The 57,671-nt window shown below is 55.6% G+C and carries 50 protein-coding genes and 1 pseudogene; 24 read left to right on the top strand and 27 right to left on the bottom strand.

Going from position 1 to position 57,671, the window contains the following annotated elements:
• Positions 1–163: 163 nt before the first annotated feature.
• The 11 genes and pseudogenes from NR114_RS24300 to NR114_RS16310 form a co-directional block, all read right to left on the bottom strand.
• Positions 164–246: pseudogene (locus NR114_RS24300) on the bottom strand (type II toxin-antitoxin system PemK/MazF family toxin); the annotation flags it as partial.
• 139 nt (positions 247–385) lie between these two features.
• A complete protein-coding gene (gene rbsK / locus NR114_RS16265; RefSeq protein ID WP_046373109.1) occupies positions 386–1,312 on the bottom strand; it encodes a ribokinase in 927 nt (308 codons plus the stop codon).
• Complete coding sequence (gene alsK, locus NR114_RS16270) at positions 1,309–2,253, bottom strand: allose kinase (RefSeq protein WP_046373108.1); 945 nt, start codon at positions 2,251–2,253, stop codon at positions 1,309–1,311. The genes rbsK and alsK overlap by 4 nt, the downstream gene beginning before the upstream one ends.
• A gap of 15 nt (positions 2,254–2,268) precedes the next feature.
• Positions 2,269–2,949 (bottom strand): D-allulose 6-phosphate 3-epimerase, encoded by a 681-nt coding sequence (alsE, locus tag NR114_RS16275; RefSeq protein WP_046373107.1) that lies wholly within the window; start codon positions 2,947–2,949, stop codon positions 2,269–2,271.
• Between the two features lie 32 nt (positions 2,950–2,981).
• Positions 2,982–4,052: an ABC transporter permease gene (locus tag NR114_RS16280; protein WP_256813489.1), complete on the bottom strand. Its 1,071-nt coding sequence runs from the start codon at positions 4,050–4,052 to the stop codon at positions 2,982–2,984.
• An 11-nt stretch (positions 4,053–4,063) separates the two neighbouring features.
• Entirely contained in the window at positions 4,064–5,053 is a 990-nt protein-coding gene (locus NR114_RS16285) for an ABC transporter permease (protein ID WP_256813487.1), read from the bottom strand.
• On the bottom strand, positions 5,046–6,578 hold the full coding sequence (locus NR114_RS16290) for a sugar ABC transporter ATP-binding protein (protein ID WP_256813486.1): 1,533 nt from the start codon (positions 6,576–6,578) through the stop codon (positions 5,046–5,048). The genes NR114_RS16285 and NR114_RS16290 overlap by 8 nt, the downstream gene beginning before the upstream one ends.
• Positions 6,579–6,580: 2 nt before the next feature.
• Positions 6,581–7,567 (bottom strand): substrate-binding domain-containing protein, encoded by a 987-nt coding sequence (locus tag NR114_RS16295; RefSeq protein ID WP_306217612.1) that lies wholly within the window; start codon positions 7,565–7,567, stop codon positions 6,581–6,583.
• Positions 7,568–7,585: 18 nt separating this feature from the next.
• On the bottom strand, positions 7,586–8,443 hold the full coding sequence (locus NR114_RS16300; protein WP_129983392.1) for a DeoR/GlpR family DNA-binding transcription regulator: 858 nt from the start codon (positions 8,441–8,443) through the stop codon (positions 7,586–7,588).
• A 608-nt stretch (positions 8,444–9,051) separates the two neighbouring features.
• The gene (locus NR114_RS16305) at positions 9,052–9,843 is read right to left on the bottom strand and encodes a PhzF family phenazine biosynthesis protein (protein WP_020827733.1); all 792 of its coding nucleotides are present in this window, start codon (positions 9,841–9,843) and stop codon (positions 9,052–9,054) included.
• 215 nt (positions 9,844–10,058) lie between these two features.
• Entirely contained in the window at positions 10,059–11,012 is a 954-nt protein-coding gene (locus NR114_RS16310) for a LysR family transcriptional regulator (protein ID WP_234528956.1), read from the bottom strand.
• 139 nt (positions 11,013–11,151) lie between these two features.
• On the opposite strand from NR114_RS16310, the gene NR114_RS16315 reads away from it, so the two are divergent.
• On the top strand, positions 11,152–12,321 hold the full coding sequence (locus NR114_RS16315) for a M20 aminoacylase family protein (RefSeq protein ID WP_256813484.1): 1,170 nt from the start codon (positions 11,152–11,154) through the stop codon (positions 12,319–12,321).
• A gap of 35 nt (positions 12,322–12,356) precedes the next feature.
• Entirely contained in the window at positions 12,357–13,145 is a 789-nt protein-coding gene (locus NR114_RS16320; protein ID WP_020827736.1) for an ABC transporter substrate-binding protein, read from the top strand.
• Between the two features lie 69 nt (positions 13,146–13,214).
• On the opposite strand, the gene tmaR is transcribed toward NR114_RS16320, so the two are convergent.
• From tmaR to NR114_RS16335, 3 genes are all read right to left on the bottom strand, one after another.
• Positions 13,215–13,532 (bottom strand): PTS system regulator TmaR, encoded by a 318-nt coding sequence (tmaR, locus tag NR114_RS16325; protein ID WP_020827737.1) that lies wholly within the window; start codon positions 13,530–13,532, stop codon positions 13,215–13,217.
• 161 nt (positions 13,533–13,693) lie between these two features.
• Positions 13,694–14,761 (bottom strand): FUSC family protein, encoded by a 1,068-nt coding sequence (locus NR114_RS16330; protein WP_256813483.1) that lies wholly within the window; start codon positions 14,759–14,761, stop codon positions 13,694–13,696.
• Positions 14,762–14,860: 99 nt separating this feature from the next.
• The gene (locus tag NR114_RS16335; protein WP_256813482.1) at positions 14,861–15,628 is read right to left on the bottom strand and encodes an N-acetylmuramoyl-L-alanine amidase; all 768 of its coding nucleotides are present in this window, start codon (positions 15,626–15,628) and stop codon (positions 14,861–14,863) included.
• A 214-nt stretch (positions 15,629–15,842) separates the two neighbouring features.
• Between NR114_RS16335 and NR114_RS16340 the strand changes: the two genes are divergently transcribed.
• On the top strand, positions 15,843–16,589 hold the full coding sequence (locus NR114_RS16340) for a helix-turn-helix transcriptional regulator (protein WP_020827740.1): 747 nt from the start codon (positions 15,843–15,845) through the stop codon (positions 16,587–16,589).
• A gap of 40 nt (positions 16,590–16,629) precedes the next feature.
• Here the strand turns inward: NR114_RS16340 and NR114_RS16345 are convergent, their stop codons facing one another.
• Positions 16,630–17,739 carry an SDR family oxidoreductase gene (locus NR114_RS16345; protein ID WP_115060990.1) on the bottom strand — a complete coding sequence of 370 codons (1,110 nt, stop codon included), beginning with the start codon at positions 17,737–17,739 and terminating at the stop codon, positions 16,630–16,632.
• A 257-nt stretch (positions 17,740–17,996) separates the two neighbouring features.
• Here NR114_RS16345 and NR114_RS16350 point away from each other — a divergent pair, with 257 nt between their 5' ends.
• From NR114_RS16350 to sbcB, 3 genes are all read left to right on the top strand, one after another.
• Entirely contained in the window at positions 17,997–18,203 is a 207-nt protein-coding gene (locus tag NR114_RS16350) for a hypothetical protein (RefSeq protein WP_020827742.1), read from the top strand.
• Positions 18,204–18,282: 79 nt separating this feature from the next.
• Positions 18,283–18,477: a DNA polymerase III subunit theta gene (locus tag NR114_RS16355; protein ID WP_020827743.1), complete on the top strand. Its 195-nt coding sequence runs from the start codon at positions 18,283–18,285 to the stop codon at positions 18,475–18,477.
• A 100-nt stretch (positions 18,478–18,577) separates the two neighbouring features.
• Complete coding sequence (sbcB, locus tag NR114_RS16360) at positions 18,578–20,005, top strand: exodeoxyribonuclease I (protein WP_020827744.1); 1,428 nt, start codon at positions 18,578–18,580, stop codon at positions 20,003–20,005.
• A 53-nt stretch (positions 20,006–20,058) separates the two neighbouring features.
• Here sbcB and NR114_RS16365 read toward each other — a convergent pair whose 3' ends face one another.
• Together NR114_RS16365 and NR114_RS16370 are read right to left on the bottom strand one after the other, a co-directional pair.
• Positions 20,059–21,426, bottom strand: a complete 1,368-nt coding sequence (locus NR114_RS16365) for an APC family permease (protein WP_020827745.1) — start codon at positions 21,424–21,426, stop codon at positions 20,059–20,061.
• A gap of 533 nt (positions 21,427–21,959) precedes the next feature.
• A complete protein-coding gene (locus NR114_RS16370) occupies positions 21,960–23,378 on the bottom strand; it encodes a glutamine synthetase family protein (protein ID WP_234528952.1) in 1,419 nt (472 codons plus the stop codon).
• A gap of 394 nt (positions 23,379–23,772) precedes the next feature.
• Here NR114_RS16370 and puuR point away from each other — a divergent pair, with 394 nt between their 5' ends.
• From puuR to NR114_RS16400, 6 genes are all read left to right on the top strand, one after another.
• Positions 23,773–24,330: an HTH-type transcriptional regulator PuuR gene (gene puuR, locus NR114_RS16375; RefSeq protein WP_020827747.1), complete on the top strand. Its 558-nt coding sequence runs from the start codon at positions 23,773–23,775 to the stop codon at positions 24,328–24,330.
• A gap of 20 nt (positions 24,331–24,350) precedes the next feature.
• The gene (locus NR114_RS16380) at positions 24,351–25,631 is read left to right on the top strand and encodes an FAD-binding oxidoreductase (RefSeq protein WP_256813480.1); all 1,281 of its coding nucleotides are present in this window, start codon (positions 24,351–24,353) and stop codon (positions 25,629–25,631) included.
• 121 nt (positions 25,632–25,752) lie between these two features.
• Positions 25,753–27,264, top strand: coding sequence for a sugar ABC transporter ATP-binding protein (locus NR114_RS16385; RefSeq protein ID WP_174574458.1), 1,512 nt, complete (start codon positions 25,753–25,755; stop codon positions 27,262–27,264).
• Positions 27,261–28,256, top strand: a complete 996-nt coding sequence (locus NR114_RS16390; protein WP_020827750.1) for an ABC transporter permease — start codon at positions 27,261–27,263, stop codon at positions 28,254–28,256. Before NR114_RS16385 ends, NR114_RS16390 begins: the two co-directional genes overlap by 4 nt.
• 245 nt (positions 28,257–28,501) lie before the next feature.
• Positions 28,502–30,496: a ligand-gated channel protein gene (locus NR114_RS16395; RefSeq protein WP_234528951.1), complete on the top strand. Its 1,995-nt coding sequence runs from the start codon at positions 28,502–28,504 to the stop codon at positions 30,494–30,496.
• Positions 30,497–30,554: 58 nt separating this feature from the next.
• Positions 30,555–31,502 carry a siderophore ABC transporter substrate-binding protein gene (locus NR114_RS16400; protein ID WP_234528950.1) on the top strand — a complete coding sequence of 316 codons (948 nt, stop codon included), beginning with the start codon at positions 30,555–30,557 and terminating at the stop codon, positions 31,500–31,502.
• A gap of 50 nt (positions 31,503–31,552) precedes the next feature.
• Here the strand turns inward: NR114_RS16400 and NR114_RS16405 are convergent, their stop codons facing one another.
• Together NR114_RS16405 and NR114_RS16410 are read right to left on the bottom strand one after the other, a co-directional pair.
• Positions 31,553–32,341 carry an ABC transporter ATP-binding protein gene (locus NR114_RS16405; protein WP_020827753.1) on the bottom strand — a complete coding sequence of 263 codons (789 nt, stop codon included), beginning with the start codon at positions 32,339–32,341 and terminating at the stop codon, positions 31,553–31,555.
• Positions 32,338–33,420 carry an iron ABC transporter permease gene (locus tag NR114_RS16410; RefSeq protein WP_234528949.1) on the bottom strand — a complete coding sequence of 361 codons (1,083 nt, stop codon included), beginning with the start codon at positions 33,418–33,420 and terminating at the stop codon, positions 32,338–32,340. The genes NR114_RS16405 and NR114_RS16410 overlap by 4 nt, the downstream gene beginning before the upstream one ends.
• Before the next feature lie 352 nt (positions 33,421–33,772).
• On the opposite strand from NR114_RS16410, the gene NR114_RS16415 reads away from it, so the two are divergent.
• The gene (locus NR114_RS16415) at positions 33,773–34,870 is read left to right on the top strand and encodes a GGDEF domain-containing protein (protein WP_198640040.1); all 1,098 of its coding nucleotides are present in this window, start codon (positions 33,773–33,775) and stop codon (positions 34,868–34,870) included.
• 55 nt (positions 34,871–34,925) lie between these two features.
• On the opposite strand, the gene NR114_RS16420 is transcribed toward NR114_RS16415, so the two are convergent.
• Together NR114_RS16420 and yieE are read right to left on the bottom strand one after the other, a co-directional pair.
• Complete coding sequence (locus NR114_RS16420; RefSeq protein ID WP_041414759.1) at positions 34,926–36,404, bottom strand: amino acid permease; 1,479 nt, start codon at positions 36,402–36,404, stop codon at positions 34,926–34,928.
• 200 nt (positions 36,405–36,604) lie between these two features.
• Complete coding sequence (yieE, locus tag NR114_RS16425) at positions 36,605–37,477, bottom strand: DNA-binding transcriptional regulator YeiE (RefSeq protein WP_041415520.1); 873 nt, start codon at positions 37,475–37,477, stop codon at positions 36,605–36,607.
• Between the two features lie 261 nt (positions 37,478–37,738).
• Here yieE and NR114_RS16430 point away from each other — a divergent pair, with 261 nt between their 5' ends.
• Together NR114_RS16430 and nfo are read left to right on the top strand one after the other, a co-directional pair.
• Entirely contained in the window at positions 37,739–38,827 is a 1,089-nt protein-coding gene (locus tag NR114_RS16430; RefSeq protein WP_020827758.1) for a YeiH family protein, read from the top strand.
• Between the two features lie 103 nt (positions 38,828–38,930).
• Positions 38,931–39,770, top strand: coding sequence for a deoxyribonuclease IV (nfo, locus tag NR114_RS16435; RefSeq protein WP_234528948.1), 840 nt, complete (start codon positions 38,931–38,933; stop codon positions 39,768–39,770).
• Between the two features lie 56 nt (positions 39,771–39,826).
• Here nfo and fruA read toward each other — a convergent pair whose 3' ends face one another.
• The 3 genes from fruA to fruB are packed head-to-tail and all read right to left on the bottom strand — an operon-like array spanning position 39,827 to position 43,601.
• Positions 39,827–41,518, bottom strand: coding sequence for a PTS fructose transporter subunit IIBC (gene fruA, locus NR114_RS16440; RefSeq protein WP_256813476.1), 1,692 nt, complete (start codon positions 41,516–41,518; stop codon positions 39,827–39,829).
• Between the two features lie 11 nt (positions 41,519–41,529).
• Positions 41,530–42,471, bottom strand: a complete 942-nt coding sequence (gene fruK / locus NR114_RS16445) for a 1-phosphofructokinase (protein WP_012145945.1) — start codon at positions 42,469–42,471, stop codon at positions 41,530–41,532.
• The gene (fruB, locus tag NR114_RS16450; RefSeq protein WP_149572650.1) at positions 42,468–43,601 is read right to left on the bottom strand and encodes a fused PTS fructose transporter subunit IIA/HPr protein; all 1,134 of its coding nucleotides are present in this window, start codon (positions 43,599–43,601) and stop codon (positions 42,468–42,470) included. Before fruB ends, fruK begins: the two co-directional genes overlap by 4 nt.
• Positions 43,602–43,848: 247 nt before the next feature.
• Here fruB and NR114_RS16455 point away from each other — a divergent pair, with 247 nt between their 5' ends.
• From NR114_RS16455 to NR114_RS16470, 4 genes are all read left to right on the top strand, one after another.
• A complete protein-coding gene (locus tag NR114_RS16455; RefSeq protein ID WP_020827763.1) occupies positions 43,849–44,271 on the top strand; it encodes an NUDIX hydrolase in 423 nt (140 codons plus the stop codon).
• Positions 44,272–44,530: 259 nt separating this feature from the next.
• Complete coding sequence (locus tag NR114_RS16460) at positions 44,531–45,691, top strand: NapC/NirT family cytochrome c (RefSeq protein WP_020827764.1); 1,161 nt, start codon at positions 44,531–44,533, stop codon at positions 45,689–45,691.
• Positions 45,692–45,703: 12 nt separating this feature from the next.
• The gene (torA, locus tag NR114_RS16465; RefSeq protein WP_256813474.1) at positions 45,704–48,184 is read left to right on the top strand and encodes a trimethylamine-N-oxide reductase TorA; all 2,481 of its coding nucleotides are present in this window, start codon (positions 45,704–45,706) and stop codon (positions 48,182–48,184) included.
• A 164-nt stretch (positions 48,185–48,348) separates the two neighbouring features.
• Positions 48,349–49,527 (top strand): sugar efflux transporter, encoded by a 1,179-nt coding sequence (locus NR114_RS16470; RefSeq protein WP_046375007.1) that lies wholly within the window; start codon positions 48,349–48,351, stop codon positions 49,525–49,527.
• Here the strand turns inward: NR114_RS16470 and NR114_RS16475 are convergent.
• Positions 49,524–49,778 carry a YkgJ family cysteine cluster protein gene (locus tag NR114_RS16475; protein ID WP_044552526.1) on the bottom strand — a complete coding sequence of 85 codons (255 nt, stop codon included), beginning with the start codon at positions 49,776–49,778 and terminating at the stop codon, positions 49,524–49,526. The two genes, NR114_RS16470 and NR114_RS16475, sit on opposite strands and share 4 nt — an antisense overlap.
• A gap of 284 nt (positions 49,779–50,062) precedes the next feature.
• Here NR114_RS16475 and mtr point away from each other — a divergent pair, with 284 nt between their 5' ends.
• Positions 50,063–51,307 (top strand): tryptophan permease, encoded by a 1,245-nt coding sequence (gene mtr / locus NR114_RS16480; protein WP_020827768.1) that lies wholly within the window; start codon positions 50,063–50,065, stop codon positions 51,305–51,307.
• 281 nt (positions 51,308–51,588) lie between these two features.
• Entirely contained in the window at positions 51,589–52,161 is a 573-nt protein-coding gene (yeiP, locus tag NR114_RS16485) for an elongation factor P-like protein YeiP (RefSeq protein ID WP_020827769.1), read from the top strand.
• A 38-nt stretch (positions 52,162–52,199) separates the two neighbouring features.
• Here yeiP and uxuA read toward each other — a convergent pair whose 3' ends face one another.
• Entirely contained in the window at positions 52,200–53,390 is a 1,191-nt protein-coding gene (gene uxuA, locus NR114_RS16490; protein ID WP_128864586.1) for a mannonate dehydratase, read from the bottom strand.
• A gap of 336 nt (positions 53,391–53,726) precedes the next feature.
• Between uxuA and NR114_RS16495 the strand changes: the two genes are divergently transcribed.
• Entirely contained in the window at positions 53,727–55,208 is a 1,482-nt protein-coding gene (locus NR114_RS16495) for a mannitol dehydrogenase family protein (RefSeq protein WP_234528946.1), read from the top strand.
• A gap of 66 nt (positions 55,209–55,274) precedes the next feature.
• Here the strand turns inward: NR114_RS16495 and NR114_RS16500 are convergent, their stop codons facing one another.
• Complete coding sequence (locus tag NR114_RS16500; RefSeq protein ID WP_041414761.1) at positions 55,275–55,583, bottom strand: type 1 fimbrial protein; 309 nt, start codon at positions 55,581–55,583, stop codon at positions 55,275–55,277.
• Positions 55,584–55,900: 317 nt separating this feature from the next.
• On the opposite strand from NR114_RS16500, the gene NR114_RS16505 reads away from it, so the two are divergent.
• Positions 55,901–56,875, top strand: a complete 975-nt coding sequence (locus tag NR114_RS16505; RefSeq protein WP_020827773.1) for a GTP-binding protein — start codon at positions 55,901–55,903, stop codon at positions 56,873–56,875.
• Positions 56,876–56,927: 52 nt separating this feature from the next.
• Positions 56,928–57,632 carry a phosphatase PAP2 family protein gene (locus NR114_RS16510; RefSeq protein WP_256813472.1) on the top strand — a complete coding sequence of 235 codons (705 nt, stop codon included), beginning with the start codon at positions 56,928–56,930 and terminating at the stop codon, positions 57,630–57,632.
• Positions 57,633–57,671: the final 39 nt, after the last annotated feature.

Here is a 57,671-nt window from a genome sequence, read left to right on the forward strand (position 1 = left end):
GAGGAGCCATATTAAAGACGCCCGCTTAAGGAAACTTAAGCGGGCGTTTTGCTTTCAGGCATTCTGATACTGTGAATTACATAAGCTGTAGGCCCAATCAGCGCTGCGCCATCAGATAATCATACGGAACTTACGCCGGACATTTATCAGTCGTACCCTCGCATCAGCTCAGAATGGCTTCCAGTCTGGCCAGCACTTCATTCACAACAGCGTCAGGTATAGTTCCAGTCGCTTACCGCTCCGGGCTCACATGGCTAGTGAAAATGCCCTTTTACCAACAACAAAAGCAGCAACTTCTTGCCACGATAATATTCCAGCCTTCCCTCGTTGTGAGCAGAAAGTATAAGGCAAAGCTGACTGAAACCCTCTGCGAGAAGGCGTTAAACTACCTTCTCCCCATTCTTTCCTTAGCCTCTTCATAGTTCGGCATTGAAGCTGCTGCGCCTGCGCGTTCGACGCATATGGACGCATAGGCGGAGGCAAACTGCGCGGCCTCTGAAAGGGTGAGGCCAGCAGCAAGCTGTGAGGCCAGTGCACCGTTGAAGGCGTCACCTGCGCCGGTGGTATCGACCGGCGCGGCCGGGCAGGCGGCGATCAGTTGCGTTTCCCCCTTCACCGAAAGCAGCGAACCCCGAGTGCCGAGGGTAATTATCAGCGCCTGAATTCCTTTGGCATGCAGCACATGAGCAGCACGCTGGGCGGAGGGAATGTCATGGACTTCAATACCACTTAGCAGCGTGCATTCGGTGGCGTTTGGCGTAAGCAAATCTACCTGTTTCAGTAAACGATCGGAAACCGGCTGGTACGGTGCAGGATTGAGAATAATGTAGGTTCCATTATCTTTCGCAATAGCGATCAGTTTTTCGATTGCCGGCAGGTTATTTTCCAACTGGGTCAGCAGAATATCTGCTGCCGCCACCGCAGGACGGCACTGTTCGACTTCTTCGTCGGTAACCGTCAGGTTCGCGCCGGGATCTACCGCAATCATGTTTTCAGCCTCGGCCCCGGCGACATAAATCAACGCATTGCCAGTAGGGCATTCACTGGTGGAAAACAATGTGACGGCATCAAAACCAGCGCTCTCGAGGTGCCGGCGGGCAAACATGCCGAAATCATCGCGGCCGACTTTGCCGATGTAATGCACTCGCGCACCAGCTCGCAGGGCAGCTACGGCCTGGTTCGCTCCTTTGCCGCCCGCACCCATCATGCTGTTGCGGGCAATCAGGGATTCTCCCGGTTGGGGGAAACGAGCCATGCCTGCGACAATATCGAGGTTGAAAGAACCAAATACGCACACCTTGCCTTTGTTCATGCCTCTCTCCTGAAGGAAAATGTTCCGCCGGCCAAGGCTGGCTGCGGCGGAAAAATGCGCTGTGCGGCTAAACACGCGCCACGACACCCGGTCTCGTCGGTGACGGCGCTGAAATGGATTGTCAGGCTGGCAGCCGGAAACGGACTGCGTAAATGGCTGCGTAACTGCTGTTCGAGTTCGGCCAGCGGGAAGTTCTCCATCGCCAGCACGCCGCCGCCCAACACTAAATACTCGGGATCAAGAATGTTCATTTCGCTGGCCACGGTGCGCGCCAGTCGTGCTACAAATTCGATTAAATCGACGTGCCCGGCATGATGTACAAACAGTTCGGCGAACGGCGTCTGTGGCGCGTGTTGCCGCGCCCAGCCGGTCAGCCAGTTACCCGAAGTCACCGTCTCGACGCAGCCGGCTTTACCGCACGGACAGAGCAGCGGATTTCCCGCCAGAGGAATGTGCCCGATCTCGCCTGCACCGCCGTGCGCGCCGTGGTAAAAATCGCCGTTGATCCACAAACTGTTGCCCATCCCGGTGCCAAGATAAAGCCCGACGGCGATATCCGGCAGCGCACTCTGCTGCGTTAAATCCCACCACATCAGATGGTTAACGTCTTTATCCATCGCTACCGGTAGATGCAAACGTGCTGAAAGCAGTGCCGCCACCGGCTGGTTATCCAGCGCGGAGATAAACGGCAGCGACAATACGATCTGGCGGTCACGCGAAAGTATGCCCGGCATTCCGAGCATCACCTGCGACACCTGATGATGCGGATCTTGCTCCTGCAAATATGCCGTGATCAGGTTTTTCAGCCCCTGTAACGGATCAGACTGTCCCGCCCAACTTTGTGTCGGGGTTTTGTGATAACCGCGAAAATTGCGCTGGCTGTCCATCAGCATTAAACGGGTATTGGTGCCCCCAACATCGACTCCAAGAAAGTGCGGCATACGACTCTCCTGCCCTCAGGCTGCGTGACGCGCCTGACGCATCTGATCAAGCATTTTGTCCCAGGCAACATCCAGATCGCTGTCCAGCGTGAACAGGCCGGAACTGCCGACGATCAGTACTTCCGCGCCAGCACCCATCAGATCCTGATAGGTACGCAGGTTGCAGGAGCCGTCGATTTCGATCAGATAACGGTAGCCTTTTTGCTGTTTGAGGTCTCGCAGCTGAGCGATTTTCCCAAGCATTTCAGGAATGAACGGCTGACCGGCATAGCCCGGGTCCACGGTCATCACGGTAATTTTATCCAGCAGATGAATATAGTGCTGGATGTACTCCACCGGCGTCGCAGGGTTGAGCACTACGCCGACTTTTTTCCCCAGCGAGCGGATCTGATTAATGATGCGAAACGCGTCGCGGTTAATAGTTTCGGCGTGAGGGCAGATAAAATCAGCACCGGCTTTGGCAATCGGCTCGATAAAGTCCGCCGGATTTTCCACCATCATATGCACGTCCAGAACAAGCGGTGTGTACGGACGGATCTGCTCGATAAAGAACGGCGACAGCGTAATATTTTTAACGTAATGGCCGTCCATGATGTCGATGTGCAGCATGTCCGCGCGGCGATTCAACACTTCGAGTTGCTGTTTAATGTCGATCAGGCTCATGCACATCAGCGACGGAGAAATTTTGTATTCCATGATGTTTTCCTAAGTCAGAAGCAATTTTCAAATTAAGATTGAGCCGCACGCGCTTTGGCGGCGCTCATTCTCCCCGCCCTTTTTTGCAGATAACGGCTGCGGAAGAATTTCACCGCCAGTACCACAATCAATACCGCACCCCACATCGCCAGGCTGAAATGCGGGCTGACGTTCATCAGGTTCAGGCCGGTGGAAATCACTTGAAGGACAATCAGTGAGAGCACCACGCCTGCCACTTTACCGAAACCACCGTTCGGATCGGTACCGCCGAGAATGATGGCAAGAACCGTCAGCAGCAGATACGAATCACCGTAACCCATGCGTGCCGAGTTGAAGCGCGCCATCATAATCAGCCCGGCAATCACGCATAGCATGCTGGAAATCACGTAGATGGCGATCAGTACGCGGTGCGTATTGACACCGCTGAAATGAGTAGCGTTGATGTTGCTGCCGCTCATGTAGACGTATTTACCGAGACGGGTGCGCTCTAATAACACCGCAACCAGGACCGCAGTCAGCAAGAAGATAATCAGCGGGACGGGCACACCGAGCAGGGTTTCCGCACCGATAAAGCGCACGATATCCGGCATACCGCTGATAGCCGCGCCGCGTGAAAGGTAAATGCCGACTCCGTTCACCATGGTCATGGTTGCCAGAGTCACCAGAATCGGATGCGCGCCGACATACGCCACCAGCGCACCGGTCAGCATGCCAATTACCAGCGCCAGGATCATTGCGCCGACCAGCGCCAGTGTCAGCCAGACCGCTTGCATCATCATTCCGGCATCAGGTGGCAGACAGGTGAGAAACACCCACGCCATCAGCAGACTGGTCAGGTTAGCGGTAGCGATAATGCACAAGTTCAGTCCGCCGCTGAGAATGGGAATAAACATCGCCAGCGTAAGCAAACCCAACTCCGGCAACTGGAAGGCCACGCTCATAAAGGTAGAATCATTGAAGAAACGCCCCGGCATCGCCAGGCTGAAGCCGGTAATCACCACCAGCAATAACAGCGATAATCCGAACGTGGTGTTGTCAATTTTCAACCGCTGCCGATTATCTGTTTTGGCTTTAAAACTGATATTTTTACTTTTCTCGAACATAGCGGTTTTCCTCAGGCGAAGCCGACTTCGGTTTCTTTGCGTTTCTTATAATGGGTGACGGTAATGGCGACGACGATCACCGCACCGATGACGATGTTCATGAAGTAACTGGAAACGCCGATCAGGTTGAGGCCGTTTTTCATCACGCCAATCAGGAACACGCCCATCAGTGTGCCGACCACGCTGCCTTTGCCACCGTTGAGACTGGCGCCGCCGAGCACCGCGGCCGCCAGTACATCCAGCTCGCCGCCGACCAGCGCATTCGGCACCACTTCACCGACGCGATACACCTGCACCAACCCGCCAATCGCCGCCATCGCGCCGAGATATCCGTAGGCAAACAGATGCAGCAGCCCGACGCGGATACCGATACGTCGCGCGGATTCCTGATCACCTCCGACGGCAAACAGCTGGCGTCCGAGATGGGTTTTGTTGAGCAGGATCCAGCTCAGTCCGGCGACCGCCAGCATGACCACCACTGGCAAACCAATCTGGTAATGCTGCTCGCCGACGCTGAACGGCAGCACGCGAATCGGCGTCGTCAGCCAGTCCGGCAGGTCGTATAAACTGGTGCCGTTGGTCAGCCACATCAGCATTCCAAACAGCAGTGATTGCATACTGATGGTGACGATGATCGACACGATGCGCAGGCAGTAGATCAGAATCGCGTTGATCATCCCTAGCACCGTGCCGATGGCGACCGCCAATAAAATGCTGCCGGTCGGGCTGCTCAGGCCGTAGTGGATCGCCAGCGTAGCGATGAGGTACTGCACGACAGAAGCCACAGCGGCGAACGCAATATCGATACCGCCGGTGACCAGCACCATAAACAGGCCGAGGGCGAAGATGCCGCTGACCGCGTAGCTTTCGGTCAGATCCAGCAAGTTCTGCAAGGTCAGAAACTGGTTGGTGAGTAAGGAAAAGGTGACGATCACCACTAGCAATACCCAGGCTAAATAGCCTTCGTTGCTGGACGGGCGTAACCGGCTGAGCTTAAGCATTGACCGCCTCCGCAAGTTGTTGCTGGGTGATCGCGCCCGGCAGATATTCGCCGACCACCGTGCCGTCACTGAAATGCAGCACGCGATCGCAGTTGAAATAGACTTCCGGCACTTCGTCAGAAATCAGCAGGATGGAAATCCCCTCTTCTGCCATCTGTTGGATCAGCTGATAAATACTGGCTTTCGCACCGACATCGACGCCAACCGTCGGCGAATCGAGGATCAGGATTTTCGGCTGCGTTAGTACCCATTTCGCGAGCACGATCTTTTGCTGATTGCCACCGGAAAGCGTGGAAATCGCCTGGTCCGGATTGGCGACTTTTACGCCGAGTTTTTCGATCCACTGATGGATAATTTTATTTTTGCGGTATTCGTCGATCAGGTGAAAACGATTACGCAACTGATCCATGATCGCCAGCACAGTGTTGTCACCGACCGACTGTTGCTGAACCAGACCAAGCGTCAGGCGATCTTCCGAGACGTAACCGACGCCGGATTTGATCGCGTCTTCGTGGCTGCGAAAGCGCACCGGTTTACTGTCGAGGTAGATTTTTCCGCTGTCCGGTTTGGTCATGCCAAACAGGCTGAGCGCCAGTTCAGTACGACCGCTACCGAGCAATCCGCAGAGCCCCAGCACTTCTCCGGCGTGCAGTTTAAAACTGACGTCGTGATACTGGCCCGCACGGGTGAGTTTGTCGGTTTCCAGCATGATGCGTTCGACATTCATGTTGGCGGCTTTCAGGCGGTAATCGAGTTTCAGCCCGGTCATCAGTTCGGTCAGGTATTCGCTGCTGACTTCAGACGCCGGGAACGTGCCGACTTTTTTGCCGTCGCGTATAACCGTCACGCTGTCGGAAATCTCCAGCACCTCATCGAGGCGATGGCTGACGAACACCACGCTGATGCCTTTGCTTTTCAGATAGTGCACGGTGCGCAGCAGCTGATTCACTTCGGTGCGGGTCAGCGAGGCGGTCGGCTCATCCATAATCACTAAGCGCGCATCGGCCACCAACGCCCGGCAAATCGCCACCTGCTGACGCTGGGCAATCGGCAACGCCGAGACTTTGCTGTCGAGATCCAGCGTGTAATTCAGTTCAGTCAGAATGCGCTGCGCGGTTTCCCGCAGACGTGACGGGCGGTACCAGCCCATCAACCCCTGTAAGTTGTGGTCGAAGGCGATATTCTCGAACACGCTGAGGTTCGGGAACAGCGACAGGTCCTGATAAATCACCTGCACACCAAACTGCCGTGCCTGATCCGGTGACAGCTTGCCGAAACTCTGGCTGCCCTGCGACGGCGAGCTGAGCGTGATCTGGCAACCGTTGTCCGGCTGATAAACCCCCGAGATCACTTTGATCAACGTACTTTTCCCGCAGCCGTTGGTGCCCGCCAGGCAGTGAACTTCGCCCTGCATCAGCCGCAGGGAAATGTCGTTAAGCGCACGCTGTCCACCAAAGGTCACCGACAGGTTTTGCACATCAATCAGCGGCGCGTTATCTGTTTGAACGATCTCGGAGATTGCCATGATTACAGCCCCATTTTGACCAGTTTCGGCAGGTTGGCTTTATCCAGACTTTCGGTTTCGTTGCCCAGAATAGTGCGGGTTGCTTCATCCACTTTCACTTTGCCCATACCTTCAATGGTCATGCCGTCGGTAATTTTCTCACCTTTCTCCAGTTTCTCGGCGATGCGCACGAAGACTTCTCCAGCCACCATCGGATTCCAAATAAAACCCCCTTTGATCGCCCCGGCTTTGACCAGACTTGCGCCCTGACCCGGACTGAACGGCCCGAAGACGCAGACGTCGTCAGTTTTGCCACGGTTAAGCACTGCGCGGCCAGCGCCAATCGGCCCCTGAGAACCGATCGCCAGAATACCTTTCAGGTTAGCGTCTTTGGACATCAGGTCGTTGGTGGTGCGGATGCTGTCATCGAGTGACTCACCCACGCCAAATTTATCGCCGACCAGATGCATATCCGGGTAGTGCTCTTTCTGATAATTGATGGCGGCATCGGCCCATTTCTGATGCAGCGGAACGGTCAAACTGCCGACGTACACCGCGTAATCGCCCTTCTCTTTCATGCACTGCGCCAGCGCGACCATATGATTGATACCGTGCTGGGTGGCATCGACCATTTCGAAATCCCAGTCGGCATATTTTTGATCCGGCGATTCATGCACGATGATTTTTATCCCTGCATCGTGGGCACGTTTCAGTACTGGCTCCAGCACGCGGGCGTCGTTAGGTACCACACCGATCACATCCACTTTTTGCGCGATCAGATCTTCAATCGCACGCACCTGCAATGCCGGATCCGCGCTGGTCGGCCCGACCTGCCACGCGTCGATCCCACGTTTGGCCGCTTCACTTTTGATCCCGGCTTCCATCGCGTTGAACCAGGCGTTACCGCCGACTTTCACCACCACGCCCATGCGGATTTTGTCGGCGGCGTGTGCCGACAGGGACAACATGGCTGTCGCGAACAGGCAGGCAAGAACGGATTTCTTGATCATGTTTACTCTCCTGGGAGGTCAGTTATGTGCCGCAGCTAACGGGCCGTTGCGGCTGTTTTTAGTTTTTTTCTGTAGGGGTGATGGCGAAACTTCAATAACGTTAACGTTGCTCCAGGCCAGTTCCTGGCGGAATTCTTCATCTTCCAGATGGTCTGTTATAAGTGTGTCGATTTCCCGGTAGTGGCAGATCCGCGCAAAAGAGCGGCGGCCGAATTTGCTGGAGTCAGCCAACAAAATTTTGTGCTCGGAGGAAAGCAGCATTTGCTGTTTCAGCCGTGCGTGATGTTCGTTGCTTTCACGGATACCGCCTTCGTGACAGATGCCGTGACAGGAGAAAAACAGTTTGTTGATAACGAACTCTTTCAGCATTTGCTCGGCCAGCACGCCAACGAAATCTTCATATTTCGCCGAGTATTCGCCGCCCAGCCCGATGACGCGTACATTGGCCTTCACTGCCAACGTCTGAATGATGTGCACCGAGTTGGTCAGCACCACCAACTGAATGTCGGGCAACTGGCGGGCCAGAAACCAACTGCTGGAACTGCTGTCGAGCAGCAGGCAATCACCGGTATTAATGAGCTGCAATGCCCGTTTGGCGATGCGAGTTTTGCTGTCCGGCGACTGATTACTGCGATCGCGAAACGATTCCCCCTGTTCAATCTGCGACGGTACATACGTTTTTTCTGCCGTCGAATGTTCCATAAACACCGCACCGCCATGGCTGCGTAATAGCACGCCGCGCTTTTCCAGCAGCGCCAAATCCCGCCGCGCCGTTTCCAGCGAGATACGGCATAACTGCGCCACTTCCTGTACCAGGATGCGTCCGCGCTGGCTGAGAATTTCGGTGATATAACGATGTCGCTCTATTGGCAGCATGTGGTGATTCCTCTTTCCCGATGTCAAATAGGATACGCAGCCGGACGTTCACGGAATGCGCAATGCCTCAAAGGCGGCTCTGTGTATTTTTTGCTACCCTCGCCCCGTGATAGTTGTCACGAAAAGGTGAGAAAAGATGAAATGTTAAAGTTTGGAGCTGTGGCGAGAACTGCATTAAATCGTCATTTGCCTTGCAACAGGACAGTGACAGCTTTGCAAACGGTCACAATTCCTCGCGGCCTGCGATGACCACGAATGACCGTTTATGAGGATTTGACCGTTTGGCGATAAAAAAGACGCCGGATGGCGTCTTCAGAAGTCGGCGTACTGCTCGATAGCGGATATCACGCCTCGAGTTTCAGTGGTTCAATAACACTCTACAGATAAGCCCCTCAGGGCTGATGGTGATTGCCCGTCAGAGATGCACAACTGACGGCAACTGCTGCTATTAACATCAGAATAAATATTCTTATCATGAGTAAGTCCATTGGCCTGTGCCCTGAGGATGGATGAACTATGAAGTTAGTTGTGGCAGCTTATGGGGCTGAGCTGCCGGAGGCAGTTATAGAGAACAGCAGACCTTATATTTTGAGCAGCATTCAATAGGTCTAGCGCAACAGCACTTTGCCTATCAAATAGGTTGTTGCCTGTCCGCCGATGTAAACGCGATCGCCCACTAGCTGGCAGCGTAAATCCCCGCCACGCTCTAATCCCTGATGCGCCAACATCTGCGTTTTATTCAGTTTTTCAGCCCAGTAAGGAATGAGCATGCTATGCGCCGAACCTGTAACAGGGTCTTCCGCTACGGCTTCACCTGGGCAGAAGAAACGGCTAACAAAATCGTATTCACCGTCACCTGCAGCCGTTATACACACCATTTTTCCCAGGGGAAGCATGCCATTGATATTCGGGCGTACAGTTTCGACCTGCTGCCGATTCTCCATTACTACCAGGTAATCACGCGCCACGCGCACTTCTTTGCATTCTGTGATGCCCAACGTGTCCAGCAATAATGCCGGTGGCATGACAGGCTTGGTTTCCCATGCAGGAAAATCGAGCGTCAGCCATTTATCGTTGCGTACCACCGTCAGCGGGCCAACAAATCGGGTAGCAAAATGAATAGTCGAACCTGGGTAATCAAGATGTTCAAAGATAACGTGCGCAGCTGCCAGTGTGGCATGCCCACACAGATTTATTTCAGCCAGGGAGGTAAACCATCGCAACTCAAAGCCAGTATCATTTGCGACAAAGAATGCTGTTTCTGACTGGTTATGCTGCTGGGCCATTTTCAATAATGTCTCATCAGGCAACCATTCTGTTAACGGACATACCGCTGCGGCATTACCGCCAAAAGTCGTGTTGCTAAAGGCATCTATCATGTAAAAATCAATTTGTTGCATGGCGTAAATCTCTAATCGATCTTCGGGCAGCCCACACTCTACCACGCCACGACAACATGCAATTTCGTATTTTTCATGTATCCACATCCCCCCGAAAAAATGAAGATAGCGTCTAACTAACACTGAATACGGTATAACGTTTTCTTCGATATGAAGACATCTGCTTCACGCCCTGAATAGCCGCCCCTCCAACCCGCTCGTACCACTCCCTATTCCTAAATCAACAGCCTCACCCGATCATAAATCAGTCGGTCCTCCTGTCGTGCGGAGCGGGCGTGCTGGCGCAGAGTGCGAATCAGGTTATCTATCAGCGCATGAGCGGCGGTGCTGAGAATGCTGTTGCGCCGAGTCACGATATTCAGCCGTGCCGGATCGCAACTTTCCCGCAGCGCCAACGGCTGCAAACGCCCGGCAAACTGCGGCAGGCCGACCAACGGCGCCGGACACCAGGTACACATGTCCGCCGATTCCACCATCGCCTGCAGCATGCCAAGGGAATGCGCATGAATAATACGATTCGGATCGAGGTGAGCGCCGTGGCGGCTGAACAGTTGATGAATTAAATCGTCATGATTTTCCGGTGTGTAGTTCAGCACCCAATCCTGCTCCAGCAACTGGTGAATCGAGGTGCTTTGGCTCAACGAATGCCCCTGCCGCACCATCACCGCCGTTTCATAATCGAGCAAGGGTTCGCAATGAAACTCCTGCGGTGCCATCGAAACCGGAAGCGGCGTGATGGCAAAATCCATCGTGCCCTCACGCAGTTGTGATTGCGCGTTGGCCATCAAGCTTTCAAACAGTTCCAGTTTCACCTTGGGCATCTTTTTGCGAAAGGCCAACACCGCCGTCGGTAACACCGTCAACATCAACCACGGCGTAATGGCCGCTTTCACCTGCTCTTGCGCTAACCCGCGTAACCCCGCCATTTCATTATTAGCCTGTTCCAGCTGATTCAGCACCAACCGGGCATGTGCCAACAGCGTTTTCCCGTACGGCGTAAACCCCAGCCCGCTCGGAGAGCGAAGCAGCAACGGCAGTTCCTGTTGTTGCTCCAGTTCACGCAAAGCGCGCGTAACCGCTGCCTGTGAAAGCCCCAATTGCCTCGCGGCGGCGCGGATACTGCCGCCGTCAGCGCTGGCCACCAATGCCTGTAACTGATGCAGTTTCATGATGCCCCCATGACAACCTATTGTTGTCAGCATAACCGAACGGCGGCTCCCCGACCAACGGGTTGTTTGCTAGTGTCGGGAGTATCTTGTTTTCCGCTTATCGAACGTCGGAAATCGAATATTCAATCAGGATATCGCGATGAATAATCCGCTTGTCTTACCTGAAATAGCGGCAGTTAAGCATGAAATGGTCGCTATCCGCCGCCATATTCATGCTCACCCCGAATTGGGGTTCAACGAGTTTGCCACCGGCGAGTTGGTCGCAAAACTGCTGTCCAACTGGGGCTATCAGGTTACTCGGGAATTGGGGCAAACAGGCGTTGTCGCCACCTTGCGGCGAGGCTCGGGAAGATCACTGGGTTTGCGTGCCGATATGGATGCATTGCCGATTGAAGAAACCAGCGGATTAAGCTACACCAGCACCCACCGCGGCGTGATGCATGCCTGCGGTCATGATGGCCACACCACTATGCTGCTGGCAGCAGCGCGTTACCTGGCGCAACACTCTGATTTTACCGGGACTCTGCATCTGATTTTTCAGCCAGCGGAAGAAGGCGGCGGCGGCGCCAGAGTGATGATTGAAGACGGCTTGTTCGAACGGTTTCCCTGTGATGCGGTGTTCGCCATGCACAACGTACCCGGCTTTCCGGTCGGTCAGTTGGGCTTTGCCAGCGGCGCTTTCATGTGTTCGGCCGATACGGTCAATATTACCCTGCACGGTCATGGCGGCCATGGCGCGGTGCCGCAGCACACGGTCGATCCGGTGGTGGTTTGCGCCGCCATTGTGATGAGTCTGCAAACCATCGTCTCCAGAAATATCGATCCGCAGGAAACGGCAATCGTGACGGTTGGCGCGATCCAGGCAGGCCGTGCCGCCAACGTGATCCCTGCCACAGCAACCATGACGCTAAGCGTACGCGCACTGGATGCGGGAGTTCGCCAACGGCTGGAAAACCGCATTACGGCGCTGGTAGAAGCGCAAGCCGCCAGTTTTGGTGCTCGGGCGGACATTGATTACCAACAGGGTTATCCGGTTTTGGTAAATCACGTGGCGGAAACTGAGCTGGCACGCACAGTCGCATTGGACTGGGCGGGTGAACAGCAGTTGATCACGTCTCTGCGCCCCTTTACCGCTAGCGAAGACTTCGCATTTATGTTGGAAAAATGCCCCGGCAGCTATATCTCGATCGGCAATGGGGATAGTACGCCCGGCAATTCGCTACATAACGCCGGTTACGATTTTAACGACGAGTGCCTGCCGATTGGCGCCACTTACTGGGTCAAGCTGGTTGAGCGCTTTTTGGCTTGATCCCTTTTGCACACCATTACGCCGAGGAACATAAAATGAAAACAAAGATTAGCCTGGTTCTCCTGCTGCCGCTGGCGTTAAGTTTCGCCGTTTCTGCTGGGGAATTCAGCGGAAAAGTAATTAAACTCGGCGTGGATCCGACCTATCCACCGCTGGAATTTAAAACGCCACAGGGGGCGTTGACCGGATTTGGGGTCGATATTGCACAGGCAATGTGCGATCAAATGCAGGCCAAATGCGTTTGGGTTGAGAGCAGTTGGGATGGAATGATCCCGGGGTTGCTGGCGAAAAAATTTGACGCCATCGCCTCGTCGATGACCATTACGCCGCAGCGCCAGGCGCAGATCGCCTTCTCGGACAAGGTGTCTAATGCGCCTGCACGATTAGTGGCCCGTAAAGGCAGCAACCTGCAACCCACGGCGGCTTCGCTGAAAGGTAAATCCATTGGCGTGCAGCAGGGATCCAGTCAGGAAACTTATGCCAACGCCCTGTGGCGGCCGGCCGGCGTTAACGTGGTGTCCTACCAGAGCCAGCAGGAAGCCAATGAGGATTTGATCAACGGCCGCTTAGATGCTTCGTTGCTGGCCAGCGTCAGTGCCAGTGAGTTTTTCCACACCCCAGCAGGAAAAGATTTTGCCTTTATCGGTGCCGAACTCAGTGACAGCAAATATTTCGGTATCGGTGACGGCATTGGGCTGCGTAAAGAGGATATCGCCCTGCGTAACGCATTCAATGCTGCGCTGCAGGCGATCATCGCCAACGGCACCTACAAGAAGGTGAACGATAAATACTTTGATTTTGACGTGTACGGCGCAGGTCACTAAAGGGGCTGGAATAGGGATACAGGGAAAACAATAAAAGGGCCAGGCGAATGCCTGACCCGATAAAAACGGTTACTTCACTTCGCCCATAGCCTTCAGCTTTTTGGACAGTTCGCGGCGTTCTTTGGACAAATCGGCATTTTTGATGATGTAATCATCAACGCGATCTTCATAGTCGCTGCGCATATTGGCAATGATGCCCTGAACGTCTTCAATGCTCATGCCCGGCTTGATGTACTCGCTCAGGTTATCGAGCAGCAGCACGCGTTTTTGGTTATCACGAACTTTCTTCTCGTTGTCGACAATTTCACGCTGCAGCTTATTTTTACGTCGGAACATACGCACAAACTCCAGAACGTCCTGGAAACTCGGCTTATTTGCATTATCCATCTTCATACCCTTGCTTTAGTAATACACAGATTCATTTGCTTACGGCCACAATGGTACCAAGATACAGGTTTGTGGCGGTCAGGCACAACACTCATCGCCCTATCTTACTCACTTTGGCGTCATGACAAAAACCCGAAGCGCCCGCTTCATGATCTGACCCCCTATTCACGCCCGCTGGCGGTACACACCTTGAGCAGATCGCCCAGTTCTTCCAACTGTTGCGTCAGTTCCATGCTCAACCATACGTAGCCATAAATTGGCGCTTCGCCGTGCTGACTGAAGCTGGCCTCCTGCATCAGGGTTTTCAATTCGGCGGCAATTTCGCTCAGTTGCCCCGCCTCTGCCGACAACTGTGTCTGCGGGCCGTCACGCATCGTTACTGCCAGCGACTGCAACGAATTCAGCGTTAGCAGTTGCGCACTGCGCAGCGTTTTGGCATTCAGCATAATAAAGTGGGTTTCGCGCGAGGCCCAATAAGCGTCGGCCAGCAATTCCAGCGTACAAACCAGGTTGCGGCTCAGCGTCTGCACCGCCTCGAAAACCGCTTTGGGGATGTGGGTCTCTTTGCTGCTGGGGACAATCAGGCCGCGTAATTTAACGACCTTATTGAGCAGGTCTTTCAGCTGTGGCTCCAGCCGCGGCCGTTCTATCATATTTGGTGACAGGTAAGCGCCGTAGATCTTGCTGACGTTTTCCAGGCAATCCGCCATCTCCATACGCCACAAAATATAAGCACGTTGCGGATAAATGCTGGTGAACAGCAACGCCAACAGCGAACCCAAAATTACGTCACCGCTGCGCCACAGTGCGGTATGCATATCACCGGCCCCCGCACCGCAAACCACCGCCAGCGTGATCCCCACCAGCAGCGCCATATAGGGCCGCTTACCGAGCGTCAGATAGCCACAGAAAAACATCACCCCCCCGCACCACACCAGCATCAGCGGCAATGAGTAAAGCTCGAGATACAGGGCAATCAGCCCCGAGGCGGCGCCAAACACCGTACCTGCGATACGCTGCAACGCCCGTTGCAGCACATTGCCCCAGAACGAGATCGGCCCCATCACCACCACCAGCGTAATCAGTGGCCAGGTGCCTTCCGGCACTTCGAGCAGGCGGATCAGCATAAAGGTCAGGATAAACGCCAGCCCAATGCGCACGCCGTGCACAATGCGGTAATGGCGATAGGTCAGACGTTCGAACGAGGATATTTTTCTGTCGAGGCGCACGATGCATCCCGTTATCAGTGGCGAGAAAGAGCATCAGTTTAACGGAGGAAAGGGTTGGGAGAAAAGGCGGATAAGGCGTCCCTCATCCGCGCTCAAGCCTTAAGCGGCATATTTATCTACCAACGCGCGTAAAATGGCGGCGGTTTCGGCATCCATCACACCGTCATATTTGCGTTGACGGAAATGCAGTTGGAAGGCGCGAACCAGCTGGCGGTAACCCTCTGCATTGGTCGCCGCCGAGGTGTCGTACCCGTACCTGGCAAATAGCGCCAGTAAATCTTGCTGTGCGGGTACACCCTGGCATTGATACTCATGCTGATAACGCTGCTTCACCGCGTCGTCATACCAGGCACCGACACCGGCCAGGTACAGCTGATGCCATGGAAATTGCGGGCCGGGATCGCTTTTGCGGCCGGGGGCAATATCGGAATGTGCCACTACGTTAACCGGCGTGATATCCGGATAGCGCTGCAGAATATTTTGCGTCAATTGAGTTACCGCCGCGATCTGCTGCGGGTTAAAGGGTGGGAAAGTGATGTCTTCACCATCGCCGCTCGCCAGATTGACGATCTCAATGCCAATCGCGGTATCGTTGAGATTCGAACGATTGCCCCACTGGCTGGTGCCGGCGTGCCAGGCCCGCTCGACTTCATCGACCAGATTGAAAATCCTTACGCCGCTAAAGCCTGCCGCCTTATAGGTTGGATCTTCGGGATCCGGCACCAGATAATGGGCGCTGACCGACTTGCCGGTCAATGACTGCACCGAGTCGGCAAAATTCTGCGCGGTATAGTGCAGCACCAAAAAGCGCACCCGGTGGCCGAAGCTGGCTACCGAACGGTAGCTGTTGTAATCCATACTGAACATCGTAGATTCCTTGTGGGTTAAACACGTGTAATCCAACCACTGTAAAGGGCAAGAGTATTCGCCCCGGTTCATACTGGCGCAACTTGCAGCGCCCTACAATTCCTTCATGGACCTTGTCCGCCCGTCAATGTTTAGCCAATTGCTAAATTTAAAGCAAGCTAAATTTAGCAAAAACGATATTTACCTTTTTGCTAAAGAATGCGATCATCCGGCCATGGAAACCAAAGAAATAAGACGCAATAATTTGCGCGAGCTGATGGCCAGCTACGCCCGGCAGGGTATCAACCAGAATGATTTTGCGGTGCTGGTTGAGTCCTCTTCGCCCACGTTGAGCCAAATCAGCGGTGAAAAGTCCTCCCGTAACCTGGGCGATAATCTCGCCAGGCGGATCGAGGCCAAACTGAACCTGCCCAAGGGTTGGTTCGACGTGTTCCATGAAAAAGAATTGGTGCGCCCGTTCGATAACGTGGCGGCAGAGTCGGATTTTCAACCTGCCCGCCTCAAGCCGGTGGTGTGGGAAGATACCGAACAGGACAAGGAAGAGTTTGTGGAAATTCCCCTGCTGGATATCAATTTTTCTGCTGGCGATGGCTGTTATGAAATTGTCGATCGTGAAGAGTTTTCGCTGATTTTCCGCCGCTACTACCTGCACAAGATGGGGGTGGCGGTGAATGCCGCGCGGATCATCCGCATTTCAGGATCCAGCATGGAGCCCCGGCTGCAAGACGGCGACGTGGTGGGGATCAATACCGATGATACTCGCATCCGTGAAGGGAAAACCTACGCGATTCGCCACGGTAACCTGCTGCGGGTAAAAGTGCTGATCGAACAGCCCGACGGTGGCGTCACTATTCGTTCGTTGAACCGGGAAGAATACCAGGACGAACACCTGAGCTACCCGCAGCGTAAAGACCAATTGGTGGTGCTGGGGCGCGTTTTCTGGTCGTCTTCGTCCTGGTAATGCGAGGATGCAGCAGGCGCCGCTAACCGGCGCCGTGCTGTTATTTGAAATCCACCACCATCTGCTGCTGAATGGACAGGCCCCGGGTCGACTGCACGCAACAGGCGATGTAGTCGGTAAAACGCGGCGGTTTCGGCATGCCCAGCTTAAGGATTTTGTCATTGCTGAACCGCACGTTGAGCATGGCGAAAGATCCATACAGGCGCATCGCTTTCAGCATCAGGCGTTCATTGCACGGCCCGAAAATATCTTTGAGCTGCTTGCGCATTTTCAACAGGGCTTCATAACTGACCTGCGCATAGTGATCGCCGAGCGGAGGCTTCTCCAGCGCAGCGGCAATGGCGCGATCGATGTCCGCGAAGCTAACGCTGCTCTCTTCACCGGCGGAGATATGGTAAACGTCGTTATCCAGCGTCTCGCTGTTCAACAGCATCACCATCGCATCAGCACAGTAATCAACCGGGATCACATCGATATTGTCCTGCAGCGAGCACATAAACTTACGCAGCATCAGCGCCATGCTGAACACCCAGAAAATACTGCTGGAAGGCTGACAGCCCAGGCGAGTATGCCCTACCACGATCGAAGGACGAGCAATCACCAGCGGTAGCTGCGGGCAATGCTGACGCATGAGCTGCTCAATGGTGGATTTGGAACGGGTATATTCCACCAAATGCTCGGCCGTTTCTTCAAATTCACCGCTTTCCGCGACCAGTGAACCAGGTTCCGGTGCGCAGGACATTGCCGTTCCCACATGCAGGAAACGTTTTAATCCAGACACCTGCGCCATTCTTTTGGCGAATACCAAAGTGCCTTCCACGTTAACCTTCCAAATAAGAGGGTTATTACCGAAAGAGGCTACGGCGGCACAATTAATAACGTGCGTTACATTGTTAATCCTTGTGTCTGCTAAAAAGTCAGCTGGCTCACTCAGATCCCCCAACAATATATTTTCTATCGTGATTTTAGAAAATAGTTCGGCTTCAATATTAAACTTCTCCATATTCATCCGAATACGGTCTAGCCCCTGCTGTGCATTATCAGCTCGCACTAACAGAAGATAGTTAATCGCCTGATTTTCTTTCAGTAATTTTTCAAGCACTGCACCACCGAGAAAGCCGGTAGCGCCGGTTAACAGCAGAGTTTTCATAATGTGCACCCACATTGGTATTGAATGTTGCTGATTGTATGTGGGGGTAATTAAACGGATATTAAATAAAACTCAGTAGTCTTATCTTATCTTTTCTTAATATTATCTTAAGGAATGTTTTGAAACATCGCAGCGGTATTTGGTAACACATTAATAAAAAACAAACCATAATAAACACCGCCGTTGACAGAGCATTGATATAAACTCTGATTTAATTCCCTGGTCAATATCATTCTCTTTATCCATCAGGAGGTTTTATGAGCTATAACCAAAAAGTCTGGTTGGGCATCCTAGTCCTGTGCAGCCTTTTCTGGCTGGCGGTGATTGGTGGTGTGTTATCGGCCCATAAAGCCTTTGATCGCGCACAGTTGCAAAATCAGCAGGAATATACGGCCAAATACTCTCAGCATTATCAGGGGGCAGCGGCATCAAGCCAGCCCCTGCAGGCACGTTCACACACTTGATGCGCCTCCCCCCTGAATGGGGTAGGGACAAGCTGGGTTAAGGATCCTATGATGCCCCTATGATCACAGGGAGAATAATATGGGTCGAAAGCTGGATAGCTTGCCACAAGCAGAACGTGAAAAAATTGAAGCCGATTTACTCGCTCTCAGCGTTATTTATAACGAACGTTATGGCATCAGCCCCAACAACAACGGTGCCAGTGCCGAAGAACAAGTACCCGATTATTTACGTCCCTACTTTCGTCTGCGCCTGAACTACTACCGCAATGCGTAATGCCGCTCATTTCGGTGATTAACGCTAACGACTGCTTGGCATCGCACATCTCGCCGTTACAATAGAGCAATATTCCCTACGCCACCTGAGAGATGCGATTTTGAGCAGCAAGGCACCGGCCACATTTTATATCCACGACTACGAGACCTTCGGTAAAAGTCCCTCTATGGATCGCCCGGCGCAGTTTGCCGGTGTGCGTACCGATATGGATTTCAACATTATCGAAGAGCCGTTGGTCATCTACTGCACCCCGGCCGATGACTACTTGCCCGATCCTGAAGCGGTGATGATCACCGGTATCACGCCGCAGCTGGCGTTAGCCAAAGGCGTCAACGAGGCCGAATTTGCGCGGCAGATCCATCAGGCGTTCAGCGTGCCTGGCACCTGCATTCTCGGTTACAACAACATCCGCTTCGACGACGAAGTCAGCCGTAATATTTTCTACCGCAGCTTCTACGATCCCTACGCCTACAGCTGGCAGAACGGTAATTCGCGTTGGGATCTGCTCGATGTGATGCGCGCCTGCTATGCGCTGCGCCCGGACGGCATCGTGTGGCCAGAAAACGAAGACGGCTTCCCCAGTTTCCGGCTGGAACACCTGACTCGTGCCAACGGCGTCGAGCATGAGCATGCCCATGACGCCATGTCAGACGTTTACGCCACTATCGCCATGGCTAAACTGGTCAAACAGGCACAACCACGACTGTTTGATTTCCTGCTGCAACACCGCAATAAGCATAAGCTGAACGCCCTGATCGACATCGCAGAGATGACGCCATTGGTGCACGTTTCCGGCATGTTCGGCGCCGCGCGCGGCAACACCAGTTGGGTATCGCCGCTGGCCTGGCACCCGGACAACAAAAACGCCGTCATCATGTGCGATTTAGCCGGTGACATGACGCCATTACTGACGCTGAGTGCCGATGAACTGCGCGAACGGCTGTATACCCGCCGGGAAGATCTGGCGCCCGAACAATCACCGGTACCGATCAAACTGGTGCATATCAACAAGTGCCCGGTACTGGCGCCGGCCAAGACCTTGTTGCCGGAAAACGCCGAGCGACTGGGGATCGACCGTCAGGCTTGCCTGCAAAACTTGCAGTTGCTGCGCCAGCATCCGGAGGTGCGCGAAAAAGTGGTGGCGTTGTTCGCCGAAGCCGAACCGTTCAAAGGCTCTGACGACGTCGACGCCCGGCTGTATGACGGTTTCTTCAGCGATGCCGACAAGGCTGCGATGAAAATCATCCAGCAAACCAAGCCGCAGAACCTGCCGGCACTGGATCTGACTTTCAGCGATGGGCGCATGAAGGAGCTGTTGTTCCGTTTTCGTGCCCGCAACTACCCCAATACGCTGGACGACGCCGAGCAACGCCGCTGGTTACAGCACCGCCAGGAAGTATTAAGCGCCGAGCGAGTGCAGAGCTACGTGCTGCAACTGGAGTCGTTGTATAACCTGCATGAAGGCGATAAAGAAAAGACCGCGCTGTTGAAAGCGCTGTTTGAATACGGCAAAGAGTTGGTGGGGTAACAAAAACAATAAAGGGCGCCAAGGCGCCCTTTTTAATGCTTAGCGATAGAGACTTAAGCTACGTCTTCGCTTGCCTGCGGTACCGGCAGACGGAAGCTGCGCGTCACGAAGGCCAGATAAATCAGACCAATCGCCGCCCATACCAGACCCAACGTCATTGAGCTGGCTTCCAGATTGATCCACAGTGCGCCAACAGTTAGCGCCCCCAATACCGGCAGGATCAGGTAGTTGAAGGTATCTTTAACGGTACGGTTCAACTTGTCGCGGATATAGAACTGCGAGATAACCGACAGGTTCACGAAGGTGAACGCCACCAGCGCACCGAAGTTAATCAACGCCGTCGCAGTCACCAGGTCAAACGACACCGCAGACAGCGCAATCACGCCGACCAACAGCACGTTCAGCGCTGGAGTACGCCATTTCGGATGCACATAACCGAAGAAGCGCTCCGGGAAGACGCCGTCACGGCCCATCACGTACATCAGGCGTGAAACACCGGCGTGCGACGCCATGCCTGAAGCCAGTACGGTTACGCAGGAGAACACCAGGATCACCGACTGGAAGAACTTACCGGCCACGTACAGCATGATTTCCGGCTGGGACGCATCAGGATCTTTGAAGCGCGAGATGTCCGGGAAGTACAGCTGCACGAAGTAAGACACCACGATAAAGATGATGCCGCCGATCAATGCCGTCAGGAAGATAGCTTTCGGGATCACATTCTCTGCATCTTTGGTTTCCTCAGACAGCGAACTGATGCCGTCAAAACCGAGGAACGAGAAGCACAAAATGGTCGCGCCGGTAATCATCGGCACCACGTGCGCATTCTCAGACCAGAACGGGCGGCTGCTGATCAGCGTGCCTGCACCTTCGCCATGCGAAATGCCATTCACCACCAGGAACAGGAACACGATCATGATCGCCACCTGCACCACCACGATAATGGAGTTCAGGTTTGCTACCAGCTTAATGCCACGCAGGTTGAAAATCGTCATCAGCCCGACCAGCGCTGCCACGAAGATCCACGAAGGCACGCCCGGGAAGATGGCTTCCAGGTAAATTTTTGCCAGCAGAATGTTGATCATCGGCATGAACAGGTAGTCCAGCAGTGATGACCAGCCCACCATAAAGCCGACGTGCGGGCTGATGGCCTTCTGGGCATAGGTATAAGCAGAACCGGCGGACGGGAATTTCCGTACCAGTTTGCCGTAACTCAATGCGGTAAACAGAACCGCCAGCAGAGCAAAGGCGTACGCCGTCGCGACGTGACCATCGGTCAGGCCGGAGACGATGCCAAAGGTATCGAAGATGGTCATTGGCTGCAGGTAAGCCAGGCCCATCATCACTACCGGAACTAAAGTCAGGGTTTTACGCAGCTGTGCGCGTTGAGCCGGTGCGGCGCTGATGATGTTATCGGACATTGCGCAGCCCCCCCTTACCTTCTGCCTTGCGGAATATAGACACGCCAAGACTTAAGGTTGCGGGGAAACTTCGCAACTTGCGACTGAATTCAAAAAGAAGGGGATTGGAAGCTGGATAACGAGTCAAGGCTGCCTTGGCTGCTCCATAATCGCTGCGACCGCAGCGGAAACCGGCGGGCACCGGTGCTAAAGTGAAAAATTGCCCCATCTTTCTTATCCTCATGAGTCACGACCATAAAGTTTTGTTTGATCGCGCACGAAACTATTTATCTATCCGGATCGGTGTCCGGCCTCGCTTGGTGTATGAAACGCACAGTTTGTAGAACATAAATGCAAAAAAAATAACCGACGCGTTAAAACGTCGGCTATCTGCATTAGGGATATTTTGCACCAAAAACCCTCCTGATGACAAGATCAGGAAGGCTTCTTAAACAAATTCTTTTCGCGATCGTTCGGAAAACAACCCTTACAGGTGAATTAATCCGCTATCGTTCTATCGCACATCAAGTTAATGCCACACATTTTACGCCCCTTCAGGCATTTTTCAACATCCAATCAATCTCGGTTTCAGTCACCAGACGCTCAAATTGCATCAGTTCATCCATCTTGCAGGCATGGTAAACGTGGGCAAAACGTTCGCCCAAATACTGCGTCAAGGCTTGCTGATGCTCAAACTCGTACAGCGCGTCGCTTTGGCGAATGGGGAACGGCACCCCTTCTTGTTCAAGACCATTACCGGTCACCGGCTCAGGCAATGGCAATTCATTGTCCAGCCCGTAAAGAATGCCTGACAGGATCGTCGCCACCACCAGATAAGGGTTGGCATCTGCCCCCGCTACGCGGTATTCCACGCGATGATTCTCCGGCTCGCCGCAGGGAATGCGCAGCGCAACGGTGCGATTGTTGTGCCCCCAGGACGCCTGAGTGGGTACATACATGCCCGGCTGGAAGCGGCGAAAGGCATTCACATTGGGAGCCAGTAGCGCCATCGAGGCCGGCATCAGGGTGATCATCCCCGCCAGCGCACGGTGCAACAGCGCCGAGTCTTCGCCATCGGGTTGCACAAACAGATTATTGCCGTTGCCGTCCAGCATGCTGATATGCACATGCATGCCGCTACCGGCGTATTCCTCATAGGGCTTTGCCATAAAGGTGGCGTGCAGGTGATGATTTTCCGCCACCAGCCGTACCAGGCGTTTCAACGACAGCGCGTGATCGCAGGCCAGCAGCACGTTATCGGTATGCTGCAGATTTACCTCGAACTGGCCGGGTGACGCTTCCGCCACCGCACCGTCCGCCGGTAAGCCCTGCATCTGCGCCAGGGTGTCGATGTCGTTGAGTACTTCGGCAAAATGATTCAGATTGTCCAGCGAGTAAACCTGGCTCTGCATATTGCGCTCCTGGGTGCCGGGCGCACAGGGCGGTTGCAAATACCCCTCAGAGTCTCGCTGTCGATCAATGAGATAGAACTCCAACTCTACCGCTACCACCGGGAACATGCCGCGCTGGCGCAATGCCTGCCAAACTCGATTCAGGACATTACGGGGTTCAACGTCAAAGGGAGTACCATCTTCATCCAGCATGGTCAGCAACACCTGACCGATATTGTCCGGATCCGCCGCTGACGGCGTCAGCGTTCCTGCCACCGGCATACACACGCGGTCCGGTTCGCCCAGTTCCTGACCCAGGCCCGCCTCTTCCACCACGTTGCCCAAAATATCCATAGCGAATACCGAGGCGGGGAAGTAGCAGCCTTTTTCCAATTTTTTCAGTCCGGAGACGGGAATTCGTTTACCGCGGAAGGAACCATTCAGGTCAGTGAGCAGGATGTCGATATACTGCGTTGAGGGATGGCGTTCCAAATAGTGAGCAACCTCACGTTGGAACGCGCTACTTCGCCTCTCTTCATTATGCTGTGCAAAATTTTCAACTGCTGCGATATTGGTTTGCATACATCACCCGCCATTATGCTTTGAGAACGCTGCTGCGTCCGCCTGCCGATAGGTTCAACACATGGTCTGATTTCTCTGTAGACTGCGCCACAGCGGGCGCTCAAAATAACATCCATAATATGAAACATAGCTTTAACACAAATAGTTTGCAAATGTTACAATCCTGTTTGATTATTCGCCACCGGCTGCTAAATTGATAAAATATTGACCGAAAAGGCGTTAACACTCTTTTTACGTGCAGAATTTCGTCCGCCAGAACGGGGGTGGTCATGGGCAATATATTTTCCAATTCCGACACAACTACCGATATCATGCTGTGCCGATATCACTCAGGCAGGCACCTGATACCCATATTCATTTCTGCCTGTCGTCCCTACCAGAAGGAAGTACCGCTATGAGCGAAGTCAGCTTGGCGCCGGGTAAGCGCCTGTCACAGATCCGTCTGCAATTGGGTTTGTCGCAGCGCCGGGTCGCCGAACTGTCCGGGTTAACCCACAGCGCAATCAGCACCATCGAACAGGACAAAGTCAGTCCGGCTATCAGTACGCTGCAAAAGCTGCTGAAAGTTTATGGGCTGTCGCTGTCTGCCTTCTTTGCCGAACCTGAAGCCGCCAATGAGCCCAAAGTGGTCATAGAAGCCGAGGATCTGATTGAGATAGGCAGCCAGGGGGTATCGATGAAGCTGGTGCATAACGGCAGTCCAACGCGCAATCTGGCGATGATGCTGGAAACCTATCAGCCCGGCACCACCACCGGCGAAAAAATTAAGCACCAGGGCGAGGAGATCGGCACCCTGCTGGAAGGCGAGATCATGTTGACGATCAACGGCCAGACCCATTGCCTGACCGCCGGTCAAAGCTATGCCATCAACACCGGCATTCCACACAGCTTCAGCAATACCTCGGCGCGCGTCTGCCGCATCGTCAGCGCACATACCCCGACTACCTTCTGACCTTGTTCGGCGGAGGCCCCATGACGGAACACGTTGCCAGTTATTATGCCGCCACCGCCAACACGTTCGCGCCCTACCCGGCGCTGAACGAGGATATCCGCAGCGACGTCTGCATTATTGGCGGCGGCTTCACCGGCCTGTCGTCGGCGTTGCATCTGGTCGAGGCCGGTTATGACGTGGTGGTATTGGAGGCCGCGCGAATCGGCTGGGGTGCCAGCGGCCGCAACGGCGGGCAGGTAGTCAACTCTTACAGCCGCGATATCGACGTCATTGAAGCGCGTTATGGCGCTGACACCGCCGCCATGCTCGGCAGCATGATGTTCGAAGGCGCAGAGATTATCCGCAAGCGCATCGATCAATACGCCATCGCCTGTGACTACCGGCCCGGCGGCATCTTCGCCGCTTTGAACCCTAAACAAAGCCACGCGCTGCAGCGGCAACAGGCCCGTTGGCGGCGCTATGGCAATGACCAATTGGAATGGCTGGATCGGCAGGCTATCCGCCGCGAGATCGCCAGCGATCGTTACGTCGGCGGTTTGCTGGACCGCAACGGCGGCCATTTGCACCCGCTCAATCTGGCGCTGGGCGAAGCCGACGCGGTGCGCCGTCACGGTGGGCGGCTGTTCGAACAGTCAGCCGCCACGCGCATTGATTACGCGGAACCGGCAAAGGTACACACCGCCCAAGGCTCGGTCAGCGCCAACTTTGTGATCGTTGCCGGCAACGCCTACCTTGGCGATCGGCTTGAACCGCGGCTCAGCCGGTTGAGCATGCCCTGCGGCTCGCAAATTCTCGCCACCGAACCGTTATCCAAAGATATGGCGCTGTCGCTGCTGCCCAATAATTTCTGCGTCGAAGACTGCAATTACCTGCTGGACTACTTTCGTCTGACCGCCGACAACCGGCTGCTGTATGGCGGCGGCGTGGTATACGGCGCTCGCGATCCCGCCGATATCGATCCGCTGATCCTGCCCAAAATGCTGAAAACCTTCCCGCAGCTGAAACAGGTGCGCATTGATTACCGCTGGAGCGGCAACTTTCTGCTGACGCTCTCGCGCATGCCGCAATTCGGTCGCCTGGAAAACAATGTCTATTATATGCAGGGCGATAGCGGCCACGGCGTCACCTGCACTCATTTGGCCGGCAAGCTGATCGCCGAAGTGCTGCGCGGTGATGCCGAACGTTTTGACGCCTTCGCTCGCTTGCCACACCTGCCCTTCTTTGGGGGCCGCCAGCTGCGTGTGCCTTTCACCGCCCTGGGAGCGGCCTATTATGCGTTGCGCGACCGCCTGGGGTTCTAGCGCCATCCGCCAGGAATTTTTTCATCTCAGTTATGCCTTTTAGTTTGTTGCGAAATACGCAATCTGTGTTACAAAAGACTTACTTTAGCCATCTAAACGCCTAAACGTCTTTAATTACACTATGCCAACCCCTACGCCCTCACGCCTCGAGATGCGCAATATCTCGATCGCCTTTGCCGGCTTCAATGCCCTGCAAAACGTCGATTTCACCCTGCAAGGAGGCTCAACACACGCATTGGTCGGGGCCAACGGGGCAGGAAAATCCACCTTGATGGCGATCCTTTCCGGCGCGCACGACCATTATCACGGCGAGATTTTTATCGACGGGCAGCAAGTGGATATTCATTCCCCGCTGCAGGCCCGGCAATACGGCATCCACGTGGTGCAGCAGGAAGTGGATGTGGCGTTGATCCCCACGCTATCCGTGGCGGAAAACATCATGCTCGATTGGCTGAACGAACCGGGCCATCTGCTTAACTGGGCGCAACTGTACCGTCAGGCGGCGCAGCTACTGACTCAGCTGGATTTGACTATTAACCTGCGCCAGCGTTTGTCGGAGTGCACCCTGGCGGAAAAACAGCAGGTGCTGCTGGCACGCGCGCTCTCCCACCGCTGTCGTTTTCTGGTGCTCGATGAACCCACCGCCCCGCTCGATCGCGCCGAAAGCGAACGCCTGTTTCGCGTGGTGCGCCGCCTGCAGTCCGAAGGTATCGGCGTGGTGTTTATTTCCCACCGTATCCACGAATTGAGTGAAATTTGCGACCGCCTGACGGTGCTGCGCGATGGCCGTCACGTCAGTGAGGATGCCATGCAGGGCCTGACCGGCGAGCAGATCGTCGAGAAAATGCTCGGTCACCGGCTGGACGATATTTTTCCTCCCCCACGCCCACCGCACGGTTCTCGCCCGCTGCTACGGGTGGAAGGCCTGCACGATCGCCATAAGCTGCGCGACGTCAGCCTGCAACTGCATCAGGGGGAAATTCTTGGCATCGCCGGGCTGGCCGGCGCGGGGAAAACCGAACTGTGCAAGGCGTTATTTGGCGCCTCACCGGCGCGAATTGAACGGGGTGAACTGCTGGGGAAACCCTGGGCCCCCCGCGCTCCACATCTTAGCGTCGAGCAAGGACTGGCGCTGGTGCCGGAAGAACGGCGTAAAGAAGGCATTTTTATCGACGAAGCTATTCCGATGAACCTGAGCGTCAGCGCCGACGACAGCTTTTCCCGCTGGAGCCTGTTCAGCCGCCGCCAGGAACTGCGTTGGGCGCGCGACATCATGCAGCGCCTGAATATTCGCGCCTCCGGCCCGCAGCAGAAGCTGGCGCGGCTTTCCGGTGGCAACCAGCAAAAGGTGGCGATTGGCAAATGGCTGCGCGGCGACGCTAGCGTACTGATTTTCGACGAACCAACCAAAGGTGTGGACATCAAGGCCAAACAAGAGCTGTTCACCCTGATCGACGGCCTGGCACGCAACGGCAAAGGCATTATTTATGCTTCCGGCGAGTTCTCTGAGCTGGTCGGCCTGTGCGATCGCATCTGCGTGCTGTGGGATGGCCGGGTCGTCGCGGAACTGAATGCCGCCGACATTGATGAAGAAACCCTATTACTGTATTCCACCGGAGGAACCCCAGCGTGAGTAAAGAATTGTCCCTGCAAACTGCGCAACCCTGGCGCCATCAGCTGTTTGAGTTTCTCTACAAATGGGGGATGTTACTCACCGTTGTCGCGCTGATTGCCCTGTTCGGGATAGCGTCGGACAACTTCCTCGATCCGAACAACATCATCAATATTCTGCGTTCGATTGCCATCGTCACAGTCATCGCCATCGGAGTATCGATATCGCTGTCGGTCGGCGGTTTCGACCTCTCCGTTGGCTCCACCGCTTCACTGGCCAACGCCCTGGTGGTTTCGCTGTTCGTCTGGTACGGCTTCGGCACCACCGGTGCGATTGTGCTGACGTTACTGATTTGTACCCTGGTCGGCCTGTTCAATGCATTCCTGATCGTGGTGTTGAAAATCCCCGATATGCTGGCGACGCTGGCCAGCCTGTTTGTGATCCAGGGCGTGGCGATGACCTACAGCTACGGCGGATCAATCACCCAGAATATGCTGCTGCCGAACGGCGATATGGCCGAAGGCCTGATCCCGGAGGTCTTTTCCTCACTGGGCCAGGTGCCGGTGATCGTATTGATCATGCTGGCAGTCACGGTAGTGGTGCAGCTTTTCCTGTCGCTGACCAAACATGGCCGCCGCATGTATGCCATTGGCGGTAATCCGGAAGCCGCGCGCCTGTCGGGCATTCGGACAGTACGTTACAGGGTTGCCGCCTATGTTATCTCTGCCCTTCTGGCCTCGCTTGGCGGCATATTACTGGCGTCACGTATCGGCTCTTCGCAGGTGAACGCCGGTGGCGGTTATCTGATGGATGCGGTCGCTGCCGCTTACATTGGTTTCTCGCTGGCCGGCTCCGGCAAGCCCAACGCGCTCGGCACGCTGGTGGGCGCGGTGATCCTCGGCGTGTTGCAAAACGGCCTGGTGATGCTCTCCGTTCCCTACTATGCCATGGACATTATCAAAGGTTTGGTGTTGGCCCTGGCGCTGGCAATCACCTACATCCAGAAACGCTGACACCCTCTCTCGGCGCAGATTCTGCTGCGCCCTTTTCCCCTTTTATTCATACGGTTAATGATTCCCCTTGCCTAAACACATACAAATGATACGAATTATCATTTGCGTTTACATTTTGTCGAAAATCCTTACAATAGCCTGACGAAACGGCGAACCCCGCAATGACGGGGCAAGTTTCTAATTATTATTCAACACGTTAAAACGACACTTTGTCGATTTACATCAGACCAGGAAAGGTTTGCCTCATGGAAAAGCCACGTTATAACAAATTAACCGCATTGATCATTGCTACATTGACCAGCGCCGGCGCCGTCGCTGCGCAACCAGACGCTCAGGACACCATGGTGGTAACCGCTTCCGGTTTCCAGCAGAAAATCCAGGACTCCCCGGCGTCCATTTCGGTCATCCCACGTCAGCAAATTGAAGACAAAGCCTACCGCGACATTACCGATGCGTTGAAAGACGTGCCGGGCGTCGTCGTAACCGGCGGTGGCAGCAGCAGCGATATCAGCATCCGCGGCATGTCCTCCAAATACACCTTGATCCTGGTCGACGGCAAACGCGTAGACACCCGCGGCACCCGCCCGAACAGCGATAACGCAGGCATTGAACAAGGCTGGCTGCCGCCGCTGGAAGCGATTGAACGCATCGAAGTGGTACGCGGCCCGATGTCTTCGCTGTACGGCTCCGACGCCATGGGCGGCGTAATCAACGTCATCACCCGCAAAACCTCCACCACTCAGGCATGGAAAGGTTCACTGCACGGTGACGCCACCTTCCAGGAAAACAGCAATTCCGGCGATATTTTCCAGACCAATGCCTACGCTTCCGGCCCGCTGATTGAAGGCCTGCTGGGCCTGCGGGTCAACGGCCTACTGTCGCGCCGCGCCGAGGACCAAATCCTCAACGGCTTCAATGAACAGCGCATGCGCAGCGGCACCGCGGTATTCAGCCTGACGCCAAACGAACAGAACGACTTCGATTTCGAAATCGGCCGCTCTTTGCAGGATCGAAACAGTACGCCGGGTAAATCCATGGCGACCGAAAACTGCCGCAACAAAAAGTGTACGCCGAACAGTGCCAGCGACAGCCTCTACACCCGTACCAACTACGCGGTAACCCACAACGGTTATTACGACTTCGGCAACACCACCAGTTATATTCAGCGCGAAGAGACCAACAACCCCGGCCGCGATATGAAGATGTACAACACCATCTTCAATACGCAAACCCAGTTTGATCTCGGCAGCCATATGCTGAACCTGGGCGGCCAGTACCGTTACGAAAAATTGAGTGATGGCGGTAATCAGTTAGCCGCAGCCGATAAGCTGAACCAGCTGACGCGCTGGAGCTGGGCGCTGTTTGCCGAAGACGAATGGGCGATGACCAACGACTTCAGCCTGACCAGCGGTATCCGTATGGATCAGGACCAGAACTACGGCAACCACTGGACGCCGCGCATGTATGGCGTCTGGCACCTGACCGAGCAATTTACGTTGAAAGGCGGCGTCTCCGCGGGCTATCGCTCGCCGGATCTGCGCCAATCCTCTGCCGGCTGGGGGCAAATCACCGGCGGTGGCCGTACTTCAATCATTATCGGTAACCCGGATCTGAAGCCAGAGAAGAGCCTGAGCGAAGAGATCGGCGTGATGTGGGATAACCTGCAAGGTCTGAACGCCAGCGTTACCCTGTTTAACACCGACTTCAAAGACAAAATCACCGAAGTGCGTCGCTGTGACAGCGGCGACGGTGACGCGCAGTGCATGATCGGCAATACGCCGTATTACTTTATCAGCGACCGCACCAACGTCGATAAAGCCAATATGCGCGGCGTAGAAGCCACTTTCGGTTGGGAAATCACCAAAGATTGGCAGTTGACCACCAACTATACCTACACCACCTCCGAACAGAAGAGCGGGGATTTCCAAGGCAAACCGCTGAACCAAATGCCGAAGCATATGGTTAATAGCGTCTTGGACTGGCAGGCCACGCATGACGTCAGCCTGTGGTCGCGCGTTAACTTCCGCAGCAAGACTTCGGACTACATGAGCCGCTCTTCGATGGCCAAGAGCACGCCGTCTTATACCTTTGTTGACGCCGGCCTGAGCTACCAGGCGAATAAAAATCTGATGGTGACCGGCGGGATTTACAACATCCTCGACAAGACCGTCGATTACGATAACTACAATACCGTGCTGGATGGCCGCCGTTACACCGTCGGCATGACCTACAACTTCTGATGCCACTTTGGGCGCGCGCTGCGCGCCCTTTTTATTTCTCTCACCCAAGGAAGCCACAATGACATTACGCCGCTCCCCTATGGTTCTCGCCCTGCTGGCCTGTATCGCGCTGGCCGGCTGTAACGGCAAGGTTCGCACACCGGCCGCGGATGCCCCTGCGACCGTCAATTTTCAACATCTGAACGGCACCACCGAAGTGAAAAAGCACCCACAGCGCGTAGTGGTGCTGGACTATGCTTCGCTGGAAACATTGCAGTTGCTGGGCGTAGAGCCGCTGGCACTGCCGGGCAACCGCACCATGCTGCCGGACAGCCTGAAACAGTACCAAAATGCCAAATACCTCAATGCCGGGACCCTGTTTGAGCCGGATATGGCCACGCTACGCGCTGCCAAACCGGATCTGATCCTGATCGCCGGTCGTTCCTCCAAGGCCTATGCCGAACTCAGCGGCATTGCGCCGACGTTAAATATGGCAATCGATCCGCAGGATCAACTGGGCAGCCTGAAACAACGCACCCTGCAACTGGGTGAGCTATTCGATAAACGGCCGCAGGCTCAGGCTGCAGTAGACAAACTGGACGCAGAGATTGCAGCGATCAAACCGCAGGTGGCCAAAGCCGGGCGTGGCCTGGTGGTGCTGTTCTCCGGCGGGAAAATCAGCGCCTACGCGCCCAAGAGCCGCTTCAGCTTTACCTATGACGCCCTCGGGTTTCAGTCTGCGCTGCAGAGCGACAACGCCGATGTCCGCGGCAATAAACTCACCCCGGAACAAGTGGCACAGTTGAACCCGGACTGGCTGTTCATTATCGATCGCGATGCAGCCACCGGTCGTCCGAAGGCGGTAGCTCCGCAGAAGATCCTCACCACCACGGCGTTGAAAAACACCGCAGCGGTCAAGAAAGGTCAGGTGGTTTATCTGCCGGCGGCTGAGGTCTATCTTTCCGGCGGCATCATCACCAGCCAGCATATCGTCGAACGCGTCGCCGAGGCGCTGAACAAGAAGTAATAAAAAACCCGGCGCTGTGAAGTGCCGGGTTTTTTGCTATCCACCAGGGATCAAATCGACGGTTGGTTCACCAACCCGTCAATCAGCACCTGCGGCGTTCCCTGCGAGCAACGCTCAATGCGCCCACGAACGCCATACACCCGCGCCAGACTCTGCGGCGTGATCACCTCTTCCGGCGCACCGTCGGCAATCAATTCGCCATCCTGCAGCATCAGCACGTGATCGCCATGACGCAGCGCTATATTGATGTCATGCACCACCACCACCGTGATGATATTGCGTTTGCGCGTCTCTTTGCGTACCAAATCCATCACGTGGAACTGATAGTTAAGATCGAGCGCGCTCAGCGGTTCATCCAGCAACAGCAACGAAGGCTGACGGATCAGCGACTGCGCCAACCCCACCAACTGTTTCTGTCCGCCGGAAAGCTGATCGAGATAGCTCAGCGCCAGGTGGGCAATGCCAAGCTGCTCCAGCAGCGCCATTACCTCGGCCTCGCTGCCGGCATTGCTGCGGCCGCCCGAAGCGCGTTGCGCCACAATGATCGATTCCAGCACGTGCAGATGCACACCGGCTGGCAAAGACTGTGGCAAATACACCACCTTCTCCGCACGGCGGGCGAATGGCATCTGCATCAAATCGATGTCGTCCAGCCACAGTTTCCCCTGTGCAGGGTTTAAACCCGCCAGCGAGCGCAGCAGCGTTGACTTACCGCTGCCGTTCGGCCCCAGCAGCACGGTGATTTGCCCGCGCGGCAGCATCGGGACCGCCAGGTTGCTGATAACCTGACGCTTGGGGTAGCCAGCGGAGAAGCCTTCAATACGCAATCCCTGATTCATACATTCCCCCGATGACGCAGAATAATGCTCAGGAAGAATGGCACGCCCACCAGCGAGGTAACGATGCCCACCGGAATGATAATGCCCGGGATCAGGTTTTTCGACGCCACGGAGGCCATCGACAGTACCAGCGCGCCAATCAACGCACTGGCCGGCAGATAGAAACGGTGATCTTCACCGAAGATCATTCGGGCGATGTGCGGCGCCACCAGACCGATAAAACCGATAGGCCCAACAAAGGCCACCGCCAGCGCGGAAAGAATGCTGATGCGCAACAGGGTCGTCAGACGCAGACGGCGCACGTCGATGCCGAAACTCACCGCACGATCTTCACCCAAGCGCAGCGCGGTCAACTTCCACGAGCTCATCATCGACAATGGCAGAAGCACGACAAATACGCCGAGCAAAATGCCCAGTTTGTCCCACGAAGCCCGCGCCAGGCTGCCCATAGTCCAGAACACCAGCCCCTGCAGCGTGTCTTCGCTGGCAATAAACTGCATCATGGAAACCAGGGCGTTAAAGGTGAACACCAGCGCGATGCCAAACAGCACCACGCCAGAGGTGGCAACCCGTGTCCAACGCGTAATGCCGTCCAACATCAATGCGGCGAACAGGGCGAAAATAAACGCGTTAGCGGAAATAAACCATTGATCGGGGATGCCCGGAACGCCAATCCCCAACACGATAGCCAGCGCCGCACCGAAAGCCGCGGCAGAAGAGACGCCGAGGGTAAAGGGGCTGGCCAGTGGATTGTTGAGGATGGTCTGCATTTCTGCACCGGCCAGGCCAAGCGCAAAGCCCACCACCACCGCCATCAAGGCGTAAGGCAGGCGGATATCCCAGACGATAACCCGCGTGCCGGCGTCGGCCGCCGCAGGATCAATCAGGGTTTGCCACAGGGAAGACAAAGAGAGCCCGGATGGGCCAATGGTAAAATCCAGCAGCAGCGAACCCATAATCGCCAGTGCCAACACCCCCATCATCAATAAACGGTGGCGGAGAATATGGTGATAACGCCCCATGGCGTTGACGTCGGGTTTACCCTTGGCGTCAGGCATAGGATCGGTGGATACGCTCATTATTTCGGATACCTGTTACGACAATGACCACAGCGGCGCGGAAACGGCCGCCTGAACGGAATAAGCAGCCGCTAACAATAAAGCAAACGATAATACTTATCAATCATATCAATAGCTATTACCTGCCATATAAAGATGTAACACTTTATTTTATAACGTTATTAACCGACCCCTTGCCATACCCTCGCCGCAGTGCCCAAGGTTAACAATTCCGAAAATATCGCCCCACTCTGCACAGCTGTGACAAATTGCAATAAAACCACATAGAATCCAAATCCTGACTGGTCACTGGCGCCCGCGCCGGGCCGGATATTTAGGGCCGATTTTCGGGACCCTTATCAAAGAGGCTGCAATGAGAAGTCGAACACCTGCGTTAACGCCTAAAAAACCCGCCCTGCTGCACTGGCTGGTGCAAAGCCCACGGCTGGCTGATGACGCCAAATTACAACGCCAGATGCGGCTTACCTTGGTGCCTTCTCCCGCCACGCCATGGTTGAATGCCGCCGGGGTGGCGCTGCTGCTGCTGGGCTATATCTGGCTGAGCCACAAGGCGATCGGCGTGGGTCTGTTGCTGCTGCTGTTGTTGCTGACCGGCGGACGTTGGTGGCTGGCGCGAGCCAATCCGCTCCGTTGGCCCAACGCGATGCTGGTGACGGTACTGCTGTGGTGCGCACTGGTGGGCGCTGTCGCCCTGATGGCCATGCTTTCTGGCCGCATGGTGCTCATCTTGTTTGCCGGCTTGCTGATTACCGGACTGGCCTTCTGGCTGATGCAACGCCACGCCGCAGCACCGCGTTTTGCCCTGCTGGAAATCATGGTGCTGACGCTGCCCTATTTGCTGGCCGCGCCGCTGTCACGCGTGCAAAACCTGTTTTTACTGGCGGATATCATCCCGCTGTGGCTAGTGTTGGCCCATGGGTTAACCACGTCTTATCATCGTCAGCTCGCTGAGCGCGTCACCCTGAGCGCGGAAAAACAGCAAGCCGCCCATCAGGATCATTTGACCGGTTTCCTCAACCGTGCAGGGGGTGAAGCCGTGATGCAGGATATTTGTCGTCCTTCGGCAACGGTGCATCCGCTTTCCCATCTGTTTATTTTCGACTTTACCCCGCTGGCGGCGTTGTATCAGAGCCACGGCGTGCAGATCGGCGATGACGTGCTGCGCACCATCGGCGAACGCCTGAAAATGTTGGTGCGCCCCAGTGATTTTGTCTGCCGCTATACCGGCGGCCAGTTTCTGATCCTGGTTCACGACCTGCCTTACGGTTCCGAAGGTGAATTTTTGGCACGCTTCATTCCGGCGCTGGAAGCCCCCTACGCTTTTGGCGCATTCGGTGAGGTGTCGCTGCAGCTCAATACCGGCGTATTGGCGTTAACCCAGGATTATCAATCGGTTGACAGTTTGATGGCCGCGGCGCAGCGGGCGCTGACGGTAAAAGGGAAGGAATAGCTAGTCAGGGGATAAGGATAACGCGGCGGGCTCCCGCCGCGTTTCATACAAGACGTTAATTCACGTCCATTTTCGGGAATTCCATTTCGCTGTACTTCACGACACGGGTGCCGCGCGTCAGCTTGTAACCGAACCAAATGATCAGGAACAGCGGAATGCCGATGTAGGTCGCGGTCACGCCGTACCAGTCGATTCGATCTTGCAGGAATGCCTGATAGTTCTGACCCAACGTGATGATCAGGCACAGGACAAAGGCAAAGATCGGGCCCAGCGGGAAGAAGCCGGAACGGTAAGGTAAGTCGTTCAGGTCATGCCCCTGGATCATATAGCCACGACGGAAGCGGTAATGGCTGATAGCAATCCCCAACCAGGCAATAAAGCCGGTCATACCCGAGGTGTTCAGCAGCCACAGGTAAACCGACTGGTTGCCGAACATCGAACTCAGGAAGCACAGGCCCGCAACCACGGTCGTCGCATACAATGCATTACGTGGCACCCCGCCCTTCGACAGTTTGGCGAAGATACGCGGCGCTTTGCCTTCCGACGCCAGAGTAAACAGCATACGGGTTGAGGCGTACATCCCGGAGTTACCGGCAGACAATACCGCTGTCAGGATCACCGCGTTCATCACCGCCGCCGCCGACAGCAAACCGGCATGCTGGAACACCAGGGTGAACGGGCTGACGCTGATGTCTTTCACATCATTGCGCAGCAGGCTCGGATCGGTATAAGGAATAATCAGGCTGATAATCAGGATCGCGAAGATATAGAACAGCAGGATACGCCAGAACACCTGACGCACCGCGCGCGGGATATTTTTGCCCGGATTTTCAGATTCGCCGGCCGCGATGCCGATAAGCTCGGTACCCTGGAATGAGAAGCCGACAATCATCGCCACGCCTATCATCGCCGAGAACCCTCCGGCAAACGGCGCGTCGCCGATGGTCCAGTTCTGCCACCCCGCGTGCTCGCCCCCTTTGAGGATGCCGAAAATCATCAGCACGCCAATGGCGATAAAGATGATGACAGTGGTCACTTTGATCAGTGAGAACCAGTATTCTGCTTCGCCGAAACCTTTAACCGAAATGTAGTTCAACAGGAACATCAGGCACAGGAACAGCGCGCTCCAGATCCAACCCGGAGTATCCGGGAACCAATAGGTCATGACCAACTGCGACGCAACCAGGTCAACGGCGATGGTCACCGCCCAGTTGTACCAGTAGTTCCAACCCAGCGCGAAGCCAAAGCCTTCTTCCACATATTTGGCGCCGTAGGTGGAGAAAGAACCGGATACCGGCATAAAGGCCGCCAGTTCACCCAGGCTGGTCATCAAGAAGTACACCATCAACCCGATCAACGCATAAGACAGCAATGCCCCGCCTGGGCCTGCCTGCGAAACGGTCGCCCCAGAGGCGACAAACAGACCGGTGCCGATAGAACCACCAATAGCAATCATGGTTAAGTGCCGCGCTTTCAGCTCGCGCCGCAATCCGGGTGCTGGTTGCCCCGATGTTTTTATATCCTGCTGAGCCATTCTTACCCTATCTGCTGGTCAAAAAAAATAAGGGCGGATTGTAACAAATACCCGCCGGCGAACTAGTAACATTGCACTGATATAAGATAGCTTCATAATTCAGGGCTAATTATTAGCAACGGCCCTCTAGGCCTTACTTACTGTCATTAATGTGACAGGGTGCAGATTTTTATGCTTCGTTTCTGCTTACGGAGGCATTTTCAGGACGCAAGCGTGCAGTAGCTGAGAAAACGCTGCAGGGCATTGGAGATGTGCTTTTGCCGGTGATGGATCAGATAAAGCGTTCGCATCAAGGGCGGCAACGGCAGCTGCAGTTCCACCAGCGCACCGCTGGCCAACTGTTCGCCTATCACCCGCCGCGACAGGCAACTGATACCAATGCCGTGGCGAACCGCATGTTTGATCGCTTCCGAGTTCCCCAGCTCCATCACCAGCTGAAAGTGCGGCAGATGCGCCAGTAACAGATGATCCAACACTTCACGCGTGCCCGAGCCCCGTTCGCGCAGGATCCACGGCGCATTCGCCAACATCGCCAAGGTTAAAGGCTGGCCCGCCAGCGGATTGTCCGGTGCAGCGAACACCACCAGTTCATCCTCCAGCCACGGCTGAGTGACCAGCTCCGGCATATGGCAAGGGCCTTCGATCAGGCCTAAATCGACCCGAAAATCTGCGACCGCGACAATCACGTCCTGACTGTTTCCCACATTGAGCTCCAGCGGCGTGGCGGGGAAATCTTGCCGATAACGAGCTATCATCTCCGGCAACATATAGTTGCCGATGGTGCTGCTGGCCGCGATGCGCAGCGCGCCGCCGTCATGACGGAACAGTTGCTCAATCTCTCCGGCCTGCTCCAGCAACGCCAGCGCCTTCGGGTACAGCAGCCGCCCATGCTCATTGATGACCAGACGTTTACCGACACGATCGAACAACTGCACGCCCAGCTGCCCTTCGAGGTCGGCCAGCGCCGCACTGACTGCCGATTGCGATAACGCCAGAACGACCGAGGCCTGCGTGGTCGAACCGCTTTTCAGCACTTCGGTAAAAACTTCCAATTGACGTAAGGTGATATGCATAAACTTCTCGATATACAAAAAAGCGGCCTGTCAGTAAAGCCACTGAAACTAATGCTAAATCTGCGCCACTGGCCAGCAGCAACGCACAGGGTGAATAACACTAAGGTTATCACGTTTGCAGAAATCGACATGGGGGTCACTCATGCTTCAGGCCGCAGACTAACCACTTATTCAGATAGGTTATAAATATATAATCAATTTCTCTTTTATGTCGCCAGCACGTAGTCTTTGGCTCAAGGATTTGATGACAAGGGCTGACTTATGGCGACCAATACCACACACGATTTTCCAACGCGGCAATTTCCGCTATTCGGTCTACCTCGGCTGGTGCCGGGGCTGCTGCTAACCGGTGCCATCACTGCGCTGGCGGTCTGGGTAGGTGATATTCCCTGGGTAGCCGGGCTGGGACTGGGCGCGCTGACGCTGGCGATTTTGCTCGGTATTTTAGTCGGCAATACGCTGTATCCCTGGCTACAGCCGAGCTGCCACGGCGGTGTTCAGCTCGCCAAACAGCGTTTATTGCGTCTGGGCATTATCCTTTACGGTTTTCGCCTGACGTTTCAGCAAATTGCTGACGTGGGAACCACCGGCATCATCATTGATGCATTGACCCTGAGCACCACTTTCCTGCTCGCCTGCTGGCTGGGTAAAAAAGTGTTCGGTATCGACAGCCAGACCGCGATGCTGATCGGCGCCGGCAGCAGCATTTGCGGCGCGGCGGCCGTGATGGCGACCGAGCCGGTGTTGAAAGCCGACTCCAACAAGGTGGCGGTGGCGGTAAGCACCGTGGTGGTCTTCGGTACGCTGGCGATCTTCGCTTATCCGTGGCTGTATCAGTTGAACGAGCATTTCCAGTGGCTGCCGTTTAATCAGGAAAGTTTCGGCATCTTTACCGGTTCAACCATTCATGAAGTGGCGCAGGTGGTCGCTGCCGGGCACGCTATCGGGCCGGATGCTGAAAACGCCGCGGTCATCGCCAAAATGATCCGCGTCATGATGCTGGCCCCTTTCCTGCTGCTGCTCTCAGGCTACATCAGCCGCAGCCGTAGCGCAGGAAGCACCGGTAGCCAGGCGGAAAAATCCGCGATAACCATTCCGTGGTTTGCGGTGCTGTTTATCGCCGTTGCCGGGTTGAACTCATTCGACCTGATCCCGGCGGCACTGGTAAAACACCTGATTACCGCCGATACCTGGATGTTGGCGATGGCCATGGCGGCGCTGGGGTTGACCACCCACATCAGCGCGGTGCGCCAGGCCGGGGTTAAGCCAATCCTGCTCGCCACGCTGCTGTTCGTTTGGCTGATTGTGGGCGGCGGCGCCATTAACCTTCTGGTGCAGTATTTTATCTGATTTGCTTCCCTTCAGGCCCGCAACCGCGGGCCTGCGCTTTTCCTGCCATTCAATCCTTCCGCTATCAATGCCATAATGACGCCGATTACACAGGAGAATGAAAATGAAGTTTGTCGGTGCACATGTCAGCGCGTCAGGCGGCGTGGATCAGGCGGTTATCCGCGCGCACGAATTGGAGGCGACCGCATTCGCCCTGTTCACTAAAAATCAGCGTCAATGGAAGGCCGCCCCGCTGCCTGCCGACGTGATCGATAAGTTTAAAAGCGCCTGTGCGCAGTACGGCTACGGCCCAGGGCAGATCCTGCCGCACGACAGCTATCTGATTAACCTTGGCCACCCGGTGACCGAGGCGTTGGAAAAATCCCGCGAAGCCTTTCTTGATGAAATGCAGCGCTGCGAACAGCTGGGGCTGACCCTGCTGAACTTCCACCCCGGCAGCCACCTGTTGCAAATTGAGGAAGACAAATGCCTGGCACGCATCGCTGAATCCATCAACATGGTGCTGGACAAGACCGAGGGTGTGACGGCGGTTATCGAAAACACCGCCGGTCAGGGCAGCAATCTGGGCTTCAAATTTGAACATTTGGCGGCGATTATCGATGGCGTGGAAGACAAGAGCCGCGTCGGCGTTTGCATCGATACCTGCCACGCCTTTGCCGCCGGTTACGATTTGCGTACCGAAGAAGCCTGCGAGCAGACGTTTAAAGAGCTCGGCGACATCGTGGGGTTCAAGTACCTGCGCGGCATGCACCTGAATGACGCCAAGAGCGAGTTTGGCAGCCGCGTCGACCGTCACCACAGCCTGGGTGAAGGCAATATCGGTAAAACAGTATTCAGCTATATCATGCGTGACGATCGTTTCAACAATATCCCGCTGATCCTGGAAACCGTAAACCCGGATATCTGGGCGGAAGAGATCGCCTGGCTGAAGGCGCAGCAGTAATTGCCAGATAAAAAAACCGGAGCCTGAGCTCCGGTTTTTTATTGCCTGCGCCAGCGTTAAGCTACCGTAGCCGCAGGGACTTCAGCGCGTTTCAGCAGTGCGTAAGACACCCCCGCCAACAGCGTACCGGCAACGATCGCCACCAGATACAACAGCACCGGTGTGATAGCGCCAGGGATCAGCAGAACGAACAACCCACCGTGTGGTGCCATCAGCTTGGCGCCGAATGCCATCGACAGTGCGCCGGTCAATGCACCACCCGCGATGCAGCATGGCAACACGCGCATCGGATCACGGGCGGCAAACGGAATGGCACCTTCGGAGATAAAGCACAGGCCCAACACCAGCGCTGCTTTACCGCCTTCCTGCTCGGACTTCTCGAACTTGCGACGCGCCAGTAATGTTGCCAGCCCCATCGCCAGCGGTGGCACCATACCGGCCGCCATAATGGCCGCCATAGGGGCATATACCGACGAGCTCAGCAGCGCCACACCAAAAGCGTAGGCCGCCTTGTTAACCGGACCACCCATATCGGTACACATCATGGCACCGAGGATCGCCCCCAGCAGTACCGCATTGGCGGTACCCAGTGATTGCAGCCAGTGAGTCAGGCCTTCCATAATTTTCGCTACCGGCGTACCGACGATGAAAATCATGATCAAGCCGACAATCAGGCTGGCGACCAAGGGAATGATCAGGATCGGCTTCAGCGCTTCCATACTCTGCGGCAGACGCAGTTTGGTGCTGATAAATTTGGCCACATAGCCCGCCAGGAAACCGGCAATGATACCGCCGAGGAAACCGGCGCCGGTGCTGACGGCCAGCATGCCGCCAATTAACCCTGGCGTCAGGCCCGGACGGTCAGCGATCGAGAAGGCAATAAAACCGGCCAATACCGGCACCATCAGCGCAAAGGCTGAGCCGCCGCCGATCTGCATCAACGCCGCTGCCAGCGTGCCCTTGACTTCGAATGCCTTGATACCGAACACGAACGACAGTGCGATACACAAACCACCCGCCACCACCATCGGCAGCATGTAAGACACGCCGGTCAACAGGTGACGATACGGGCCGGCGCTCTCTTTCTTCTTACCGGCGGTGGCCGGTGCACCGCTTTTTTGCGGTTGGAAAATCGCGGCCTCGGCCTGCGCCTTGTCCAGTTCCTGCGCCGTTTTTTTCAGCGCCAGGCCGGTAGAGGTACGGTACATCGGCTTGCCGGCAAACTTATCCAGATCCACTTCAATGTCCGCCGCCACGATCACCAGGTCGGCCGCCGCCACTTCTTCTGGCGTAATGGCATTGCCGGCGCCGACGGAGCCGCGGGTTTCAACTTTCACCCACCAGCCACGCTTTTTGGCTTCGCTTTCAATGGCTTCGGCCGCCATAAAGGTATGGGCCACGCCGGTAGGGCAAGCGGTGATCGCCACGATACGTTTTTGACCGGCGGCTTTAGCCGGTTCGACGGCTGCCGCGGCCGGTGCCTGATAGGCTTTCGCTTCGGCCATCGCCTGCGCCAGGAAGGCTTCCGGCTCACGCACCGCATGCGCCACGTCCCCCACATAAACCCGTTTGCCGTTCAGCGCGGCGTCAGCAGGTACAGTTTGCCCTGCCACCACCACCAGTTCAGCGTCGGCGGCTGACTCAACCAACGTCAGGCCGGTTTTCACCGCAGCAGCGCCAAGCATGCGTTTCGCCAGGTGACTACGTGCCTGCCCCAGCGAATTGTCTATCATCAGCAGTGTTTTCATTCTGCCTCCTGCTATTGATTAAAAGGTTTCAGATCGACACGCGCCATCATCGCGGCCAACTGTGGACGGTCGGTCACGCCAACGTTGCTCTGGCTTACCGCCAGCGCAGCCACGGCGGTGGCCAAACGCAAAGTGTGTTCACTGGATTCACGCATCAGCAGGCCGTAAATCAGGCCGCCGACCATCGAGTCGCCGGCACCCACGGTGCTGACCACTTCGCAGGCCGGTGGCTTGGCAATCCAGGCGCCGGACGCGTTGACCCACAGCGCGCCTTCGGCACCGAGGGAGATAACCACGTGGGCAATGCCCTGATCGCGCAGCGCATGCGCCGCTTCGACCACGTCAGCCAGCTGCGGCAACGGACGCCCGGCCCAAATTTCCAGCTCGCGGCGATTCGGTTTCACCAACCACGGCGCCGCTTTCAAGCCGGCAACCAGGGCTTCACGGCTGCTGTCGAAAATGATGCACGGGCACTGGGCGCGCAAACGGATCATCCAGTCGGTGAAAGCGTCGGGATCGACCCCCGCCGGCAGGCTGCCGCTGACCGCGACCATGTCGAACTGGCCCAGCCAGCTCAGGGAATCGGTCACGAAACGTTCCCAGTCCTGCCCGCTGACTTCAAAACCGGAGAAATTGAAATCGGTGACTTCACCGTCTTTTTCGGTCAGTTTGACGTTAATACGGGTGCGTCCCGGCACCACCTGGAAGCGGTTGGCAATGCCCAGATCGCTGAACAGCAGTTGGAAACCGTCCTGGTTGTCTTTTCCCAGGAAGCCGCCCACCGTCACATCAATACCCAGATCCTTCAGCACCTTGGCGACGTTGATGCCTTTGCCGGCGGCGTGAAGGCCGGCGGTTTTGACCAGGTTCACTTCACCGCGCTCGATCTCCGGGCAAAAGCCCACCAGATCGTAAGCCGGATTCAAGGTAATTGTTGCTACTCTTCTGCTCATGCTGCGCCCTCGCCCAGTCCTTCGTTAATCGCTTCACCGATCGCCTTCAGCGCCGTTTCAGCATCTTCACCTTTGGCGGTAAAACGCAGGTGATGTCCTTTTTTCACGCCCAACGCCACCACCTTCATCAGGCTACGTCCGTTGGCCGGTTTGCCACTGCCATCCAGGTTAGTGACGGTAATTTCACTGCTGAATTGCTTGATCACATTGACCAGCGCCGTGCCCGGACGGGCATGCAGGCCGTGTTCGTTACGGATCACGTACTCAGCGCTCAGCGTGGTGTTTTCTTCTTCCACCTCACTGGTCAGCAATGCCAACAGGGTGACGGCATCCGCGTTCAGCAAGCGTTCAGCTTTGTTCGCCAACAGCAGATCGCTGAGGTAATTCAGCACCGCTAACGGCTGCGAGTCAGCCACCGACAGCGTCAGCAAGAGCGCAACCTGCTCGCCCTCTTCGTCAAACGGCTGCGCCGGACGGCTTACCGTAGCCGCGCTAGCCAAGTTGCCTTCGGTGCTGTCGCTCAGCCAAATGCCCTGCCCCAGATTCAGCGGCTTGCGGGTGATGACGTCGCTGACGAATTGAGCGTTAACCGCACCAATTTTCTGCAGGCGGCCCGCATTCAGCGCCTGCAGCGTCATCAGGCTGTCGGCGGCCACGTCTAGCGCAATCAAGGAAGCGTCGAACTTGAATTCCGCCGTCAGTTTTTCGCCCATCAACAAGCTGCGTAACTCTTCTGCCGAGGTGGTTTTCGCCAGCTGTTCGGCTACGCTGTCGTCGCTCAGAACGTGGGTCAACTGACGCAACAGCGCCAGGTGTTCATCGGAACGTGCGGCAATGCCGATCACTACGTAAGCAGTTTGGCCTTCGCCCCACTCGATACCCTGAGGGAACTGAAACACCTGCACGCCGGTGTTCAGCACCAGATCGCGGGTATCGGTAGTGCCATGCGGGATGGCGATACCGTTCCCAAGATAAGTGGAAGTTTGCAGCTCACGCTGCAACATGCCGTCCACGTAAGGCGCGCTGACGCAGCCGGCCTTGGTCAGTGCGGCAGCCACCTGACGGATGGCTTCCTGTTTGTTACTCGCGGTAGCACCCAGGTGAATATCTTGCTGTGACAACTGGAACATGATTCTCCTCTCCTGCTGAATTGAATCGTTTCAGCTTCGTTGGGAAAAAGGAGCGTTACCGGTACGACATTATCGCGCCCATAACGCTGAAACGTTTCAAGGAGTGTGTAAGGCCCCATGAGCGAAAGCAAGTTTTCTCAATTTTGACGTGATAGATTTTTGACCTTACGCACACTTTTCCCTTAGGGTTACCCGTCGCAGCGCTAAAATGACATACTGTGCTGAAATTTTGCTGACGGAGGGAAACATGACTGTAGTGGCGGGCGTAGGCGTAATCATTGTCAATGAACAAGGGGAAATTTTGCTGGGCAAACGCTGCGGCAAGCACGCCCCCTTCTGGTCCATCCCCGGCGGGCATCTGGATGCCGGCGAAACCTTTGAACAGTGCGCACAGCGCGAGATCGCCGAAGAGACCGGGCTGATCATCGCCCCACCGAGCTTTGTCGGCATCAGCAATAATCTGCAAACCTGGCGCGCCGAGGGAAAGCATACGGTTTCCATCTGTTTGCTGACGCCCCATCCTGGCGGGGAAGCCGAGCTGAAAGAACCGGAAAAATGTGCTGAATGGCGCTGGTGCCTGCCGGATGCATTACCTGAACCGCATTTTGAAGCCAGCCGTAATGCCATTCATCTGTGGCAGACGGGCCAAACTTACCTACCGGCAAAATAGCTGTTTTCAATCACGGTTTAGCTCTCCTTTCCGTGATCTCGCTCATAGTCTGATAAATCCACATGAAAAATGCGTTATATAATATAGAATATAACGCTGAAAAATCCCCCGAACGACCATTTTTCTTCTAAAAATACCCCTATAGTATTAGATGACTTTACCAATAGTACCTATACTTCCTCAGGTATGTCGGCGCTCGTCCGGCACTTTTTTTTGGCAAGGTTTTCCTTGGTATTTCATAATTATAAGCGGATTCAATATGACCAATAAACTCACTGGCTTGATAAAAAAGCATCGCTGGGGATGGCTGTGGATTTTGCTGCTCGGAATTATCCTCGGGGCAGCATTATTGGCGGGTACCGCCACCGTATTCCATAAAACCAGCGACACCGCCTTCTGCGTCTCCTGCCACACCATGCAACAACCGCTGGCCGAATATCAGGGCAGCGTTCACTTCCAAAATACCAAGGGCATTCGCGCTGAATGTGCCGACTGTCACGTTCCCCATGAGCCACTCGACTACCTGTGGACCAAAATCCGCGCGGTAAAAGACATTTATGGCGAGATGGTGGGCACCATCGATACGCCTGAGAAATACGAGGCGCACAAGCTGGCCATGGCGCAGTCGGTCTGGAAAACGCTCAAAGAAAACGACTCCGCCACCTGCCGCTCTTGCCACAGCTTTGACGCAATGGACATCACCGCCCAACGGCCTGAAGCGCGTATCCAGCATCCGGTGGCCATCAAGCAGGGTGAAACCTGTATCGACTGCCATAAAGGCGTCGCACATATCCTGCCGGACATGAGCGGTGCAGCCCAGGCCGGAGCCGCCGAGTTGGCGAAAGCCGCCGCTGAAACCTCGCCAACCGCCACCACGTTGTACACCATTGCCACAGAACCCTTCTTCCTCAAACCGGACGACAGCCACAATGCCGGCAACCTGATGCCATCCACCGAAGTGCAGGTGGTGAAACAGGAAGGCGACAAAGTGCTGGCCAACGTCACCGGCTGGCAGCAAGACGGTGTCGCTGAAGTGTTCTACGCCGCGCAGGGCAAACGCATCCTCAGCGTGCTGCTGGGTGAAGACGCTCGCAAACTGCTGAAAACCGGCACCACCATGACCGATGCCGAAACCGGTCTGGTATGGCATCAGGTTTCTCTGCAAGTTTGGCTGCCGCGCAAACAACTGATCGACGATCAGCAAAAAATCTGGCGCTACACGGCAGATATGATGTCGGCCAACTGCACCGGTTGTCACGGCCTCACGGCCCTCGATCGCTTCAACGCCAACCAGTGGATCGGCGTAATTAAAGGTATGGCTCCACGCACTTCGCTGACGCAGGAACAGCTGCGCGTTCTGACACAGTACGTGCAGAAACACGCCAGTGACATGCAGCCAGCCGCACCAGCCAAGCTTTAAGGGAGAAGCGAAATGAGCAAATATCAACAACAAGCGTTAAAAATGAGCCGCCGCCGCTTCCTGACTGGCGCGACCGCGCTGGCCGCAGCACCGCTACTGGCGGGCCTGTGGCCCAAGTCAGCGTTGGCCCAGGCCATCAGCCAGGCGCTGCCGCAATTCGTCGTGTTGCGTCAGGCACAAAAAGGCATTTTGACCGGCGCGCACTGGGGCGCCTTCGAAGCCATCGTCCAGGACGGTAAAATGGTCGGCGTGCAGCCGGTCAAAGACGATCCTTATCCGAACGAACTGATCACCATGGCGCCCTATCAGGTGCACGCCGAAAACCGTATCAAATACCCGATGGTGCGCAAAAGTTGGCTGGAAGGCGGCCCTGGCAGCCGTACCGAACTGCGTGGTCGTGACGAGTGGGTACGCGTTAGTTGGGACAAGGCGATTGATTTGGTCTGTGGTGAGATCACCCGCTTGCAGAAAGACCATGGCCCGCAGTCCATTTATGCCGGTTCTTATGGCTGGAAAAGCGTCGGGATGCTGCATAACAGCCGCACGCTGCTGCAACGCCTGATGAACCTGACCGGCGGCTTCCTTGGTTACGCGGGCGACTACTCCACCGGTGCCGCGCAGGTGATCATGTCGCACGTGGTGGGCTCCATGGAGGTTTACGAACAGCAGACCGCCTGGCCGAACGTGATTGAAAACAGCCAACTGGTGGTGCTGTGGGGCTGTAACCCGATGATCACGCTGAAAAACAGCTGGAACGTCCCGGACCACTACGGCCAGACGGGCTTTGAGGCGCTGAAGAAGAAAGGTACCCGAGTGATCAGCATTGATCCGGTACACAACGACAGCGCCAAATTCGTCGATGCGCAGTGGATCGCTCCGCGTCCTTATACCGACGGCGCCATGCTGATCGGCATCGCCCACACGCTACTGACCGAGAAGCTGCATAACCCGGACTTCCTGAAAACCTACACCGCCGGTTTCGACAAGTTCCAGGCTTATCTGTTGGGTGAAACCGACGGTACGCCGAAAACTGCCGAATGGGCGGCCGATGTGTGCGGCGTCGATGCTGACGTGCTGCGTCAGTTAGCACGCGACATGGCGAAAAATCGCACCATGATCATGGGCGGCTGGGGGATCCAACGCCAGCATCATGGCGAACAGCAGCATTGGCTGTTGGTTACCGTGGCGGCGATGCTCGGCCAGATTGGCCTGCCGGGCGGCGGCTTCGGCTTCAGCTATCACTACTCCTCCGGCGGCAGCCCGACGGCGAAAGGCGGCATCATTTCCGGTATCTCTGCCGGTAACGCACCGAAGAACTCACCGGCACCGATCCCGGTGGCGCGCATCGCCGAATGCCTGACCAACCCGGGCAAGACAATTAATTTCAACGGCGCACAGGTCACCTACCCCGAGGTGAAAATGGTCTATGTGGCGGGCGGCAACACCTTCCACCAGCATCAGGACACCAACAATCTGGTCAAGGCCTGGCAGCGGCCGGACACCATCGTGGTGAACGAGCCTTATTGGACCGCCACCGCCAAGCATGCCGATATCGTTCTGCCGGCCACCACCAGCTACGAACGCAACGATCTCGAAATGGGCGGCGATTACTCACAGCTTTATGTGTTCCCGATGCACCAGTGTGTCGCGCCGCAGCATGAATCACGCAGCGATTTCGATATTTTCGCGGCCATGGCGGCTAAGCTGGGGGTGCAGGACGCCTTTACCGAAGGCAAAGATGAAACCCAATGGCTGAAAGGCATGTACGATGACATGAAAACTCAGGCACGTGCTGCCCGGGTAGCCCTGCCACCGTTCGACATGTTCTGGGAGTCCAACAACTACGTGCGCTTCCCGGTGCCGGAGGCCAATACCCAATGGGTGCGTTTCGCCGACTATCGTGAAAACCCGCTGCTCAATCCACTGGGGACGCCATCCGGTAAAATCGAGATCTACTCCGACGCCATTGCCAAAATGAAGTATCAGGATTGCCCAGGTATTCCGACCTGGATGCCGCCGCATGAATGGTATCGCGGCCCGGAAGCGGTGAAATACCCGCTGTCGCTGAACACCGCGCACCCGATCAACCGCCTGCATTCGCAGCTCGACAACACGCCACTGCGCAAGAAATACGCGGTAGCCGATCGGGAAGCGATTGTGATCCACCCGCAGGACGCCCAGTCACGCGGCATTGCCAATGGCGATCTGGTGCGGGCCTTTAACGATCGCGGCCAGATCCTGGTGGGTGCGGTGGTGAGCGAAGACGTGCGCCCTAGCGTGGTGCGCATCAGCGAAGGTGCCTGGTTCGATCCGGCCGATCCGTCACAGCCGGGTTCGCTGTGCAAGAACGGCAACGTCAACTGCCTGACCTTCGACGTCGGCTCCTCCAGCCTGGCTCAGGGTAACTGCGGGCAAATGGCACAGTTGCAGATCGAGAAGTATCAGGGCGAGGTGCTGAAAAACACCGCGCACGACGTGCCGGCTGGCGCCTAACGTCGAAGTTTGTCATACCCAGGGCGATGGTGACATCGCCCTTTTTTTAGCCTTATGCAGGAAAGAACTTTTTACCATTAAGCAGAATGAAACCGGTTTTTGTTCTTTTTAAACAGGCGTATTATGCGCGCGACTCCCTCATTTACGGCTATTTGCTGACCTCTATGCCTACTTCAACTGCGGTAACGCGACGCTCGCCCGATCTGACTTCGCTGGCCTTTTTAGTGGTAGCGTTCCTCACCGGGATTGCCGGTGCGTTACAAACCCCGACGCTGAGCCTGTTCCTGGCAACCGAGGTGAAGGTGCGCCCTTCCATGGTTGGGTTATTTTTCACCGGCAGCGCGGTGATCGGCATCCTGGTCAGCCAGTTTCTGGCTCGCCGCTCAGATCAAAAAGGGGATCGCAAAACGCTGATCTTCCTCTGCTGCATGTTAGGGGCACTGGGCTGCGTACTGTTCGCCTGGAACCGTAATTATTATCTGTTGCTGGCAGTCGGCGTAATGCTGACCAGCTTCGGCTCCACCGCCAACCCGCAGATGTTCGCTCTGGCGCGCGAACACGCCGACCGCACCGGCCGCGAAGCGGTAATGTTCAGCTCTATTCTGCGGGCTCAGGTTTCTCTCGCCTGGGTTATTGGGCCGCCTATCGCCTTTGCGCTGGCATTGGGATTCGGTTTTAAGGTGATGTATCTGGCCGCCGCCGCAGCGTTTATCCTGTGTGGCGTGCTGGTGTGGAAAATGCTGCCGTCGATGCGTAAAACGCCGGTGGCTTCCAGTACCACGCTGGAAGCTCCGCGGAAAAATCGCCGCGATACGCTGCTGCTGTTTTTAACCTGCACCTTTATGTGGACCGCCAACAGCATGTATTTAATCAATATGCCGCTGTATATGGTGCATGAGCTGCAACTGCCGGAAAGGTTAGCCGGAATATTGATGGGGACGGCGGCCGGGCTGGAGATACCGACCATGTTGCTGGCCGGCATGGTGGCGAAACGCTTCGGTAAACGTTTCCTGATGCGTTGCGCGGTGGCGGCGGGCCTGCTGTTTTACTTCGGGTTACTGTTTATCACCGGTACCTGGCAACTGATTGCCCTGCAATTGCTCAACGCGGCGTTTATTGGCGTGCTGGCAGGCATTGGTATGCTCTATTTTCAAGATTTGATGCCCGGTCAGGCCGGGGCGGCAACCACTTTGTTTACCAACACTACGCGCGTGGGCTGGATTTTTGCCGGTTCAATTGCCGGCGTGGTGGCGGAAGTCTGGAACTATCATGCGGTGTTTTATTCCGCGTTGGCGATGGTGGTCGGCGCGGTGCTGTGCCTGTGGAAACTGAAAGACGCTTAAGGTGCAGTATCCGCTTCCAGCTTGATCAGATAGACCAATGCCTGGTCGCGGTGGTCATGGCACATTTCGCGGCTGGCCTGCAGGCTGCCGCAGACCTTGGGCCGCAGCGGTGAATGAAACAGGCCACAACGCAGCTGCTCGCTCAGATGAATGCAGCGGGTGTTGGCGGGCTTGCCGTTAGGCATGCCGGGGATCGGGCTGGATATTGAAGGCGCAATACAACAGGCGCCACAGTCGGTACGACAGTCCATCAGCGAGTCTCCCGGTGGGCTGGCGGAATTGAAGCGCGACAATATCAGTCGCGCTCATCGGCCGCCAGCATAATCCGTGTTGGCGCGCGAATCTTTACATCTCGCGTTTTAAATCGTGAATCGCCCCGTTTTCTCACCCGCCCGCAAATTGCCATAAGCTCCCCTTCCGCCGCCAATTAATGCATGAAACAAGCGCATTAGCGGCTTTACATGCGTCAACCGCACATGTACCATTGAGCTAGTACAAAAGAATCCACGGCCGACGAGGCCAATCAGGAGCAAAAATGTCCGCGGACACCATCCAGAAGCTTTCCCGCCCTTCAGTGCTTGGCGGCGCGATGATCATTGCAGGCACCGCCGTCGGCGCCGGCATGTTCTCCATTCCCATCGTCACTTCTGGCGTGTGGTTCAGCGGCTCCGTCGCGCTGCTGGTTTATACCTGGGCCTGCATGCTGATTTCCGGCCTGATGATCCTGGAAGCCGCCCTGCACTACCCAAGCGGCGCCAGCTTCCACACCATCGTCAAAGATCTGCTGGGTAAAGGCTGGAACGCCATTAACGGTATTTCCATCGCCTTTGTCCTGTACATCCTCACTTATGCCTATATCTCCGCCGGTGGCTCGATTATCGCCCACACGCTGGAAGGTATCGTCGGCGTCGGGCAGTCCACCGCCGGGTTGGTATTTGCCGTGGTGGTGGCGTTTATCGTATGGCTCTCCACCCGCGCCGTTGATCGCCTGAGCACGATCCTGATCGGCGGTATGGTGATCACCTTTGTGATGTCGGTGGGCGACATGTTCACGCATGTGCAGCCGGCAGTACTGTTCAACCGCGGTGACGACCAGGCCAGCTATCTGCCTTACGCCCTGGCGGCGCTGCCTTATCTGCTGACCTCCTTCGGTTACCACGGCAACGTGCCGGGACTGGTGAAGTACTACCACAAAGACAGCGGCGCGGTCGTGCGCAGCCTGGTGTACGGCACCCTGCTGGCGCTGGCGATCTATATCCTGTGGCAGTATGTGATTCAGGGCAACATCGCCCGCGATGCCTTCAAACAGGTGATTGCCGAAGGCGGCAACATTGGCAGCCTGCTCAAGCAGATGGGCAACGTTTCCAGCAGCCAGACCGTCGGCCAGCTACTAAACGCCTTCTCTTATATGGCGCTGGCGAGCTCATTCCTCGGGGTGTCGCTGGGGTTGTTCGATTACCTGGCAGACTTCTTCAAATTCAGCGATGACACCGTCGGACGCAGCAAAACCGCGCTGGTGACCTTCGCGCCGCCGACCATTGCCGCCCTGCTGTTCCCGAACGGCTTCCTTTACGCCATCGGCTTCGCCGGCCTGGCCGCCACCGTTTGGGCGGTAATAGTACCGGCCATGATGGCGCGTGCCAGCCGCCGCCGCTTTACCGAAGCGCAATATCGCGCTCCCGGTGGCTACGGCATGATCCTGTTCATCATTCTGTTCGGGGTGATCAACGCCGTCGCGCACGTGTTGGCACTGCTGGGTCTGTTACCGGTGTTCCAGTAATACCGTAGGGGATGGCGCCCGCCGTCCCCTTAGTCTGATGACAAACACCCGAAAAACGTGGTTTTCGGATGTTTGAGGTAAATCAGAAGACACCATCCTTTGTTTTTTTAGTCCCTAGATCAGAACTTTTAACTGCAAAGGACGTTGTCAGCAATTTGAGGGGATGGCGCCCGCCGTCCCCTTTTTCTGTCACTGTTTTTGCTCGATCTGCTTGCCTGAAATCAGCGGCGCGAGTAACTTGTCGCAACTTCCCAAATACTCTTCATTGCAGGTTATTTTATATGGCAAAAGCTAACGAAATTAAGCGCGGCATGGCGATCAACTACAACGGCAAACTGCTGCTGGTGAAAGACATTGATGTGCAAAGCCCAAGCGCGCGCGGCGCCAGCACCTTGTACAAAATGCGCTTCTCCGACGTCCGCACCGGGCTGAAGGTTGAAGAGCGTTTCAAGGGCGACGATATTCTGGACACCATTAGCCTGTCACGCCGCAAGGTGAACTTTTCTTATATCGACGGCGAAGAATACGTATTTATGGATGACGAGGATTACACCCCGTATATCTTTAAGAAAGACCAGATCGAAGATGAACTGCTGTTTATTCCTGAAGGCGGTCTGCCGGGCATGCAGGTACTGACCCTGGATGGCCAGGTGTTGGCGCTGGAACTGCCGCAGACCGTGGATATGGAAATTGTCGACACCGCACCGGGCATCAAAGGTGCCTCTGCCAGTGCCCGCAACAAGCCGGCCACCATGGCGACCGGCCTGACCATTCAGGTACCGGAATACCTCAGTGCCGGTGACAAAATCCGCATTCATATTGCCGAGCGCCGCTACATGAGTCGCGCTGACTAGTCGATATTCTGGGGCCTGTATGGCCCCTTTTTAATGGCTTAGGGCAAATCCGGGAAGAAGCGGCGTTTAAGCGCCAGCTCCACTCCGCGCAGTTCCGCCAACCCCTTCAAACGACCAATCGCCGAGTAGCCCGGGTTGGTTTTTTTCTTCAGATCGTCCAGCATCTGGTGCCCATGGTCGGGACGCATCGGGATCGGCCGGCGATCGCCTGCCTGATGGCGTCGTTGCTCCTCAGTGAGGATCGCCTCGATCACCGCCACCATGTCCACGTCGCCTTGCAGATGCGCACCCTCGTGGAAACTTTTCGGGTTTTCTTCGCGACAGGTAGCACGTAAATGGGTGAAGTGGATGCGATCGCCGAAGGTTTCGATCATCCGCACCAGATCGTTATCCGCCCGTACGCCGTAAGAGCCGGTGCACATGGTGAAGCCGTTATACCGGCTGTCGACCGTTTGCTTGAACCACTGCATATCCTCAATGGTAGAGACGATGCGCGGCAACCCCAAAATCGGCCGCGGCGGATCGTCCGGATGCACCGCCAAACGCACGCCAACCTCCTCCGCCACCGGTACAATGGCGCGCAGGAACACCGCCATATTCTCTCGCAGCTGCGCCTTGTCGATCCCATCGTACTCCGCCAGGCGAGCGCGGAATTGATCGAGGGTATAGCCCTCTTCGGCCCCCGGTAATCCGGCGATAATATTGCCGGTTAGCTTGGCAACCTCCGCCTCGTTCATCGCGGAAAAATAGGTTGCAGCCTGCTCCTGTTCTTGCGGCGTGTAATCCTGCTCTGCGCCAGCGCGTTGCAGGATATACAGATCAAAAGCCGCGAAGGCGGTCTGATCGAAACGCAACGCTTTCGACCCGTCCGGCAGTAAATACTCCAGATCGGTGCGCGTCCAGTCCAGGATCGGCATAAAGTTGTAGCACACGGTGTCGATGCCGCAGGCCGCGAGGTTACGCAGCGATTGCTGATAGTTAGCGATATGCTGCCGGTAATGGCCGCTGTGGGTTTTGATCTCCTCATGCACCGGGATACTTTCCACTACCGACCACACCAAGCCTTTCTCCGCCAATAGGGCCTGACGGGCCTTGATCTCTTCGACCGGCCACACCTCGCCATTCGGGATATGGTGCAAGGCGGTGACGACGCCAGTGGCGCCGGCCTGGCGCACATCATCAAGAGAGACCGGATCGTTCGGCCCATACCAACGCCATGTTTGTTCCATTATTTATCCTTGTAAAAATTGCCCAGTATCGCGGAAGTGATAAAGATCGCCCTGCTCCAGCCATCTTGTTATACCAAAATAAAATAGATATCGGTTATCTTTCACCTTACTCTTTCGCCAATTGCTGTCAAAAGTGAAACCGCGATTGGTTGATCCACTTCACGGATCTGGCTTATTTTGCACGCGCACATGTAATTAGTGCGCTTACAGCCTTACACTGGCGGCAGGAAATTCGTGCAACCCCGGCAGAAGGAGTGCCGTATTCTGCACAAAAAAACTGGTCTGATAACTTTTAAAGTTAACCGCCAACACATCTACTCAGCCTTGGAGCTTTGCATGAAGACTATCGCCAACACGCCGCTTCCGGATGCCGTCCAGCAGCCAGGTTACGATCGCAGCGCATTACAGAGCCGCATGGTGCACATTGGATTTGGCGCCTTTCACCGCGCCCACCAGGCGCTACTGACCGATCGAGTGTTGAATCGTCAGGGCGGCGACTGGGGGATCTGCGAAATCAGCCTGTTCGGCGGTGATAATTTGTTCCGGACGCTGCGCCAGCAGGACCATCTTTACAGCGTGCTGGAAAAAGGCGCGGCGAGTAATCAGGCTATCGTGATCGGTGCGGTGCATGAGAGCGTACACCGCAAGCTGGAAGGGATTGGCGCCGTATTGGAAAAGCTGGCAGAGCCACAGGTGGCGATTGTCTCGATGACCATTACCGAAAAAGGCTATTGCATTGAACCCGGCAGTGGAAAACTGGACCTTCAACATCAGGCGATCCGCGCCGATCTGGCGAATCCCGGCGAGCCTTCCACCGTGCCGGGGATCCTGGTGGAAGCGCTGCGCCTGCGTCTGGAACGTGGGCTGCCCGCCTTTACCCTGCTCTCTTGCGACAACATCCCGGAAAACGGCCACGTGCTGCGTAACGCGATCGTCGGTTTGGCCGAAGCGCGCGACGGCGCGCTGGCCGACTGGATTGCCCGCGAGGTGAGCTTCCCCAGCACCATGGTAGACCGTATCGTCCCAGCCGCTACGCCAGAGACGCTGGATGAAGTGGCCGAGGCGCTCGGCGGCGTTCGTGATGAATGCGCCATCGCCTGCGAACCCTTTATCCAGTGGGTCGTTGAGGATAACTTTGTCGCCGGCCGCCCAGCCTGGGAACGGGCCGGTGCACAGTTGGTCAATGACGTGCTGCCTTTTGAGCAGATGAAACTGCGCATGCTGAACGGCAGCCACTCTTTCCTGGCCTATCTCGGGTATCTTGGGGGCTATCAGTACATCAACGACTGTATGGGCGATGAGTCTTATCGCCGCGCCGCACTCCACCTGATGCTGGCCGAACAGGCGCCGACGCTGAACGTTAGCGGCATCGATTTGCCCGCCTATGCAGCACAGCTGATTGAGCGCTACAGCAACCCGGCGTTGCAACACCGTACCTGGCAAATTGCCATGGACGGCACGCAAAAATTACCGCAGCGTATGCTGGACTCGGTGCGTTGGCATCTGCAGCATGGCGGCAGCTATGCCGGTCTGGCTCTCGGGGTGGCGGGCTGGATGCGCTATGTCGGCGGCGTGGATGATGCCGGGCAGCCAATAGACATTCGCGATCCGTTATTGGCTACGCTGCAACAGACAGTGGCTTCAACGCCGGATGATGAACAACGGGTAAAAGGCCTGTTGGGTCTAACGGCTATTTTTGGTGAGCAATTGGCGGCCAACGAGGAATTTGTCACGGCGGTCACCCGCGCCTACTTGTCATTACGCGATCGCGGTGCGCGTCAAACGGTGCAAAACTGGGTGTCGACTCAGCTGGCTTAGCCATTGAGCAAGGCATAAAGCGGGGAAAATGACGATGCCGGATATCATCCGGCATCGCCGAACGACTTAACGATAAACTACCGTCATCACTGCAAGTTTTTTCTGTTGATCCACCCACTTCATTTCGGTCGAACCTAAATTCAGCGGCAGTTCTTTGCGTGTAGCATCAAATTTCGACAGGGCCTGTTGGTCTTGATAGTGCTGCCCATTTCGGTAACATTGCGTATTGGCCGTTGAAGCGGTAACTTTCACCGTACAGGGGCTTTCCACAATAGATCCGACAAAACGAATAACTCCGCCAGTGGTTCCTGCATGACTTACTGCCGTCCATGAAAACAACATTCCTGCGATCAAAAATAACCGAAAGACATTCATGGCAACCTCATTTTTTGTTAAGCCAATTTAAACATAGAGGATCTTCTTAGGAATAATCGCAAGGTAAGGGCATTTATTTGGCGGGTAATCGGGCAATTAACAAAGTTAAAACAAGCTACTAACAACTATTTCCCTTAGGTAATATCCGGTTTTTGCTAGGATTTTTCCTAATAATGACCGCCATTTTGTTGCTTTAAAATGACGTATCGCAATCTGTCGGATTTGTGACTTAACGCAGGGAGAGCAGCGCCATCCTGCCTGGTGAAGTAGAATGGCCAAACTATTGCCCTTAAATTCATTAACATCAGGAATAATTAATGACTAAAACTAACCTGATCACCGGTTTTCTCGGCAGCGGCAAAACCACCACCATCCGCCATTTGCTGGCTAACAAGCCGGAACATGAACGCTGGGCGGTGCTGGTGAATGAGTTCGGTGAAATTGGCATCGACGGCGCGCTGCTGGCTGACAGCGGCGCAGTGTTGAAGGAGATCCCCGGTGGCTGCATGTGTTGCGTGAACGGGCTGCCGATGCAGGTCGGGCTGAACATGTTGCTGCAACAAAACAAGCCTGATCGCTTGCTGATCGAACCCACCGGGCTCGGTCATCCGAAACAGATCCTGTCATTGCTGACGCAAGACAGTTACGCCGGTTGGATCGATCTGCAGGCCACGCTGTGCCTGTTGGATGCACGCCAACTCAGCGAACCGCGCTACCGCGACAACGAAAACTTCCGCGATCAACTGGCGGCCGCCGACATTATTCTGGCCAGCAAAAGCGACACCTATCAGCCGCAAGATCTGATGGCCCTGCAGCAATGGATGGAACAGGATGGCCACCAGCGTCCGCTTTATCATATTGAACGCGGTCAGGCCGATGTCGCGTGGCTCGACCAGCCTCGCACTAATCGTACAGAATTACCCGATGCACAACATCATCATAGTCATGCCAAAACGCAGGGCCTGGCCGCATTGCGACTGCCGGAAACTTCCCGCTGGCGTCGAGCGCTCAACCAGGGCCAGGGTTTTAACAGCTGTGGTTGGATTTTTGACGCCGACACGGTGTTCGACACCGTTGGCATTATGGAGTGGATACGTCTGGCGCCGGTCGAACGCGCCAAAGGTGTGGTACGTATTGCTGAAGGTACACTTTTAATCAACCGTCAGGGGCAAGATCTCAATATCGAAACGCGCCCTGTTACACCGCTGGACAGCCGAATTGAACTGATTCACAGCGAGAATGCGGACTGGAACGCGTTGCAATCCAAGCTGTTTAGTATTCGTTTAAGTTGAGATCTTTACCGTTAATGCCCTTTTACTCTTTAGACAGACTACAGGTTATGCCATGATTCGCCGCAACTTACCCCTCATCATTTTCTTCAATATATTGGGCATTGTGCTGTTCTTGTCCTGGTTCCTGCCGGCGAATCACGGTTATTGGTTTACTCTGGATTCGGAAATTTTCTTCTTCTTTAATCGTCATCTGGCTACCGATCCCGGTTTTTTACATCTGGTGGCTATCACCAATAACCGCGCCTTTGACGTCATTTCGCTGCTGGCCATGGGGTTGTTGTACCTGTGCTTTTACCTGCAGCAGGATGGCGCCGGCCGTCGCCGCTTGTTGATTACCGGCGTTGTTATGCTGCTGACCGCCGTGGTGCTGAACCAACTTGGGCATTTACTGCCGGTCAAACACCCTAGCCCGTCGCTGAGTTTTGAGAACATCAACCGCGTCAGCGAACTGACCGGCATTCCGACTAAAGACGCTTCAGGCGACAGCTTCCCCGGCGATCACGGCATGATGCTGATGATATTTTCCTGCTTTATGTTGCGTTACTTCAACCGTCGCGCATTCGCCGTCGCGCTGCTGATTACGGTGGTATTTTCATTACCGCGCGTGATGATTGGTGCCCACTGGTTTACCGATATTGCCGTCGGCTCGCTGTCGGTGGTGCTGGTTGGCGCCAGTTGGTGTCTGATGACGCCGTTTAGCGATGTGCTGATCCGGGGTCTGAATCGCCTGCTACTCGGTAAACACCGTCCAGCATAGTCATAACCAATAGTTATGATCCCCAGGAGGCCCGCCGGC

This window comes from Serratia sp. Ser99 (assembly GCF_024519545.1).
In the GTDB taxonomy this organism is placed as follows: domain Bacteria; phylum Pseudomonadota; class Gammaproteobacteria; order Enterobacterales; family Enterobacteriaceae; genus Serratia; species Serratia liquefaciens.

What these genes read in the sequence shown, in the direction of transcription:
- fruK (WP_012145945.1), bottom strand. Translation starts at nt 42,471, where the DNA reads ATGAGCAGAAGAGTAGCAACAATTACCTTGAATCCGGCTTACGATCTG.
- NR114_RS16320 (WP_020827736.1), top strand. Translation starts at nt 12,357, where the DNA reads ATGAAAACAAAGATTAGCCTGGTTCTCCTGCTGCCGCTGGCGTTAAGT.
- NR114_RS16280 (WP_256813489.1), bottom strand. Translation starts at nt 4,052, where the DNA reads ATGTTCGAGAAAAGTAAAAATATCAGTTTTAAAGCCAAAACAGATAAT.
- fruB (WP_149572650.1), bottom strand. Translation starts at nt 43,601, where the DNA reads ATGTTCCAGTTGTCACAGCAAGATATTCACCTGGGTGCTACCGCGAGT.
- NR114_RS16475 (WP_044552526.1), bottom strand. Translation starts at nt 49,778, where the DNA reads ATGGACTGTCGTACCGACTGTGGCGCCTGTTGTATTGCGCCTTCAATA.
- yeiP (WP_020827769.1), top strand. Translation starts at nt 51,589, where the DNA reads ATGGCAAAAGCTAACGAAATTAAGCGCGGCATGGCGATCAACTACAAC.
- NR114_RS16420 (WP_041414759.1), bottom strand. Translation starts at nt 36,404, where the DNA reads ATGGCTCAGCAGGATATAAAAACATCGGGGCAACCAGCACCCGGATTG.
- NR114_RS16380 (WP_256813480.1), top strand. Translation starts at nt 24,351, where the DNA reads ATGACGGAACACGTTGCCAGTTATTATGCCGCCACCGCCAACACGTTC.
- NR114_RS16305 (WP_020827733.1), bottom strand. Translation starts at nt 9,843, where the DNA reads ATGCAACAAATTGATTTTTACATGATAGATGCCTTTAGCAACACGACT.
- NR114_RS16300 (WP_129983392.1), bottom strand. Translation starts at nt 8,443, where the DNA reads ATGCTGCCAATAGAGCGACATCGTTATATCACCGAAATTCTCAGCCAG.
- NR114_RS16310 (WP_234528956.1), bottom strand. Translation starts at nt 11,012, where the DNA reads ATGAAACTGCATCAGTTACAGGCATTGGTGGCCAGCGCTGACGGCGGC.
- NR114_RS16355 (WP_020827743.1), top strand. Translation starts at nt 18,283, where the DNA reads ATGGGTCGAAAGCTGGATAGCTTGCCACAAGCAGAACGTGAAAAAATT.
- NR114_RS16385 (WP_174574458.1), top strand. Translation starts at nt 25,753, where the DNA reads ATGCCAACCCCTACGCCCTCACGCCTCGAGATGCGCAATATCTCGATC.
- yieE (WP_041415520.1), bottom strand. Translation starts at nt 37,477, where the DNA reads ATGCATATCACCTTACGTCAATTGGAAGTTTTTACCGAAGTGCTGAAA.
- NR114_RS16370 (WP_234528952.1), bottom strand. Translation starts at nt 23,378, where the DNA reads ATGCAAACCAATATCGCAGCAGTTGAAAATTTTGCACAGCATAATGAA.
- fruA (WP_256813476.1), bottom strand. Translation starts at nt 41,518, where the DNA reads ATGAAAACACTGCTGATGATAGACAATTCGCTGGGGCAGGCACGTAGT.
- NR114_RS16470 (WP_046375007.1), top strand. Translation starts at nt 48,349, where the DNA reads ATGCCTACTTCAACTGCGGTAACGCGACGCTCGCCCGATCTGACTTCG.
- NR114_RS16505 (WP_020827773.1), top strand. Translation starts at nt 55,901, where the DNA reads ATGACTAAAACTAACCTGATCACCGGTTTTCTCGGCAGCGGCAAAACC.
- NR114_RS16340 (WP_020827740.1), top strand. Translation starts at nt 15,843, where the DNA reads ATGGAAACCAAAGAAATAAGACGCAATAATTTGCGCGAGCTGATGGCC.
- NR114_RS16405 (WP_020827753.1), bottom strand. Translation starts at nt 32,341, where the DNA reads ATGAATCAGGGATTGCGTATTGAAGGCTTCTCCGCTGGCTACCCCAAG.
- NR114_RS16500 (WP_041414761.1), bottom strand. Translation starts at nt 55,583, where the DNA reads ATGAATGTCTTTCGGTTATTTTTGATCGCAGGAATGTTGTTTTCATGG.
- NR114_RS16365 (WP_020827745.1), bottom strand. Translation starts at nt 21,426, where the DNA reads ATGTCCGATAACATCATCAGCGCCGCACCGGCTCAACGCGCACAGCTG.
- NR114_RS16345 (WP_115060990.1), bottom strand. Translation starts at nt 17,739, where the DNA reads ATGAAAACTCTGCTGTTAACCGGCGCTACCGGCTTTCTCGGTGGTGCA.
- mtr (WP_020827768.1), top strand. Translation starts at nt 50,063, where the DNA reads ATGTCCGCGGACACCATCCAGAAGCTTTCCCGCCCTTCAGTGCTTGGC.
- NR114_RS16415 (WP_198640040.1), top strand. Translation starts at nt 33,773, where the DNA reads ATGAGAAGTCGAACACCTGCGTTAACGCCTAAAAAACCCGCCCTGCTG.
- NR114_RS16495 (WP_234528946.1), top strand. Translation starts at nt 53,727, where the DNA reads ATGAAGACTATCGCCAACACGCCGCTTCCGGATGCCGTCCAGCAGCCA.
- tmaR (WP_020827737.1), bottom strand. Translation starts at nt 13,532, where the DNA reads ATGGATAATGCAAATAAGCCGAGTTTCCAGGACGTTCTGGAGTTTGTG.
- puuR (WP_020827747.1), top strand. Translation starts at nt 23,773, where the DNA reads ATGAGCGAAGTCAGCTTGGCGCCGGGTAAGCGCCTGTCACAGATCCGT.
- torA (WP_256813474.1), top strand. Translation starts at nt 45,704, where the DNA reads ATGAGCAAATATCAACAACAAGCGTTAAAAATGAGCCGCCGCCGCTTC.
- NR114_RS16510 (WP_256813472.1), top strand. Translation starts at nt 56,928, where the DNA reads ATGATTCGCCGCAACTTACCCCTCATCATTTTCTTCAATATATTGGGC.
- NR114_RS16335 (WP_256813482.1), bottom strand. Translation starts at nt 15,628, where the DNA reads ATGTTCAGTATGGATTACAACAGCTACCGTTCGGTAGCCAGCTTCGGC.
- NR114_RS16460 (WP_020827764.1), top strand. Translation starts at nt 44,531, where the DNA reads ATGACCAATAAACTCACTGGCTTGATAAAAAAGCATCGCTGGGGATGG.
- NR114_RS16295 (WP_306217612.1), bottom strand. Translation starts at nt 7,567, where the DNA reads ATGATCAAGAAATCCGTTCTTGCCTGCCTGTTCGCGACAGCCATGTTG.
- alsK (WP_046373108.1), bottom strand. Translation starts at nt 2,253, where the DNA reads ATGCCGCACTTTCTTGGAGTCGATGTTGGGGGCACCAATACCCGTTTA.
- NR114_RS16400 (WP_234528950.1), top strand. Translation starts at nt 30,555, where the DNA reads ATGACATTACGCCGCTCCCCTATGGTTCTCGCCCTGCTGGCCTGTATC.
- NR114_RS16350 (WP_020827742.1), top strand. Translation starts at nt 17,997, where the DNA reads ATGAGCTATAACCAAAAAGTCTGGTTGGGCATCCTAGTCCTGTGCAGC.
- NR114_RS16455 (WP_020827763.1), top strand. Translation starts at nt 43,849, where the DNA reads ATGACTGTAGTGGCGGGCGTAGGCGTAATCATTGTCAATGAACAAGGG.
- NR114_RS16315 (WP_256813484.1), top strand. Translation starts at nt 11,152, where the DNA reads ATGAATAATCCGCTTGTCTTACCTGAAATAGCGGCAGTTAAGCATGAA.
- NR114_RS16290 (WP_256813486.1), bottom strand. Translation starts at nt 6,578, where the DNA reads ATGGCAATCTCCGAGATCGTTCAAACAGATAACGCGCCGCTGATTGAT.
- NR114_RS16410 (WP_234528949.1), bottom strand. Translation starts at nt 33,420, where the DNA reads ATGAGCGTATCCACCGATCCTATGCCTGACGCCAAGGGTAAACCCGAC.
- NR114_RS16395 (WP_234528951.1), top strand. Translation starts at nt 28,502, where the DNA reads ATGGAAAAGCCACGTTATAACAAATTAACCGCATTGATCATTGCTACA.
- uxuA (WP_128864586.1), bottom strand. Translation starts at nt 53,390, where the DNA reads ATGGAACAAACATGGCGTTGGTATGGGCCGAACGATCCGGTCTCTCTT.
- NR114_RS16430 (WP_020827758.1), top strand. Translation starts at nt 37,739, where the DNA reads ATGGCGACCAATACCACACACGATTTTCCAACGCGGCAATTTCCGCTA.
- nfo (WP_234528948.1), top strand. Translation starts at nt 38,931, where the DNA reads ATGAAGTTTGTCGGTGCACATGTCAGCGCGTCAGGCGGCGTGGATCAG.
- rbsK (WP_046373109.1), bottom strand. Translation starts at nt 1,312, where the DNA reads ATGAACAAAGGCAAGGTGTGCGTATTTGGTTCTTTCAACCTCGATATT.
- alsE (WP_046373107.1), bottom strand. Translation starts at nt 2,949, where the DNA reads ATGGAATACAAAATTTCTCCGTCGCTGATGTGCATGAGCCTGATCGAC.
- NR114_RS16285 (WP_256813487.1), bottom strand. Translation starts at nt 5,053, where the DNA reads ATGCTTAAGCTCAGCCGGTTACGCCCGTCCAGCAACGAAGGCTATTTA.